Below are 57,671 nucleotides of genomic sequence, written 5' to 3' on the forward strand. Positions count from 1 at the left end.
GCATGACCGCCGAGGCCCTGCTGCGCGCGCCCGCCTGCACATTGGTCGCGCTGCGCACGATCACGCCGGTGATCGGCAGGCCGCCGACCAGGCCGGACAGTACGTTCGCCGAGCCCTGACCGATCAGTTCGCGGTCGAACCCGGTGCGTGGGCCGGTGTGCATCTTGTCCACGGCGACGGCCGACAGCAGGCTTTCCACGCTCGCGATGAGCGCGACGGTGAGCACCATCATCGCGACCGCCGACCAGTTCCCCGACGGCAGTTCGGGCAGCTGCAGCGCGTCGAAGAGCGAGCCGCTGAGCACGATGCGCTCCACCTCGGCCGGCAGGACGAGCGAGAGCACGGTGGCCGCGACGACGGCGACCAGCGGGCCGGGCACCGCGCGCAGCTTCGGCGGCATGTACTTCCAGCCGAGCATCACCGCGATCACGAGGGCGCCGACGAGCACGTCGCCACCGTGCAGCGACATCAGCTGTCCCGGCAGCTCGATCAGGTTGCGCCAGGCGGTGCTGTGCGAGGAGCCGCCGAGCAGCACATGGATCTGCTGCAGCGCGATGGTGATGCCGATGCCCGCGAGCATCGCGTGCACCACCACGGGGGCGACCGCCAGCGCCGCGCGCGCGATCCGGCTCAGCCCGAACAGGATCTGTAGCAGCCCGGCGCCGACGACGATGAAACAGGTGACACGCCAGCCGAATTGGGCGATGGATTCGGCGACGACGACGGTCAGGCCCGCCGCGGGGCCGCTGACCTGCAGCATCGATCCACCGAACAGACCGGCGACGATACCGCCGATCACGGCGGCGACGAGGCCCGCCGCGACCGGAGCGCCGGAGGCGACCGCGATGCCGAGCGAGAGCGGCAGGGCGACGAGAAATACCACGATCGAGGCGGGCAGATCGTGGCGCAATACCGTGTCGCGCCAGTAGGACGGCGCGGGGTCGGGCGTCGGCGGCGCCGGTGCGGCGGGTGGAGCTAGGTCGTTCGCAACAGACATGGTTCTCCTTCGTCGACTCGGCGCGGCCGTAGTCGATGGATGATCAACGTGTCGTGGACGGTCCGCGGACCGTGGAGTAGCTGCCAGCGATGAAGCACGGGAGTCCCGGGGGCGACGACGAACCGGGTCAGGGTGTCACCACAGTATTGGTAAAGACTTGGCAAAACCAGTGTGCCGCAAGAAGAGTGGGTGTCGCCATAAGCGCACGCCCGCTGTGGTGTGACCCACACCAGACCCGCCTCACACCGGCTCGGCCGCGACATCGCTTCGGGTGTCGTCGAATTCGGCGATCCCGTCGACGGTGACCTCGATCACCCGCGCGGTCGCCAGGTCGAAGAACAACCCCGACACCGCGACGCCGCGCTCCACGATGCCGCTGCGCACCGCCGGGTAGTCGATCAGCGTCTGCACCTGCCTGGCGACGTTCACCATGCCCAGCTGGTCGATCGGGCCGAAGCCCGCCAGCCGCGCCGCCTCGGCGACGGGATGGCCGCTGTGGAACGCCGCCAGCGTCGGCTGGGCATTGGCCAGCCAGTCGTCGAGTCCCGGACCGGCCTGCACCTGCGCGTACAGCGCTTCCATCGCGCCGCAGCCACTGTGTCCGCACACCACCACCGAGCGCACGTCGAGCTTGTCGAGCGCGTAGATCAGCGCCGCCTCCACCGAGACGTCACTGCCGCCGACCGGCACCAGATTGCCGACATTGCGGACGGTGAACAGGTCGCCGGGGCCGCTGTTGGTGATGACGTTGGGCACGACGCGGGCGTCGGCGCAGGTGAGGAAGAAGGTGTCGGCATCGGGCCGGTGCCGCAGCCCGGCCAGGTGCGGACGCATCAGATGGGCGTGCCCGCGGTGGTAGGCCGCGATGCCTGCGGCGATCGGGTCGACGCCGCCGCTGCGCCGCCACGGCCGGATGGCCTCGTCGACCGCTTTGCGCGCGTGCCCGTGTTCGGGCGGTCCGTCGTTGGCACGGGCCATGCGTGCGGTGCCGAGTTCCACGAAATCGACTGCGCTGCCGCCGGATTCGCGAGCGTCGGCCCATTCGGAGAGCAGTTCGCAGGCGGCGTGGTCGAGGAAGTCGACGCTCAGCTCGACCGTCACGTCCACCCCGGCAGGCACCGTCGCCAGTTCGGCCGTGAGCCGGGGCGCGGCCAGGAAGGTGCAGGTGCCCGCGATGCGCACCAGCCAGGTCCCGTCGGCGCGCGGCGTCGCGGCGATGGTGAATTTCACGACCCGCCACAGCAGCAGCGCGAACGAGGCGATCAGCCCGATCACCATGCCCTGCAACAGGTTCAGCGAGACCACTGCGATCACGGTGACGAGGTAGACGTAGATGTCGCCGGTGCGGCGGGCCCGTCTGATGTGGGCCAGCTTCACCAGCTGCACCCCGATCAGCACCAGCAGTCCGGCCAGCGCCGCCGTCGGGATCTGCCGGACCAAGCCGACCAGCGCGATCGCGAACACCAGCACCCAGCAGCCGTGCATGACGGTGGCGGCCCTGCTGCGGGCCCCGGCGTTGGCATTGGTGATGCTGCGCACGATGACCGCCGCGATCGGCAGGCCGCCGAGTGCGCCCGAGGCCATGTTGGCCGCACCCTGGCCGAGGAGTTCCCGGTCGAAGTCGGTGCGCTGATCGGGTCGCATCTTGTCGACCGCGACGGCCGAGAGCAGGGTCTCCACGCTGGCGATGAGCGCGACGGTGAGCATGGTGAGCGCGATCGGCAGCCAGCCGCCGTGCGGCAGCGCGGGCAGGCCGATGCCGTCGAGGAGCGAGCCGTCAAGGCGCACCCGCTCCACCGTCAACGGCAGCACCAGCGAGACCACCGTCGCCCCGACCACCGCGACCAGCGGGCCGGGCACCACCCGCACCCCGCGCGGCAGGTACTGCCACCCGATCAGCACCGCGATCACCAGCAGTCCGACGAACAGGTCACCCTTGTGCACCGACATCACCTGCTGCGGGAGTGCGGCGATACTCGCCCACGGCGAGCTCACCGTCGCCCCGCCGAGGAGCACGTGTACCTGCTGCAGCGCGATGATCACGCCGATCCCCGCGAGCATGGCGTGCACCACAACCGGCGCGATGCCCAGCGCGGCGCGCGCGATCCGGCTGAGCCCGAACAGGATCTGCAGCACGCCCGCTCCGACGGTGATGAAACACATGGCGGCCCAGCCGAATTGCTGCACGGCGGCCGCGACGACGACGGCGAGACTGGCGGTCGGCCCGCTGACCTGCACCGCCGAACCGCCGAGCAACCCGGCGACGACGCCACCGACGGCCGCGGCGATGAGCCCCGCGACGACCGGCGCCCCGGAGGCCAGCGCCACACCCAGCGACAACGGCAACGCGACGAGAAAGACCACGACGGATGCCGGAAGATCATGCTGGAGAACAAGTTTCAGCGAATCGCGCGACAGCGGGCGCACTGCCGCCGCGGTAGGGCCAGGATCATTGTCGGTCATCATTCTCCTTCGCCGGGGCGGACTGGCGCCCGGTTCATCGGTCGAACATGCACTGGCAATTGATGCTGAGCTGCGAGCGAACGGCGGAAGTGCGGCACTGCTCGAAGAGAACCGACCCGAGACACAGGGTCGCGCCAATAGTAAAGAATTACCCAAGTGTAGGGAAAGCCCTCGAGGCGAATGGGACGAATCGCGACTCAACTGTGACGTGCGCCACACGCAATACGTCGTGCCCGACGCGGCTCGGCCATGCCGCCGACCAGCCCAAACGATCCGGAATCGAGAAGCCCCGATCAGCCGTGCAGTGGAACCATCGTTTCCATCGACTGGTACAGCGAAAGGGGTTCTCGATGAACATCACCCGGGTCCGACGAGCCCATCGATGGCTCGTCACCACCTTCACCGCAACCTCGGCCCTCCCCCCGATCCCTCTCGCCACCCTCTTCTTCTCCGGGCTGTACACGCTGACGGCACCGCGGCCCCAGGCACGGCACACCACCCCTGCCGCGTAGACGGACCACACCCCGGTCCCCCCAGCGCCACCCGCCGCAGCCGGTTGCCGCCGCAGGATCGGCGGCCGTTGCGACACGGTCTCACTCCGCGATTGTGCCGCCAGCCAGGGATAATCTGCTCCGGAGCCCCCGGGAGCGCACTCGAGAGTAATTTTCTTGGCTTACTACTTGACGGGCTGCGGACTGCACAGCAAAATGGTGATCGGGGATGGAAACGCCAGTCGGCACAAGGGGGATGATTCGGCATTATTGCCCGAAAGCACTGCGGTACGCGACGAAGGATGAATTCTTGTCGATGCCCGATCCGGCGCCGGATGGCAAAATAGACTATGGCTGTGCAACCTTTTTGCGACAGCTGATATCGGCGATTGAATCGCCCCCTTCCCTGACGTTCATTTGATCCGGATCGAGTCGACAAATTCGCCGATTCTTCAGTCGAGCTTCCGAGTCGAGCTGATTCGACGTGGGATGAGACCGCCTCCAAGGGGAGTGCGAGGAAAAGGAAGGGAAATAGAAATGGAAAAGAACTCGGACAAGAAGGTGTACGAGAAGCCGGCTGTCGCCAAGTGCGGGGAGTTCCGGACGCTGACCGGCGGGCTTTTCACGACGATGTCCGACTTGCTGGTCGGGCGTCGGGGAATGATCTGATTCGACACCGTACCCGAGCTCGAATAATAGGGGGTTAGCAGATGACTGGCGATGCTCGGACAGGATTCGTCGTCCTTCCCGACAACGAGGCAGGATCGGGCATCGCCAGGCGTCTGATTCCATGGGGACAAATATTGGCCGAACACCCGTCAGGCCGGCCGATGATAGTCGGAGATTGTCGAGACCGACCAATCATGCACGCGGTAGGACCCGCAGCGCGAGTAGTGATACTCGGACACGCTCTGGTCGACGAAGGAATGGTTCTCAAGAATGCGATGTCGATCGAGTCGGCAACCCATTGGCGAACTGTACTCGACACGATAGATGGGTGTTTTCATTCCGTCGTCCACGTACGTGGTGAGGTCTATGTCAATGGTTCACGATACGGCTCTCGCGGCCTGTACCGATGTAGAGTAGACGGCATCGACATTGCTGCCGACACTGTGCATGCCCTTCGGTATCTTGTCGGCGGGAAGCTCGATGTCGGCGTCCTCGCCGCGCATCTGCTCGAGCCCATACCCCATCACCTCGCCCAACGTCCGTTGCTCGGGGGAATCGAGCCGGTGTCGCCAGGCACTGGGCTGATCATCACGCCGAGGGGGAGGTCCCGGCCGGTCGAGGGTCGAACGGAAGCACTCTCTGTTGAGGGCCTTGACGAAGGGGCACAAGAGGTCCGGAATCGGCTCATAGGTGCTGTCTCGGCGCGCACTGCAGCAGGCGGCACGGTAACTTCCGAGTTTTCCGGTGGCTATGACTCGACATCGATCAGCTTCATTGCCGCCAGGGGGCCGGCCGAGATCAAGCTACTGACGGCGCAAGGGCGCGATTCCGCCAATGAGGACCTGGAGTGGGCTCTGCGTGCCGCACAGCACATGCCGGCGGTGGAGCACACGATCCTCCCCGATTCCCAGTTGCCCCTGACATACGCCGGGCTGGATGACGGGCCGACCTGGTTGAACGAGCCGTCACCGCTGATCGTCGGCAGAAGTCGGGTTGGTGCGCTCGCACGACTGGCTTCGACGTTCGGTTCGGGTGTGCATCTGACCGGTCACGGAGGTGACCACGTCTTTACCGGATTGCCTACGCTCTATCGCGATCTGCTCTGGCATCGCCCGCTCACCGCGTGGCGAGGGCTGCGCGGCTATGGAGCCCTTGGCGGATGGCGATGGCGAGACCTGTTGTATGACGCTGTCGAGCCAACCGCGTACCACGCGTGGTGGAAAAAGAACTACAGGCCGGTCGCGGGCATACCAGAAAAGCGCAAACCGATGTTGGGCTGGGCCATTCCTCCCTCTTTACCCGTGTGGACGACAGAAGCCGCTGAAGAAGCAATCAGCGACGGCATCCTCTGGATGGCATCCGCGACCGTACCGCTCGCACCTGAGCGGGGTCGGCACGTGGAATTGGAGTCGATCATCGAGGGCGCCAGGACGGTGGCCGTTTTGAATCGGATGTCGCTAGCTGCCGGTGGACCACCTCTGGCGGCACCCTACTTCGACGATAGGGTGATCACCGCGTCTTTGTCGGTGGCCGTTCAGCATCGGGTCAGCGCGTGGACATACAAACCTCTACTCAACGCCGCGGTACGCGGGATCGTTCCTGATGTAGTACTGCAGCGGCAGACGAAGGACGACGGCTCCCATGATGTCGAGAGCGGATTGCGAAAGCATCGCGATGAACTCGTGGCCCTCTGGGAAGATTCGCGACTCGGCGATGTCGGACTCATCGACGCAAAGAAGCTGAAACATTTGTGCGCCAATCCCAGTTCGTTCGAATTGGAGGAGGGAACGATGTATACAACGATTGCCTGCGAACTCTGGCTACGAGACCTGGAGCGAAGCTTCATTTAACCAAGAGAACAGAAGGAACATGGATAGCGTGACCCTGAGACCCGGCTTGTCTTTCGTGCGAACGGATTATGGAGGCGCGATTCTCGATACACAGCGAGGCGAGTATTGGCGACTGAATCCGGTAGGGGCGGAAGTGTTCGCATCGCTTGTCGCGGACAGTAGTGCCGACCCCGTTGCCGCAGTTCTCGGCCAGTTCGACATCGATGCAGCCACGGTAGAGCATGACATAAGGGAACTCTTGGACCACCTTCGGGATGTTGGACTGGTGCTCACGTGAGCTATCACATGGCCCTCGGGACCGAACCAGAGGCGGAGGGACGCAGAGGTGAACGATTTTCCGCCAGGTGGGCAGTTCGAGTCGCGAGAATCATTGTCATGTTGCCCCCGCACCGGATCGAGTGGCTGTTGAATAAATTGCACCGCGGGAGTTCTCCGGCTGCGTTCGACGATGCCGAACGATGGAGACGGCGGGTCGTAGAGGTGAGTCCCGCTGCCGCCGGACGATACGGGTGCTTGATCAGATCTGTGGCAACCACGCTGTTGGGCCGAAGATACGGTGCGTGGCCGACCTGGTGTGTCGGCGTTCGCACGGAACTGCCGTTTGCAGCCCACGCATGGGTGGAAGCAGAAGGCAAGCTTGTCGGTGAGCCCGGGGACATGGCTACATTCAGCCGGCTGATCGTGGTCGGCCCGCCGGCGAACGTGGGTGAAGATGTCAACGGACAACGGTAAACCTCCGCACAACGGGTCGTGGCTGCGGAGAGTCGGGGCCTTGCTCAGGTTGGTTGCGCCGCACCGGAAGTCCTTGTCGGTAGCGACGGCGCTTCTTCTCGTGGGTACCGGATTGTCGCTGGCGCAACCGCTGCTGGCCGGACAGGTCGTTCGGGATGCGGTTTCGGGTGAGCGGATCGTGTGGTCCCTTGCGGCGTTGGTCGGGGCCTACGTTCTGTATGCCGTCACCGATACCGGCGGGCACTACATCCTCGAGCGATCGGGCGAGTCCGTGCTCTTGTCCGTGCGCAGTCGCTTGGCCGGGCATCTGCTGAGGTTGAGAATTCCCACACTCGAGTCACTCCGGGTCGGGGACCTGATCTCGCGCGTGACGCTCGATTCGACCGTGGTCCGGAATGCCGTCGGTTCCAGCCTTGTGCAGATATTGACCGGGGCGATCACACTCGTGGGAACCATCGCGGTGATGATCTATATCGATTGGCTGCTGTTCTCGATCGTCATCGTCACCGTTGCCGTCGCGGCGAGTGCGATGTTGCTGGTCATGACGAGGATCGAGAAGGCATCGACACAACTGCAAGAGAGTGTGGGTGCGCTTTCCGCGGATATCGAACGGGCGCTCACCGGAGTTCGTACGGTCAAGGTGAACAATGCCGAGGAGCGTGAGCACGAACACCTGACCGAGTTGGCCGGTGCCGCGTTTTCCGCAGGCATGCGCGCTGCCAGATTGAAAGCACTGGGCAATCCGGCCATGCACCTGGCGGTGACCGGTTCGTTCGTTGTATCCCTGCTGGTCGGCGGTGTCCGGGTCGCGAACGGCCAGATGGAGTTGAGCGGCCTTGTCTCGATGATGCTGCTCGCGATGAACTTGCTGATCCCGGTCAGCGATCTCTTCAATGGCTCGGTCGGACTTCAGCAAGCCCTGGGTGCCCTCAGCCGGATCGAATCCACACTCGAATTGCCGTCCGAAGACAGCGATGACGTCCGGCAAAACGTCGTCGAACCAGCAGTTGATTCGCCGAGAACGACATTCCACAAGTCCGCCGAAAATGGAGATCTCGCGCTCGAGTTCCGTAATGTTCATTTCTCGTACGACGAGAGAAAGATTCTCGACGGAGTAACTTTCTCGGTTCCACCGCGCGGGCATGTGGCGCTGGTCGGGCATTCGGGTGCCGGAAAGTCGACAGTGTTCTCATTGGTGAGCCGATTCTACAATCCGAACGACGGCGATATTCTGCTGGCAGGGCGATCGTACGGCGATCGGCCTCGTCGGGCGTGGCGCTCGGAAATCAGCCTGCTGGAACAGAGCGCGCCACTGCTGTTCGGGAGTCTTCGTGACAATCTGACCTATCGACAGCCGGGCCTCGCGGAGGATGACCTGCAGCACGCGATAGAGCTCGCCGGGCTGGCAGATCTTGTCGCAAGGCTGCCTCGTGGCCTCGACACCCCCGTCGGTGAGCATGGCGTTCTACTCTCCGGCGGCGAGCGGCAACGAGTGGCGTTGGCACGGGCGTTGATACGGCGTCCGGTGCTGATGATGCTGGATGAGCCGACGGCGATGCTGGACGCCGAGACCGAGAAGGCATTGAACGTGACCATCCAGGCCGTGCGAAAGGAGTGCGCGCTGTTGGTCATTGCCCATCGCCTGTCCACGATCCGCGAAGCCGATACCGTCGTGTTCCTCAAGGACGGACACATCCTCGACAGCGGCCCGCACGACGAATTGGTTGCCCGCAACGGTGACTACCGGCAGCTTGTCGGCGCGAAGGTGTGAATTGCCCAGGATCGGAGGGTGGTCGACATCGGTCCTCAGCCGATGTCGACCACCCTCGCCCAGGTGGGCGGGGTGTCCGGGACGTAGTCCGGGTCGTCCTCCCTCCACGAGTCCTCCCGGCGGAACAGGCCGACCACGGTGCGGCAGGCGGGGCGTGTTGCCGGCCAGGGGGTTTGGCCGTCTGTCAGGGCGACGATCACATCGGGGCGGGTGCGCAGGGCTTGGGTGAAACCGGTGCGTAGGTCGGTGCCGCCGCCGCCGATCAGTGCCATGCCCTCGGCGCGGCACAACGGGACGGCGATGCGGGCCGCGGTGTCGCACGAGAACACGGTGACGAGGTCGCGGCGGCCGCCGACGGTGTGGGTGATGGCGGCTACCTCGAGCAGCGCGCTGCCGAGTTCGGTATCGCTGACCGATGCCGAGGTGTCGATGACGACGGCGACCCGCGGTGGCATGCGGCGCAGGCTCGGCAGCACGACGCCGGGTAGCGCGGCCGAACGTCGTGCCGGGCGGCCGTAGGTGTAGTCCGCGCCGACGCCGGGGGCCGATGCGGCGGAACGCAGTGCCGCTCCCAGCAGGTCCCGCCATGGCTGGGGCGGGTGCAATGCCTTCTCCGCCCACCGTTGCCACCCCTGGGGCGTGTTCCCCGGGCGGCCGACGATGCCCTGCGCCACCCGGAATCGGACCGCGGCGCGTTCCTGTTCACTGAGCCCGTCCGCACCGTCGGGCCCCAGTTCCCATTCGCGGTCGAGGCCGTCCGCGCCGCTGCCGCAGTCGAGCCAGGCGAAGTCCTGGGTGAGGTGACCCAGGCTGAACTCGCGCAGGTAGTCCTCCATAAGCTGGCCCGCGGACAGACCAAGGGTCGCGGGCATGACCGCCCCTGTCGGCCAGACCAACCCGTCACCGAATATGTCGTCGTTGATCTCGGCGTCCGCCGCGATGTTCATCCGCAGGCGCTCCGCGGGACCGGTCAGGTCGTGCGCGCGGGCGTATCGATCGCTGCGCCCGTGATGGTCGCGCAGCAGATGCGAGACCTCGTGCACCAGCACCGAGGCGAGCTCCTCCTCCGGCGTGCAGTCGACGAACGCGGGCGACACGTAGCACCGCCAGTGCTTGTCCACCGCCATCGTCGGCACCCGCCGTGACTCGACGATATGCAGTGCGTACAGGGCCGTCGCCAGGTACGGACGGGCCGAGACCGCGTGCAGCCGAGCGGCATACAGCTTGTCGTAGTCCAGACCAGCGATCTGCGCCGTCATCGGCGAACCTCGGCGACACGGGCCGCGGCGCGATCGGCACGCTGGGACACCGACACCATGGCGGCCAGCTGATCGATCGATGCCGGAACCTCCCAGTTGTCCCGGCGCAGGGTGGCGAGGGTGGTCGCGGGCACCACCACCAGATCGGGGGCTCCGGTGTCCACCGCCTTGACCAGGAGTTCCCACGCAGCATCCCAGCGGGACTTCTCCGGGCGCTTGCGGACGGCGGCCACCACGGCGTCGAGCGCGGCTTGGCGCAGATCTCCCCGCTCGGGCAGCTCGGCGGCGTCCGGATCGGCGAGCAGTACCTCCGGGTCGGGCAGATCCATCCGGTCGATGCTGGTCAGCAATTCGAAGCCGGGACCGTCGCCGACCGTGCCCCGCACCAGTATCGATAGCACATCGCGACTCGCGTCCGCCGCGGTCGCGAAGGCGATCAGCCGCAGGGTCATCTCCCAGCTGCGCGGCGACGCCCAGGCACCGCCCCGGCGGGTTTCGGTGGTGGGCATCTGATGCACGAGTTTCGGCCGGGCAGCGAGCAGCCCGCACACCGCGCGCCGGGCGAAAGCCACTGCCTCCGGCAGCTTTTCGGGTGCGAGCCGGGGCAGTGTCGCCCGTGGCCACGTTCCGCCGAGGCCGCGGACGACGACGTCGTGGTCGTGGGTCCACTGCAGGTGCACGAAACGGTTCGCCAGCGGGGGGCTCAGCTCCCAGCCGTCGGCGGCCGAGGAGCGCGGGTTGGCGGCGGCGACGATGCGGACACCAGGAGGCAGTTGCAGCGCGCCGATCCTGCGCTCGAGGACCACGCGCAACAGGGCGGCCTGCACAGCGGGCGGTGCGGTCGACAGTTCGTCGAGGAACAGCAGTCCGCGACCGGTGCGGGCGAGTCGAACGGCCCAGTCCGGTGGGGCCATCGGGACTCCGTGTGCCGCGGGGTCGTCGCCGATGATCGGCAGGCCCGAGAAGTCCGACGGCTCATGCACGCTCGCGATCACCGTGGTCAGCGGCAGGTCGAGGGAGTCGGCGAGCTGGGTCAGGGCGGCGGTCTTGCCGATTCCTGGCTCGCCCCACAGGAGTACCGGCAGGTCGGCGGCCACGGCCAGCGTCAGCGCCTCGAGGCGGGTATCGGGACGCGGCTCGGTGGCTACCTCGCTCAGCAGGGCAAGCAGCTCGCCTGCGACGTCGAGCTGGGAGTCGGCGGCTTGAGCCGGGAGCGGAGCGCAGAGGGTGTGAACAGACATGTGTGTATCACCTTTGGGTTCAGAAGAATTCGACGGATGCGAGAAGCGCGAGCCTCGCCGGCCAGGGCGATGGCCTACCGCGGTGCTCGTCAGATCTTGGCCGCGTGGCGTGGGTGCGCACCGTGCTCGCGGCGAGTGCGGTGGGCAGGGTGGCGAAGACGGTGACCTGGCGCGGGTAGCCCGGCCCGGAACAGGCCGTAGGTGATCCGTCGCTGCGCGGATGCTTCCAGTTCGTGCAGAAGCGGACCGTCGCGCAGCAGCGCGTCGGGCCCGAGGAGGTCTTCGACGACAGCGAGCGCACCGGCGGTGTCGCCGTGGTCCAGTCGTTCACGAACGCCGACAAGGCAATCCGGATGGCGATGCGCCTGGTCGATGACCTGCAGGCAGGGCAGCGGGGTGCCGGTCAGGGCGACCAGCAGTTCCTCTCGCCGGATTTCGGCCGGATCGTGATCCAGTGCGGCGAGCACCCCGTTCACCAACCCGATCCGGTGGAGTTCTCCCCGGCACGCCACGAGCCGCTCACCTGCGCTGATCCGGGGTGGATCGGTCGGCGAACAGTCCGGGTCGAGCGCCGAGGCGACCAGCGGATGCAGCCGGTCGGCCGTGATCGCACCCGCGCGGATCAACGCCAGATCGGGCAGCACCCAGGTCGCCGCGTCGGGCAGGACCGGCAGCGCGGACACACCGCCGCGCGGGTATTTCTCCGCGATCCGCACTGCGGGCGGTTCGTCCCCGGCTGAACTCAGGTCCAGGACCAGGCGTCGCCGTGCTCCGTAGCGCACGAGCACCAGACCGCCCCGAGATCGCTCGGCCCGCAGCAGAATCGCCGCCTCGGCCGCCCATCGGTCGACGGCACAATCCTGCGATACCAGGGCGACGGGGTCCACAGCCCGCGGCTCGGTGACAGTGGCACCGGCGCGGTCACCGTCCGCGGGGAATCGCGTTGCGCCCGAACGCATCCGCAACTCGTGCGCCCTGCGCGCGTCCCACAGGTGACGGTGCAGATCGAGCCGGTAACGCCGGTTGGGCCGGGCATGCGGGTGCATACCCGTGCCGGATCCCGGCCTTGATCCGTCCCACAGTGCGAGACCGATCCGCTGGCCCGCATCCGCCCACGCAGGTGCGGTGCGGACCACCAGGTGCACGGGAGTCATTCCCCCGCTACGGAATTCGGTGGCATCGGCATCGTAGCGAGCCAGCGCCATCGTCAGCCCCGGCCTGAGCAATCCGTCAGGCGCGACTCTGGGCAGATGCCAGCGCAACAAGTCCGGCGCCAGATGACGCAGATCAGCCCGCACCCGCGCGGCGAGTTCCCGGCCATGGGTACGCGCCAGCGACCGCAGATCGATATCGACATCGACATGAGCGGCGGCGCAGGCCCCGGCCCAGTCCCCCACTCGGCGCCGGGTGGTCGCGATATCGATCATGGTGGGCGGCACCGCGAACTCACGCACGCGCAGCCAGAAGGAAAGACGAGAATCGTCCCCGTGATGTGTTGGGAGAGAAGCCGGTTCGATGACCGGCGTCGGGCTCAACGGCCCGGGCGCAGAACGCCCTTTCGACGAGATGTCATGCGCCAAGTATGCACAATGATCAACTACCCGACAAGCGTCGATGTTCGGCTCACGACAGCAGATGGCGCCCGACCAGCGGTCAGGCGCCATCTCGCTCCAGTGTCGCCGTGCTGATTACCCCGCGTCGGCGGCGGCCAGCTCACGCGCCTCGGAGTGGGCGCCGACCTGCGGATACGTCGGGTACTCGATGCCCGAGATGTACTGCACCGTCCGCACCACCTGGCACGAGTAGCCGAACTCGTTGTCGTACCAGACGTACAGAATCGCGGTGTCACCCTCGACGATCGTGGCGTTGGCGTCGATGATCGACGCCGCGCGCGAGCCGATGAAGTCGCTCGAGACCACGTCGTTGGCGGCGGTGTAGTCGAGGTTGCGGCTCAACGGGCCCGCCAGCGAGACCTGACGCAGGTAGGCGAGCACGTCCTCCTTCGTCGTCTCCTGCTCGAGCTGCAAGTTCAAGATCGCGACCGAGACGTCGGGCGTCGGCACGCGGATCGAGTTGCCGGTGATCTTGGCCTTGAAGTCCGGCATCGCCTTCGCCACGGCGGACGCGGCGCCGGTCTCGGTGAGCACCATGTTGAACGGCGCGGACCGGCCACGGCGGTCGGCCTTGTGGTAGTTGTCGAGCAGGTTCTGGTCGTTGGTGAACGAGTGCACCGTCTCCACGTGCCCGCGCAGGATGCCGAATTCGTCGTCCATGGCCTTGAGCGGCGGCACGATCGCGTTGGTGGTGCACGAGGCGCAGGAGAAGATCTGCTGCGTGAGGTCCTGGTCGCGGTGGTTGACGCCGTGCACGATGTTCGGGACGTCACCCTTGCCCGGCGCGGTCAGCACGACCTTCGCGATGCCGGGGCGCAGGTGCTGGGACAGACCGTCGCGGTCACGCCACCGGCCGGTGTTGTCGATCAGGATCGCGTTGTCGATGCCGTAGTCGGTGTAGTCGATCGTCGTCGGGTCATCGCTGTAGATGAACTTGATGACATTGCCGTTCGCGGTGAGCGTGTTGTTGTCCGCGTCGACCTTGATGGTGCCGTTGAAGTGGCCGTGCACCGAGTCCCGGCGCAGCAGCGAGGCGCGCTTGGCCAGATCGTCGTCGCCGCCCTTGCGCACCACCACCGCGCGCAGTCGCAGCCCGTTGCCGGATCCCGCCTTCTCGACGAGCAGCCGGGTGACGAGGCGCCCGATGCGGCCGAAGCCGTAGAGGACGACATCGCGCGGGCCCTGCGGCTCGGCCTTGTTGCCGCCGATCACCTCGGCCAGCACCGCCGCGGTGAATTCCGGGATCGACAGTCCGCGATCATCGGCGCGATAGGTCATCACCAGCTGACCGAGGTCGATCTTGCACGGCCCCAGATCCAGCTCGCTGAGCGCCTGCAGGAACGGCAGGGTCTCGTCGACGGACAGTTCCTCACCGGCGATCTGCCTGGCGAAACGGTGGGTCCGCAGGATGCTGATCACCGACTTGTTCACCAGCGACCGGCTGTGCAGCAGGATTGTCACACCCTTCGCGCGGTACAGCGTGCCGATGATCGGGATCATCGCCTCGGCAGCGGCTTCCTGAGCATTCCAGCGGTCAAGTTGTTCGGTGGTCAACACACGTCCTCAGGTTTCCTCGATAGGTAGTCCCCATCGATGCTAAAGACGCCCGCGATTTCACCGAGACCGGCTCCCCACCGGTGAGGTGCAGGCCACGCCGGGGTCTCCCCTGCGGTATCGGCGGCGTAGGCGATTCGAGCACTACTATGGGCGCCAGCAGCGCGGTGCACCGACGCGATGTCACCGCGACCGGTGGCGGGCGTTCACGAAGAGGGGCAGCATGCGACTCACCGCAGCGCTTTCAGTGGCAACCTCCACCGTCATCGTGATGTCGGCGTTCGTCGCGTCCTGCGCGCCCGCACCCGAGCGGTTTCCTCGCGCCGAGCTCGAGTCCGATCTGATCCAGCTCCTCCGGGACGGCAACGTGCCCGGCGCACAACTCGTGGCGACCGACCGTGACCACGCGATTCAGCTCGACGGCGGGTTCGGTGACCTCACCGCCGAGACACCGTTTCCGGATGCGGCGCGCGTGCGGATAGCCAGCACTACCAAGACCTTCGTCGCGACCGTCGTCATGCAACTGGTCAGCGAAGGCCGCGCGGCACTCGACGTCGCGGTGGAGCACTATCTCCCCGGAGTGGTCACCGGTCCCGGTGGTGACGGAAACCAGATCACTCTGCGCCAGTTGCTCAGCCACACCAGCGGCATACCGGACTATCTGCCGTTGCTCGGGCTGAGGTCCGAGGCGGATCTGCGGGTATCACGCCCTGTCGACGAGTTGATCGGCATGGCGCTGGCCCGTCCGGCCATGTTCGAACCCGGTGTGGAATTCCGCTACTCGAATACCAACTACCTGCTGCTCGGGCAGGTCGTCGAGCGCATCACCGGTGCGTCGATCGCGGACGAGGTCACCCGACGGGTGATCCGCCCGCTCGACCTCACGGATACCTACTGGCCGGAACCCGCGGAACAAACGATTCGCGGACCGCACCCCAGGGCATACCACTTCTTCGGCGACGAGCGCGTAGACGTCACCGATATCGACCCCAACTGGGGACTGCCCGATGGCGCCATGGTGTCGAGTGGCCGTGATCTGAATCGGTTCTTCACCGCGCTGATCTCCGGTCGGCTGGTACCGGCAGCCGAGTTGGCCGAGATGACCAAGACCAGTACCGTCGGCCTGGCGGGAATCACCGGTGCCGGTCTCGGACTGTTCCGGCGGACCAGCAGCTGCGGACTGGAGGCGTGGGGCCACAACGGCGCCATCTACGGTTTCTCGGTGCTCGTCGCCGCGACCGCGACCAGTGCCGTGACGATCAGCTTCAACCAGATGCCACGACTCGCCGACGCCGCCCGATTCGACCCGGCCGTGCTCGCCGACAAGGCGCTGTGCGCGTTGAGCGATCGGCCGACGCCGAGCCATCGATGACGGCCAAGGAGCTAGGACGGCGGCCGATAGGTGACTTCCAACGCGACGGCCTCGTCGATCTGCGCAGGCGTCAGCAACCCGACAGTGTGTGAAACGGCAGCGCCTGCGGCCGCGGTGCGAATCGCGAGCGCCGCGGCGGCGACATCGTCCGGCGCATCGCCGATGACGAACAGATCGTCCTCGCCGAACGCGAAATAGCAGGCTTCCACCTTCCCCCCTACGCTCTCGACCATCTCCGTGATCGCCGCTTGGCGCGCGCTGCCACCCTGCGCGAGGAGGCCATGTGCCCCTTCCTGGAGATAGCTGACCCGCCACATGTACTTGGGCATACCTACCAACCTCCTCAGCTGAGACGATCTCGGCGAGACCGAGCCTAGGACCTCACCGCCCCCGAACTCGCCCGGCACGAACCATGTCGTCGCAATGATGCGCCACTGCAACTGCGGCGATATCTGAAGAGCTCCCGTACGGTGCGGGGACAGAAGCGCAGTTCACCCTTTTCAGGTGAGGCTGACCGGTATTCGACCACCTAGCGTGACCGGGATGACTGCACCGCAGGACATCCGCGGCGGTTTTCCGCATAGCGCGGCTGTGCGTCGCGCCTATGACGAACTCGATTACAACCGGGCATTGGCGATGTATCGGTTCTTCTATCCCACCGTCTCGCTGGAAGCGACCTGGCGCGGAAATCTCAGCGCGGGAGCAGTGCCGAACACCGTGATGGCCTTGCTGGTCGGCACGCCGGACCAGTACGTGTTCACGGCCAACTCCGACACCCCGTACTCCGGACTCATCGTCGACCTGTCCGCCGGGCCGATGGTTGTGGAGATACCGCCCGGCACCCTCATGGGCACGGCCAACGACCTCAACCAGCTCTGGGTGCTCGACCTGGGCCTGCCCGGCCCCGCGGGTGCCGACGGCGGTCAGCACCTGCTGCTGCCACCCGGCTACGCCGGTCCGGTCCCCGAGGGATATTTCCCGGGGTCCGCAACGACCAACCGGGTCCTGGTACTCGTGCGCGCACTGCCTCACGGCACCGACGTCGACGCAGCGATCGCGCTGATGCAGCAGGTCAAGGTATATCCGCTGGGCGCCGATGCCGAGTCGAATCCGGTGGAGTGGGTCGACCTGTCGGTGCAGCAGGGCCTGGACTTCTCCCCCGTGCGCTGGGAGGACAACCTCGACTACTGGCGGGTCCTGCACGAGATTCTGCAGACCGAACCGCCCAATCCCGCCTACCGCCACCAGTACGGGGAACTCGCTGCCCTCGGCATCGTGCGCGGCGCTCCGTTCTACCCCGACCGGCGGATGACGGCCATCCTCACCGATGCGGCACGGCGCGGTCACCTGCACCTGTGCGTGCAGTCGTTCGCCGACCGCCGCGCGGACCGGATCGTGTGGCCGGACAGCCGGTGGGAGTGGGCTGTGCTGCGCCCGGAGAACGGCACCTTCGACGCCGACGGCTACACCGACCTGTACGCGCGCGAGAAATGGTTCTACCAAGCCCAGATCGAATCCCCCGCCATGTTCGCCCGCGAACCAGGCGCGGGTTCGCTGTACTGGCTCGGCCTGCGCGATTCCGCAGGTGCCTACCTCGAGGGCGCCGGCTACTACAGCCTCACCGTGCCGCAGCCGGTCCCGGCGAGTCTGTTCTGGTCCATCACCGTCTACGACGCGCACACCCGCAGCGAACTGAGAGCACCACAGAACCGTGCCGCCCTGCGCTCCCTGTACGAACTCGCCGACATCGACACCACCGCCCCGCTCACCCTCTACTTCGGGCCGACCCCACCACCGAACACCCCGACCGATCGCTGGGTCCAAACCATCCCGGGCACAGGCTGGTTCACCTACTTCCGCATCTACGGTCCCACCAGCCCGGCCTTCGACGGCACCTGGCAGCTACCGGACTTCCACCGCCACGGATGATCTCATCCGACGAACCCTCCGTCGGCGGCATCGCTGTATCCGGCGCCGCTCAGAGGCTGTCGGCGATCGCACGACCAGCGGCACGACCGGAGAAGATGCAGCCGCCGAGGAACGTGCCCTCGAGCGCGTTGTATCCGTGCACTCCACCGCCACCGAAACCCGCCGCTTCACCCGCGGCGTACAGCCCGGCGATGACAGTGCCGTCGGCACCGAGAGCGCGCGAGCCGAGATCGGTTTGGATGCCGCCGAGAGTTTTGCGGGTGAGCACATGGAGCTTGACGCCGATCAGCGGACCCGCCGCGGGGTCGAGGATGCGATGAGGTGCGGCCGTCCGCATCAGCTTGTCACCGAGGTAGCGGCGGGAGTTGTGGATGCCCTGGATCTGGGCGTCCTTGCTGAAAGCGTTGTCCACCTGGAGATCTCGGGACCGAATCTGCGCGCGGAGGCGGTCCGGGCTGAGCAGGGGCTCGTCGGTCAGTGTGTTCATCTTCGCCACGAGGTCTTCGATCGTGTCGGCGACAACGAAGTCGGCGCCGTGTCGCTTGAACGCTTCGACCGGTCCGGGTGCGTGTCTACCGAAGACGCGCTCGGTCACGATCGCCTTCCGGTTCTTCGCGGTGATGTCGGGATTCTGCTCGGAACCGGAGAGGGCGAACTCCTTGGCGATGATGCGCTGGGTGGTGACGAACCAGGAGTGGTCGTGCGGGGCGAGTTCCGGGGTGGTGCGCAGGTAGCGCAAGGTGCCGAGGGTGTCGTAGCCGGGAAGATACGGTTCGGGCAGGCGCCGTCCGAGGGCGTCGAACCACATCGAGGAGGGGCCGGGCAGGATGCGGATGGCGTGGCTGGGCCAGATCGGGGCCCAGTTCTGGATGCCTTCGGTGTAGTGCCACATGCGGTCGCGGTTGACCAGCCGGACGCCCGCGTCGGCGGCGATGTCGAGCATGCGGCCGTCGACGTAGGCGGGAACGCCGGTGATCATGGTCGCCGGTGGCGTACCCATCCGTTCGGGCCAGTGCCTGCGCACGATGTCGTGGTTGCCGCCGATCCCACCCGTGGCGAGAACGACTGCGCCTGCGGACAATTCGAACTCGCCCAGCACGTCACGGTTGGACGGCGCGCCTCGCTCGGCGCCGTCGTCGGCCAGGACCGCGCCACGCACGCCGGTGACCGCGCCGTCGGTGAAGACCAGCTCGTCGACCCGGTGACGGTGCAGGAAGGTCACCAGCCCCGTGTCCGCGGCCCGCAGCGCCGACTCGGTGAACGGGGCGACGACACCGGTTCCCGTGCCCCAGGTGACGTGGAATCGTGGCACCGAGTTGCCGTGTCCGTCGGCTCGGAGGTCACCGCGCTCGGCCCAGCCCACCGAGGGCAGGAACCGCAGTCCCAGTTCGTGCAGGTACGAGCGCTTCTCACCGGCCGCGAACTCGACGTACGCGCGCGCCCATCGGGCCGCCCAGACGTCCTCGTCGTCGAGCCGGTCGAAACCCGCGCTGCCCGACCAGTCGTTCCATGCCAGTTCGAGCGAGTCCCGGACGCCGAGGCGGCGCTGCTCGGGGCTGTCGACCAGGAATATCCCGCCGAAGGACCAGAAGGCCTGGCCGCCGAGATTGGCGGCATTCTCCTGATCGACAACGAGCACGCGCTTGCCACGGCGGGTCAGCTCATGGGTTGCGACAAGCCCGGCCAGGCCTGCGCCCACCACGATGACATCGGCATCCATCCGGACGACCTCCACTTCCAACCGGGAACGCGAGAGAATTCATTCGCGCATCCGATACATTAATGCATCCGATGCGGCTGGGTATTCTTCTCGGGTGAACTCGCCCCGCTCGACCGAATCCGCGACGCCGACCGCTGCCGCCGGGAGCCCCGGCAAGGCGCCGCGCATCACGCGGCGCCGCGCGGAGACCAGGGCGCGGCTGCTCGATGCCGCGTTCCGCGTGTTCGCCGAGAAGGGTTTCGGCGCGGTGCGCATCGACGACGTCTGCGGCGCGGCCGGATATACGCGCGGAGCGTTCTACTCCCAGTTCGACAGCCTCGAAGAGCTGTTCTTCGTCCTCTACGACCAGCGCGCCACGCTGATCAACGAGCAGGTGCGAGCCGCTCTCGACACCGTCGCGGACCCGACGGACCTCGAATCGTTCGTCGACCGGCTCTCGGCGACGCTGCTACTCGATCGCGACTGGCTGCTGGTGAAGACCGACTTCCTCACCCACGCCGCGCGCAGGCCGGCCACCGCGGCGCGGCTGATCACCCATCGCGCGCAGTTGCGATCGGCCGTCGAAGACAAGCTCGCCGAGAGCCGGTTCAGACTGCCCGCGGAGCTGGGCTCGATCGGCGAGGCGGCGCGCGCGGTCATCGCCGCGTACGACGGCGTCACCGTGCAGCTGCTGCTCGACAACGACCAGCGGGCAGCCCGGGCCTGGCTGGCCCGGTTGATACGTCAGCTCGGAGTGGCCGGCCGGGCCTGACCGAGCCGTCGGGGCGCCCCGCGAACAACTACGGACCCGATGTCGTCGTCACCGATCGACATCGCCCGGCTCCCGATGTGGAGAACGCCCCGTGCGGTTCGTCGTCCTGGTAGAGAGGGGTAATCGGCCCCTCGCATCGAGGAAGGGTGTGCGCCATGCATTATCTGGTGACGTTGGTGGGACGCGAAGACACTCCCGCCGCACGACCCGGTTCGCCGGAGTTCGACGCCGAAGTCGCGCGCTACGCGCAATTCGACGAGAAGGAGGGGGCTGCCGTCGCCGGTGGCGCGGCGCTGTTCCCGTCGGCGGAGGCGATCCAGGTACGACGCTCGGGCGGGCGGACCCTGGTCACCGACGGCCCGTTCACCGAGCAGGCCGAGGTGGTCGGCGGGTTCTACGTGTTCGAAGCCGCCGATCTGGACGAGGCCATTCGCCTGGCGCGGCAGTTGCCCGCCGTCGAGAGCGGCGGGGTGGAGGTCCGCCCGCTCGTCGAGTGGTCACCGCACGCCACCCCGCGCGCGGACTGGTGGTTGGCCCTGCTGTGGGAACCGCCCGCGGCGGTGGTCGAGCCGGGCACACCGGAGTGGGACGCCATGGCGGCCGAGCACGCACGATTCGGCGAGAAGTACGGCGACGCCCTCCGCGGCGGCGGCGCGTTGCGACCGCCGTCCACCGCGACCACGGTGCAGGTGCGCGACGGCCAGCTCCTGCTGACCGACGGCCCCTATCCGGAGTTCGCCGAGGTGGTCGACGGGCTCTACCTGTTCACCGCCGAGGGACGCGACCGAGCCGCCGAGATCGCCGCGGCCGTCCCGCTCGGGGACAGTGGTCGCGCCGAGGTACGCCAGATCGTCGACCTGGACGGCTGAGCGTGCGCACCGGCCCGCCCGTGACGATCGACGCGGTCTACCGCGCGGAGTTCGGGCGGGCCGTGGCGACGGTGGCCGCGCTGACCGGGGATATCGGACTCGCCGAGGACGCGGTGCAAGAGGCGTTCGCCGACGCGGTGCGCACCTGGCCCGAACGCGGGTGGCCCGCCAGCCCGGGCGCGTGGATCACCACCGCCGCCCGCCATCGCGCCCTCGACCGGCTGCGGCGGGAATCGGCGAGGGCGGACAAGGAACACGGCGCGGCGCTGCTGCGCCCACCGGTCGAGGAGGCCGAGGTGTCCCCGGTGACCGACGACCAGTTGCGGATGATCTTCACCTGCTGCCATCCAGCACTGTCACCGCCGTCCCAGGTGGCGTTGACGCTGCGCCTGGTATGCGGCCTGCGCACCGCCGAGATCGCGCGCCTGTTCCTGCAACCGGAACACACTGTCGCGCAACGACTCACCCGAGCCAAGGCGAAGATCCGCCAGGCAGGCATCCCGCTGCGGGTGCCGCCACCGCACCTGCTGCCCGACCGGGTGCCGGTGGTGCTGGCCTGCGTGTATCTGGTGTTCACCGAAGGGTATTCGGCGACGTCGGGTCCGTCCGCCGTCCGTGACGAATTGTGTGACGAGGCGATCCGGCTCGGCAGGCTGGTGTGTGGGCTGCTGCCCGGCGAATCGGAGGCGCGGGCGTTGCTTGCGCTGATGTTGTTACAGGACAGCAGGCGCGCGCAGCGGCGTTCGGATGACGGGGAGCTCGTGCCCCTGGAGGACCAGGACCGCACGAGGTGGGACCACGCGGCCATCGCGGCCGGTGTGTCCTGCCTGGACTCGGCCGCCGACGGAACCGGGCCCTATCTGGCGCAGGCACGTATCGCCGCCGCACACGCGAGCGCACCGAGCTGGCCGGAAACAGATTGGCACGCGGTACTGGCCGGCTACGACGAGCTGCTCGGGTATCTCGAGTCGCCCGTGGTCCGCGTGAACCGCGCCGTGGCCGTCGGTTTCGCGCACGGCTTCCCGGCGGGGCTCGCGGCCGTCGACGAAGTCGCGGCGGACCCGCGCCTGGCCGGCACGCACCTGGTCAGCGCCACCCGCGCCGATCTGCTGCGCCGTGCGGGCCGCCCGCACGAGGCTGCCGAGCACTACCGGGCCGCGCTGGCGCTGGTCGGCAACGATGAGGCTCGCCGCTTCCTGGCGCGCCGCCTCGCCGAGGTCGAGACCGAACGCTGAATGCCGAGATCGCCGGAAGCGATGAAAAAGACCCCTCGACCGGGCGTAACGCCTGATCAAGGGGTCTTTTATCCGGTGGTCCCAGCTGGTTTCGAACCAGCGACCTTCCGCGTGTGAGGCGGACGCTCTCCCGCTGAGCTATGGGACCGAACACTGTGCTGAGGGGCTTCGGAGAGCCTCTCGAACGAGATGGAACATTAGCACGGTCGACCCGGGTGACACCAAATCGCCTTGTGAATGGGCGCTTCGGGTTCCTTGGCTGTTCCGTGGGCCGCCGCGTGCGCGTGTGGGTCAGCCGGGGGGATTCAGGCATACATGGTTTATTGCGCATATCTACGTTGTTTCATGCCGATGGTGCACCACCACCCGAACAGAACCAGCCCTTCCGCCGTCGCCGGCACGGACGGCTCTGGACCCTTTCGGGGTCCACACGCCCCCGTCGACCACCCGAACAACACGTCTGTAATTCGCATTTAGGCCCATCTACCAGCCGATTTGTAGTCTGCGCCGACCGTCGGCTAATGTTTTCCTCGCACCACGGAGAGCAGCCAAGCCGACAGGCCGACTGCCTCCGGAAGTGTGAATGCGGATGTAGCGCAGTGGTAGCGCATCACCTTGCCAAGGTGAGGGTCGCGGGTTCAAATCCCGTCATCCGCTCGAGAGGTAGGTTCGGCACTAAGCAATACGCCATCCTCCTTTGCGCGGTGGAGTGGCCGAGTGGTGAGGCAACGGCCTGCAAAGCCGTGCACACGGGTTCGATTCCCGTCTCCACCTCGCGCGATTAGCTCAGCGGGAGAGCGCTTCCCTGACACGGAAGAGGTCACTGGTTCAATCCCAGTATCGCGCACCACAAGAAGGCCCCGGTTTCGACCGGGGCCTTCTTGCGTTTCCCGCTGGATCCTGCCACCTGGGTGGGTCTTCACCGGTTGAACCAGCGCCGAAGCCGCTCAGCGGCGAACTCGGCTTTCTCGATCGCGAGTTCCGCGGAGGGTGGCTCGAACGGCGCGGTCGGCGTCGGCCCCGACAGGAAGTCGGCGTCGACCTTCCCGACCAGACCGTCCCCGAATTCGATGTGGCATGCGCCCTGGCCGAGATACTTTCCGGGTTCGGGCATTCCCCGCAGTTGCGCGGCTATGTGCGCCGCGACCGTGCGGGCGGCGTCCTCGGCGAAGACGCCGGCGCGTGGAACCGGCGCATCCGCGCAGTCACCGATCGCGTAGACGCCGGGATACGGGGTGGCCAGCGTCCGCGGGTCGACGTGGATCCAGCCGTCGGCGCCGTCGACCGTCAGCCCTGACGCCTCGACCACAGGGGGGACACGGTGGGCCGGAATGCCGATGAACAGGTCGTACGGCAGGTCTCCGGCACGAGTGGCCGCGACGTGATTGTCCGGGTCGATGGCGCGGACTCGCAGCCCCGGCGAGTAGTCGATCCCACGGCGGGCGAGCGCATCGACGAGTGCGGCAGAGGTGGCCGCGGAAACGGGAATCGGTGAGTCCATCGGGGTGATCATGTGCAGGTGCGTTCGGTCGCGGAGGCCGCGCCGTGTCAGCGACTCGTGCAGCAGCATCGCACCCTCGTAGGGGGCGGGCGGGCACTTGAACGGCACGCTCAGCACCGAGATCAGGACGGTCCCGCCGTCGAACCGGGCCAGCCGATCACGGAGACGGCATGCTCCCTCGATGGAGTAGTACTCGTAGCCGTCCTCGACGAACCCGGGGGTGGCGGCGGGGTCGTAATCAGCGCCCAACGCGACGACGAGAAGATCCGGGTCGTATTCGGCGGTGTCGGTGACTACGTGACGGGTCTGCGGGTCGATCGAGGTGACCTGCTCCTGCCGGAACTCGACGCCGGGGAGGGCGAGATCGGCGTAGCGGACGAGGACGGATTCCGGCGCCCGGTCACGGAACAGAATGTCCAGTTTCGAGAAACCGAACGTAAACCCGGCCGCACGGTCGACGAGCACCACGCGGACCTCGCCGGGCAGCGACTCGGACAGGCAGGCGGCCAGCTCGAGCCCGCCGAATCCGGCCCCAAGGATCAGCACCATCGGTGTTCGGCCGTTACCGGCAACAGACATCGCACACTCCTCTCCGTTCGCGAGAGACAGGCAGGTCATCGAGTTGCCGCACACACGATTTCACTGTGACAAGACAGCGCAGCCGGCTCCGCCGGACGGGTTGGGTTGTCTGTCCATTGTGCGCGCACGGATAGCCGGAGGGAAGCTGTCGGCAGATCGCTGCTCGATGTCTGTCACGGCGTTTCCCGCTGAGCGCTGATGTAACCCAGGTCACTCATGGCCCGGATTCCGTCGGTGCTCCCCTAGGATCGGCACTCGGCGTCGCCGGGCCTGCAGTGGTGGCGCGGACCGGCGGTGTGGAGGGTGAGCAGTTGAGGCAGATCCTGTTGTCCGCGGGGATCTCCCTGTTTGTCACCATCACCCTCACCCCCGTGCTGATCCGGGTGTTCGCCCGGCGCGGGTTCGGGCAGGAGATCCGGATCGACGGGCCTGCCAGTCACCACGCCAAACGTGGCACACCGACGATGGGTGGGCTGGCGATCGGGGCGGGGGTGTGGGCCGGGTTCCTCGGGTCGCATCTGATCGGGTTGCTGTGGGACGCACCGGGGCCGAGCGCGTCCGGCGTACTCGTCCTGTTGCTGGCTTCGGCGCTGGGGATGGTCGGATTCCTCGACGACTCGATCAAGCTGCGTAAACACCGCAATCTCGGGTTGACCGCGGCGGGGAAGTACCTCGGGCAGATCGGCGCCGCGGTCGTGTTCGCGGTGCTGGCCCTGCGGTTCCCCGGCGCCACCGGGCTGACCCCGGCCGGGAACAACCTCTCCTATGTCCGCGACATCAATACCATCGCCTTCGGCTCGCTGATCTTCATCGCGTTCATCTGCCTGCTGGTGGTGGCCTGGTCGAACGCGGTCAACATCACCGACGGGCTCGACGGGCTGGCCGCGGGATCGATGAGCCTGACCCTCGGCGCGTACGTGGTGATCACGCTGTGGCAGTTCGAGAACTCGTGTGAGCTCAGTCCCGGCCGTGGCTGCTACACCGTGCGCGACCCCCTCGACCTGGCGGTGGTCAGCGCCGCGGCGGCCGGCGCCTGCATCGGGTTCCTGTGGTGGAACGCGGCGCCCGCGAAGATCTTCATGGGCGACACCGGTTCGCTCGGGCTGGGCGGTCTGGTGGCGGGGCTGTCGATCACCAGCCGCACGGAACTGCTGGCGGTGGTGCTCGGCGCGCTGTTCGTCGCCGAGATCATGTCGGTGCTGCTGCAGATCGTCGTCTTCCGCACCACCCACACGCGGTTGTTCCGGATGGCGCCGTTCCATCATCACTTCGAACTCAACAACTGGCCCGAGACGGCGGTGATCATCCGGTTCTGGATGCTGGGCGGCATCGCGTCGGCGATCGGGCTGTGCCTGTTCTACGGCGAATACATCACCGCGCTCTAGCCCGAGACTGTCGGTGGCCCCCGCTACGCTGACCCGACACAGCGAGCCGAGCGGGAGGTTGCCCAGTTGAGTGCCGGGAGCGGGCGGGAACTCGACCACGACATCGCCGCCGATGTCTCCTTCGAGCTCGAGGAACTGGACGAGCTGGTGGCCGACCTGCTGACCGAGCACGCCGAACGCGCCGCCAGAGACGCGCGGATCGTCGCCCTGCGCCTCGGGATCGGCGGGCAGCGCCCGGAAACCCTCACCCGCATCGGCGCCCGCTACGACCTGGCCCGCGACCGGGTCCGCCAGCTCTACGCCAAGGCGATCGGGCAGATCGTACGGGAAACGGCCCGCTCCGGGCACCGCTGCGCCGAGGTGTTCGGTCACCGGTACCCGCGCGACGCGGGCGATCTGCGCCTGGTGCGGGAACTGCTGGCCGAGACCTACGCCACCGACACCGATCTGGTCGCGATGGAGTGGTCGTATCTGAAGCTGCGCCTGGCCGGACACGACCAGGCCGACGCCAAGCGCGTCGCCGGGTATGTGATGCAGCGAATCCTGGGCTGGCAGAAGAAGACCGCCAGCATCCTGGCCAAACTGCAGCCGCTCGACGAGGCAGGCGAGCTGGGGCCACTGCTCGACGACGTCGAGTGGTCCGCCTGCCCCGCCGCTCCCCTGCCGACCGCGTCGGCCCGCGTCGCCGACGGTGACGACGACGGACGCGGCCGGTTCTACCTCGCCACCGTCGGACGCGACGTCGCCTACGACTCCGCCCTGGCGGCGCGCCTGCTGCGGACCCTCGACGCGGACCCGCTGGTGACCGCGTTCCAGGAGGAGCCGACCGCGCTCACCTACCGCTTCGGCGGCGAGGACCACGTGCACTACCCGACGGTCGCCGCCCAGCTCACCGACGGCCGGATCGTGCTCGTCGACGTCGTCCCGCTGGGCCGGATCGCCTTCCACCACACCAGAATCCAGAGCGAGCTGGGACGCGCCTACGCCGACGAGCACGGCTGGGGCTGGCTGACCTGGACCGGTAGCGCCCTCGACCCCGCCCGGCTGCGCGCGCGGGCGACCGACCCGGCGATCGAGGCGCGCATCGCCGCCGATCTGGCGCGAGGTCCCTACGACCGGCGCGCGCTGGCGGCCGTGCGCGCCGAGACCGGCCTGGAACTACTCGACCTGGCCGGGCTCGTGCTGCGCAACGACTGGCAATGGGACCGCACGCCCCTGCGGCTCAGCGCGTCACCAGCGCGCCCGCCATCACCGTGATCACCAGCAGCATCGCGCAGCAGGTGAGCCACTGCCACTGATTGATCGTGCGATCCATCCGCCCGATCGTCGCCCGCAAGCCCATCGCGATCCGCTGCTGGGCGACGAGTTCGCTGCGCAACCCGGCCAGGGTGATGGCCTCGGCGTCGGCGTTCACGCCCGCCCGGTCGATCCGGTGGTGCAGGCGGGTGACCAGCTTCTGCTTGTCCCGCACGGTCTGGCGCGACACCGCCAGCTCCACCCGCTGGTCACGCAGCTCCCTGCGCTGATGCTCGATCATGGCGGCCTGCGCCGCGGTATGCCGTTCCCAGGTGCCCACCTCGGCCCACCCTCCTGTCGTCAGATCCGCGTGACCCCAATGCATCTCGCCGGTTACCCAGCCCTCGAGGAAGTCACGCAATTCCCAGCTCGCCCGCGTCGGCGCGGCGAAACCCGTCTCGCCCGCGGCGAGGACGCCCTGGTCGATCCGGTAGTCGGCGGCCGCGGGCGCGAAGTCGGCGATGCCGACGGCGGGGACCAGCGGCACCCAGTAGCCCTGCGGGCACACCCACAGCACGTCATCGATTCCGGCGGCCTGCAGCCGTTTCCGGTGCGCCCTGGCCGCGGTGATGTCGAGCGGACCGCTGTGCACCTCGACGACGCAGCGGCGGTCGCCGCGCCGCCAGTAGATGTCGACGGGGATGTCGCCGATCCGGGCGTCCACCTCGGCCTCGTCGGCGCCCGCCGCCGTCAGCCTGCCGCAGATCCAGTGTTCGAGTCGCTGGGTATTCCACTGCGTCGCCACGCATTCGGGGCAACCACAGCCGTACCCGGTCCGTTCGGGTGCCGCGCGCCGGGTGCCCTCGGAGATGCCGAGTTCGTCGAGCAGCGCCCGTCGTCCGCACACCACCTGGGTGTCACTTCGCTGCTTCGTCCTCACACCATCACTCCCTCACCGGGCACCCTGACGTGCGCCAGCGCCCACGTCGTGGTCTCCAGGTTGACGCAGCCGCCGACACACCGCTAGCCCCCTTGACCCGCGCTCGGGTGCGTCACCGCCCGGTGATCGAGATCACACCAGCGACTCTGCTTGTATATCAAGCTATTTCATTGTGCCAACGTCGCAGAACGTCGCCGAGATCTTGATCATTTCGATACACAGACCCGGCCTGTTGCCCGTCCGTTTCATCCTGATTACCGATCGGTTCGGCGCGTCGCCGATCCGGTCACCGGGACATCGCGGGGACGCGATCGGGGCCGCCGGTGGATATGATCGCTGCGGCCGGGGCGGGCACGCTCGCCGAGCACGGGAAGTAGGGTGTGCATGAACCACGCTGAGCACGACGAATCCATCGGGTCGATGCTGGCGAGTATCGCCGCGGCGCTGCGTGAGGTCAGTGACAAGCTCGATATCGTCGCCGCCCGGGTGCAGCAGGAAGTCCCGCCCTTCCCCGCCGACGAGGATCTCCCCGACCAGACCAGGATCCGCAGGCTCGAATCCTGGGCGTTCCATGCGTCACAGGACATTTCGCGCCTGAGTTCCCGGTTGGACGCACTCGACGGCGGCGAAACCGAGCAGGCGGCGCCGCGGGCAGGTCGTGGGACGCGCAGCCGGCGGGAAGTCCGCGAGGCCGCGGAAGCCGCCGAGCGCGCGGCCGCCGATCTGGACGAGGGGCCCGCCGAGCCGGGCCGCGCCGTCGACGCCGCCCGTCCCCCGCTGGAACGCCGCAGCTCCCGCACCGATCACCTCGGCGATCCGACCTGGCCGATCACCGTCGCCCCGGTTCCCCGGCCCTCGGCCGCGTTCGAGCCGGCCGGTGAGGTCGTGGGGGTCGCGGCCCTGCTGGGGTCCGAGGGTGCACCGCGGTCGCCGTTCACGGCAGACAGCACGGTGAACGGCGTGCAGCCGATCGACCGCGCGCAGCGGCTGAATGGAGCACGATCGGCGGACGCCGCCGTGAACGGTGCGCGGGCAGCGGACCGCCCCGCACCGAACGGCGCAGCGGCGAACGGCGCCCCGGCGCCGAACGGTGCGGCGCCCCTGCGCAATACGCAGACTGCGAACGGCACGGGAACGATGCATGGCGTTACGGCGATCGACGGCTCCGCGCCGCTCGAGGCACGTCCGCAGAACCATGCTTCGACACAGGTCGGCAACGCGGTGTCTACCCCCGTCCGCGATGCGGTGTCGCCACACGACGGCGGCACACAGTCGGCCGTAGCCAGTACGGACTCCGCAGAAGGCGGGTACACCCGGAACGGGCATGCCATCGGTCACGGATCGAGCCCGGTCGGCGCCTCGTTGTCGAGCACCACCCATGTACCGTCGTCATCGGCTGTCGGCCTACCCGCCTCGACCGGTGCGCCCGCGGCCATGGGCACGATGCAGGCCGACGCCGACCCACTCTCGACCGCGCAACCTGGCAGCCTGCCCGCGGTGGAGTCCGGCAGCGCCGGCCCGCACCAGCGGGCCGCAGCAGATGGCACTGTGCCGGGATCTCGAGGCATCGGTGTCGAGTCGGCCGCCGAGAGTGACACCTCGACGCAGGCCGACCACGGCCGACAACGTCTCGGCACCGGCGTGCGACTCTCCTCCGGCAGCGAGGGATCCGCACCTGTTTCCACCGCAGCGGGCGGTATGTCGAATGCGCTGTCGGGGAACGGCTTCGAAGGGGTGGACAGTGACCCGGCGGCTCGTGGACGGGGATCCGCCGATGCCGAGATCACCGTGCCGGGCAGCGTTGCCGCGCAGTCGGGCACGGGGAGCGGACGTCAGGGTGCGGCGCTCTCGGATGACAGTGTGATCCAGGCTCTCGAATGGCAAGTCACGCAGCGGTTGTCGGGCAATGGGTCCGGCCGGGGCGGCTGGACGGCCGGGGCGGGGCGGGATGCCGACTCCGGTGAACGTGCCGGGTCGATCTCGGCGCTCGGGCATGACGGCATGTCCTCGGGAACGCGGTCCGACGATTCGGCGACGCTCCGATCGTCCTCGCTTCCGGGCAGCGCGGAGATCGGTGATGTCGTGCGTGGTGGTGACGTGTCGCTGTCCGGCAGCACCGCCGATCAGGCGAATACCGCTGCCATGAACGCGATATCGGAGGGGCGGGCAGACGTGGGAGACCGCGTCGGGGTCGAGCGGGCGCGGCCGGTGGGCAGGCCTGCCGAGGACACGGCTGCGCCGGTCGGGGATGCCGGAGGGCTGCCCGGATCGCCGGACGCCCTGTCCGGCACCGGTATCGACGCCACCGGGGGCGAAACCACCCGGGCTGTGAGCGACCCACGGTCGGCCGGTCTCACTGCGGGCGATCGCACCGAGTCCGCGACGAACGGCTACCCGGTCAACGGATTCGCCGCGCCGATCACCGCGACACCGACGCCCACCTCGGGATCCACCGCCAACGGCATCCACTGGACATTCACCGACGAGGACGCGACCCTCCCGCCCCCGAGCCGGAACGGAAACGCCCGCAACGGGTTCACCGGTGGTGACTCCCCGCACCGCACCGAGTCGATCTTCGACGACTTCACGCCCCGCGAGCGCCTCACCACCACCCCGGCCGGCGACGAAGCGGCCGCTCCCGCAGGTCCGCCTGCCCGCCTCTCCGCGCCCAAGAGCCACGCCGAAACCGGCACCAGTGGTTTCGACACCGCGACCCCGGGCCCCGATTCCGCCCTCCCCCACGGCAACTCCCCCGACCTCGGCGCACCCGCCGGTGTCAACGCATCCACCAACGGCCGCGGCGAGTTCACCCACCACACGCCCACGGAGTTCGGTACACCGCCGAATCTGGGCGCTTCCACCAACGGCCGAGGCGAGCTCACGCACAGCACGCCCACCGATTTCGGCAGACCGACGAACGCGAATGGTTCCGCAAACGGCCACGGGCCCGTGTCCTTCGATCCGGCCCTGAACGGCGGCACGTCGCCCGACTTCGGTGCACCAGGGGGCTCGGATGATGTCGCGCCGGTGACGAGTCCGCTCGATCGAGTGGTCGCCGATCCGGCTCCGCCGACCGCGACCGATGCCGCGGGGATCACGGTGACCGGGACTTTCCGTGCCTTCGATATCGAGCGCGCGCATGTCGACAAGTTGCAGGCGATGCTCGACGAATTGAAGCGGTCGGCCGGGTTGCCGCCGGGGCGGCGGGACGTGTTCGGCCCACCGACGCCGGAGGCCGGTTAGGCGGGTGCCGCCACGGGCGCCGGGTCGGGTTTCGGTGTGTCGTGCAGGACGGCCCCGATGAGGTCGCGCAGGGCTCGGTGGCCCGCGTCGGCGGTGTTGCGCGGGTGCCAGGCCATCGCGACGACGGGGGCGGGCAGCGGGAGGGGGATTTCGAACATCGTCAGGCCGAGGGCGGTGCGCGCGGGCCGGGACAGGAGTTCCGGTACGGGACAGACCAGTTCGGTCGAGCCGACGGTGAACAGGGCGGTGGCCAGGTCGGGCACCGTGGCGAGCACGCGCCGGGTGCGCCCGTGCAGCGCCAGCCGGTCGTCGATGGGGCTGTGGGTCCGGCCGGTGGCCGAGACTTCCAGGTGCTGGGCGGAGGCGTAGGCGGCGACGGTGGGCCGGTCGGCGCCGAACGGGTGGCCTCCGGCGGCGACGCCGACCCAGCGGTCGGCGAACAGGCGCTTGACGACCGTTTCGGGATCGGTCTGGCCGATCATGCCGACCTCGACGTCGACGCGCCCGTCCCGCAGCGCGACCGCGGCGTCGCCCGCGTCGGCCGCCAGCAGGCGCACCGTCACGCCAGGTAGCTGGGCACGGACCGCGGCCAGCAGCGGACCGGTCAGCCGCGCGACCACCGAATCGGCCACGCGGACAACGAAATCCCGATGGCGCCCTGCCCCGTTCCCGTCGCGGGTGGTCAGCAGCAACCGCGCTTGATCGACAAGGTCCGCGACATCGTGGCGCAGCTCCAGTGCGCGTGGTGTCGGCACCAGCTGCCTGCCGGAGCGCACGAGCAACGGGTCGCCCAGCACGGCGCGCAACCGGGTGAGGGTGCGGCTCATCGCCGAGGTGGAGGTGTGTAGACGCCGGGCCGCCTCGGTCACGCTGTTGGTGTCGAGCAGCGCGTCGAGGGCGAGCAGCAGGTTCAGATCCAGCGCATCCACGCCAGGATTATCACCAACGCGATGATCGCCGCCAAGTGTCGCGACGGCGACGCTCCGGCGTGTCGGCTACCTCTCGGCAATCGGCGCGGGCGCCGCGGGGACGGCCAGCGGGCGATCGCGCAGGACCCGGCGGTAGGACGCGGGACGCACGGGACGCACCCACTGCGCCAGCCTGCTGGTCAACGGCAGCGGCGTGCGCAGATCGTCGAGCATTTCGTCGATAGTGGTCAGCGAGAACGGGATCACCGTCGCGCCGTGGGCATGGTTGCCCTCGGTGCGTTCCCGCGACCAGGACAGCCGCTCGTCGATCTCGGAGTTCATCTGCTCGGGCATGGGCGGCACGAACTTCCCGGTGAGCAGTCCGGCGATCCAGTGCGCGCCGACCTCCGCGTTGAGGGTGCTCACGTTCGAGTTGTTGTAGCCCGCGAAGGTCAGGTTGGGGATCTCCACCGGCAGGATGTTGCGGTAGAGCCGGAAGTCGCCGACCTCGTCGGTGAGGCTGCGCCGGACGAACGGGGTCAGGAACGGCACCTCCTGGCGGTATCCGGTGGCGCACACGACGATCTCGGCCAGCTTGAGCGTGCCGTCGGACAGGCGCACCGCGGGCCCGTGCTGCCCGCCGATCAGATCGGTGACGTCGGTATCGCGGTGCACGGTGATCCGGCCCGCCTCGACCTGTTCGGCGAATCCCTCGGTCGCCAGGCTCGCACTGCTGGTGGCGATGTCCTCGAAGGTGCCCTCCGGCAGCAGACCGAGCTCACGCAGCCGCAGCTTGCGCGTCACCCGTTCCTGTACCAGGTCCATGTTGGCCTCGCGCAGGCTGAGCCGGTCGAGCAGACGCTCGGCCAGGCGCGGTTCCCTGGACCGGAAGTGCGCCTCGCCCATCCGGGTCAGCAGCATGCGCTCGTAGTCGAGGCCGGCGCTGAACCGGCGCGGCATCTTCCAGGTGAGCCTGCGCGCGACCACGCTGGTGTCGTCGGCGAAGTGGCTGATCGCCTCGGCGACATCGGTGGCCGACTTGCCGTAGCCGATGACCACCACGGAGCGGTCACGCACCTGTTCCAGGTCGTGGAACTCCGAGACGTGGCACAGCCGTCCGCCCGCGGCGCGGAACGCCGACGCGCCGGACAGCGTCGGCATCACCGGGTCGCTGAACACGCCGTTGGCGACGATCAGGTGATCGCAGGAGGTGCGTCGCACGCCGTTGCTGTCGCGGACCTCGAGCAGCCAGCCGCTGTCGACCGGGTCGGCGGCGATCACCTCGGTGCCGAGGCGCAGGTGCTCGGCCAGGCCGAACTCGTGCACGTACCCGGCGAGGTAGGCCTGGATCTGCTGACCGTCGGGCCAGCGGGGAAAGTCCTCCGGCATCGGGTGATCGCTGAAGTGGTACGTGTATTTGCTGTTCTGCGCGCGCAGACCCGGATAGCGACGGGTGGCGCTCCACACACCTCCGACATCAGGGGCCCGGTCGAACACCTCGACCGGGAATCCCGCCCGACTCAACACTTTCGCGCAGGCCAAACCCGCAACTCCCGCACCGACGATCCCGATGCGGCTACCGCTCGTCATGGCGAGGAGAGTACTCGGCACCGCGGTCAACCTGCCACCGCCGCCGGGCCGAACCGTGCTGTACTGGAAAGATGACCAACAGTTCCGTCGTCGTCGATCGGGCCGGGCTCTGGGATGCCGAGGAGCTCAGTGATGTCGCCGCGGCCACCTTTCCGCTGGCCTGTCCCCCGGAGGCCACCCAGGGCGACATCGAGATCTTCCTGGACCAGATGCTCTCGGGCGAACGGTTCGGCGAATACCTGTCGGACCCGGACCGGATCGTGCTCAAGGCGGTCGAGGGCGACGAGATCGTCGGCTACGCCATGCTCGTCGCGGGCAGGCCGAGCGACCCCGAGGTCGCGGCCCAGGTCAGCGCCGGCGCGGTGATCGAGCTGAGCAAGCTGTATGTGCTGCCGGGTCATCACGGCAGCGGCGTGTCCGGTGCGCTGATGGAGGCCGCGGTCGCCACGGCACGCGAGTCGGGTGCGGCCGCGGTGTGGCTCGGCGTCAACCAGGTCAACGAGCGCGCGCAGAACTTCTACGCCAAGCACGGATTCGTGCGGGTGGGCACCAAGACCAATACCGTCGGCACCCAGGTGCACGCCGACTATGTGTTCGAGCGGACGCTGTGAGGCTCAGCTGAGCAGTGCGGACCGCAGCGCGGCGACCTCGGTGCCGGTCAGGCCGAGACCGTCGCGGACGTAGCCGTCGAAGCTGCCGTAGGACTGGGTGGCCTGGTCGAAGGCGGCGTCGAGCCAGCTCTGCTGCACGCCGTTGAGCGGGTCGGCAGGCGCGGCGTTGCGGTAGGTGTTGGAGGCCAGGTAGTCGGCGGTGACGGTGTCCCGGTCGACGCCGAGCAGCGTCAGCAGGACCGCCGAGGTCCAGCCGGTGCGGTCCTTGCCCGCGCTGCAGTGATAGAGCACGCCGGCGCCGTCGGCGGCGATGATGTCGCGCAGTACCGCGGCGAACGCCGCGTTCGCGCCGGGGGCGGTGATGAACGCGCGGTACATGCCTTCGCCGCCGAACAGGGCGCCGGCCAGGACCAGCGGCGGCGCCTGGCCGATCACGTCGTAGGCGTTGCCGGTCGCGCCGGCGGGGAGCCGGTCGGCGGCGAGGGTGCGCTCGTGGCCGGTCCGCAGGTCGTCGACGACGCGCACGCCGAGCGCGCTCAGCCTGGCCAGGTCATCGGAGGTCGCCTTGTCCAGCGCGCCGGAGCGGAACACCAGCCCGGTGCGGACCCGGTGCCCGTCGGCGGTGGGGTATCCCCCTGCGTCCCTGGCGTTCTGCACCCCGGACAGGCCGATCAGCCGATCGACCGTCCCGGTGTCACTGCTGGGCGCCGGCGCGGCGACGGCCTGGCCGACGACCGGACCGAGCAGCACCGCCACTCCGGTCGCGGCGGCCAGACTCGCGCGCGCGGCACGACTACGGGTCACGGGAAACTCCTTCGACGACACCGGGTCACGGTCACGGCAGAACGTACCCGGCGCCCGCGTCCTACGCGGCGGCGGCCTCGAACCGCGAGAGCGCCAGCAGACGAGAGATCGCGCGCAGGTACTTCTTGCGGTAGCCGCCGTCGAGCATCTCCTGGGAGAAGATCTCGTCGAGCTTGGCGCCCGAGACGGTCACCGGGATGCTGGCGTCGTAGAGGCGGTCGGCCAGCACGACGATGCGCAGGGCGACGGCCTGATCGGTGACCGGGTGCACGCCGGAGATGAACACCGAGGACACCCCGTTGATGAGCGCGCCGTACTTCGACGGGTGCAGCGTGCTCAGGTGCTTCAGCAGCGCGTCGTAGTCGTCGAGGGTGGAACCCGGTGTGGTGGCGGCCCGTTCGGCCAGGATGTCGGGCGAGGTCGGCTCGGGGGCGGGCGGCAGGTCGCGGTGGCGGTAGTCGGGGCCGTCGACGCGCACCGGCTCGAAGATGGAGCCGAGCTTCTTGATCTCGCGCAGGAAATCCTGGGCGGCGAAACGACCCTCGCCGAGCTGGCTCGGCAGCGTGTTCGAGGTGGCCGCGATGGAGACGCCGGCGGCGGAGAGCTCGGTGAGCAGGCGCGAGACCATGGTGGTGTCGCCCGGATCGTCGAGCTCGAACTCGTCGATGCACAGCAGGCTGTTGCCGGAGAGCCGCTCGACGGCGTTGACGAAGCCCAGCGCGCCGACCAGGTTGGTCAGCTCACCGAAGGTGCCGAACGACTTGGGCGCGGGCGCGCTGTGGAAGATCGAGGCGAGCAGGTGGGTCTTGCCGACGCCGAACCCGCCGTCGAGGTACAGGCCCGCGCCGGTGACGGCCTTCTTCTTGCCGAACAGGCTCTTCTTGGACCCGGCCTTGTGGATCTTGGCGACCTGACCGGCGAATTCCTCGGCCTTGGCGACCGCGGCGGCCTGGCTCGGTTCCGTGGGATCGGGAATGTAGGAGGCGAAGCTGACCTCGTCGAACATGGGCGGGGGCACCATCTGCGCGACGAGCTGGTCGGCCGGGACCTCCGGATGGCGATCGACGAGGCGTTCTTGCATGGACAAATCGTACGGACGTGGTTGCATCGGTTCCTATGCAGCGTATCCACAATGTGACCCAGCTCGCAGACCTCGACGACGACGCACTGGCCAGGTGCTATGCCTATCCCCGGCACCTGGAGCGTCCCTGGGTGCGGGCCAACTTCGTCAACAGTATCGACGGCGCGTTCACGGTGGACGGCGTATCCGCGGGGCTCGGCACCGATGCCGACCACCGGGTGTTCACGCTGCTGCGTGAGCTGGCGGAGGTGATCGTCATCGGGGCGGGCACGGTGCGCGCGGAGAACTACGGCGGCGCGCATCCGGATCCGGATCGGCGGCGCGCGCACTTCCAGCACGGCATCGGCGGATCGGCCGACGGCACACCGCCGGCGATCGCGGTGGTCACCGCGAGCGCGCGGCTCGATCCGGCGTCGAAGTTCTTCACCGACGCCGAGGTCGCGCCGTTGATCATCACCACCGCCCACGCCGACGCCGACCAGATCGCCGCGCTCGAGCAGGCGGGCGCGCAGGTCGTGGTCGCCGGTGAGGCCGCGATCATGCCGTCCGCCCTGGTACGGGTGCTCGCCGAGCGCGGCCTGCACCGGGTGCTGTGCGAGGGCGGCCCGCATCTGTTCGGGCAGCTGGCCGAGGCGGATCTGGTCGACGAGTTGTGCCTGAGCACCGCGCCGATGCTGGTCGGCGGGGCGGGCGGGCGAATCTCGCTGTCGGCGAGCACTTTCGACACTCCGATGAGCCGCAAGCAGCTGGTGCTCGCCGAGGACGGCACCGTGCTGGCCCGGTGGGCCCGTCGATGAAACCTGGCGCCGAACCTGGCAGTGTGTAGTCCATGCGCTGGACTCGGGCCGCGGCGACGGCCGCGACACTGTCGATCATGCTCGCGGGCTGCGGAGCCGGACCGTCGGATCGGCCCGTCGTCGCCGTCGAGCGCCCCGGCGTCGGCGGCGGGCAGACCGCGGAACCCGCCGTGCCGGATCTCGCCAGGGCCGAGGTCCCGAAAACCGACCTGGCCTGGAAGGACTGCACCGCGTCGACCCTGAGCTCGCTCGATTTCGGCGCGGCTCCGGCAGGCCTGGTGCTGGAGTGCGCCGACTTCGCGACCCCGATCGACACCGCGGGCACCGTGCTCGGCACGTTCCGGGCGGGCGCTCTGCGGGCCCGGCTGCCGCAGACCCCCGCCGACGCGGCGCCGCTGGTGCTCACCTCCGGCGCCGACCGCTCGTCGGCCTCGACGCTGGCGGGTCTGGCCGTCGGCCCGAACAGCGCGTTGCTGGCCGCGCAGCCGATCGTCGCCGTCGACCGGCGTGGGATCGGCGCCTCCCAGCCCATCGACTGCATTCCCGCCCAGCTGCGCGCGGTGATGACCGAACTGGGCCAGTTCGGGGTCGGCAGCAACGATCAGGTCGGCGCGGTCGCCGGCTACAGCCAGGACGCGACCATCGCCTGCCGCGACTTCCTGCAGCCCTACGAGGGCACCTTCGACGCCCCGCACGCCGCCGACGACATCGAGCAGCTGCGCAAGCAGTGGCAGGTCGAGAAGATCAATCTGATCGGCACCGGCAACGGCGCCAAGGTCGCGCTCAGTTATGCCCGCCGCTACGGTGAGCATCTGGCCCGGCTCGTGCTCGACGCCCCCGAACCGGTCGGCGCGGACGCGACCACGATGGCCGAAGCCGCCGTCACCGGCGCCGAGGCCGCCCTGACCGCCTTCGCCCAGCGCTGCAAGGCCGCCAACTGCGCGCTCGGCCCCGACCCGCGCGCGACGGTCATCGCGCTGATGAACAAGGCCACCACCGGCGCGCTCGGCGATATCTCGGCCGCCGACCTCTCGACCGCGCTCACCGGCTTCCTGTCCAGCCCGCGCGGTGACCAGGCGAGCCGGGTGACCGCGCTGGCCGACATCCTCGCCGCCGCCGACCGCGGTGATCGCGCACCGCTGGCCATGCTGGTCGTCCGCGAAACCGCGGCGATCAACTCCGACGGCGAGTTCGTCAACCGCTGCACCGACAGCCAGCAGCCGCCGACGCCGGACAAGGCGCGCGAGCTCGCCGGAACATGGGCGAGCAAATATCCGGTTTTCGGCCGGACCGCCGCGATCGACCTGATGGTCTGCTCGGCCTGGCCGGTCTCCACCGCCCCACCGCTGCCGACCGAGCTCGAGCTGCCGGTGCTGGTGTTCGCCGGCGCCGCCGACCCGGTCGTCGGCGGTGCCGCCGCCTCGGTGACCGGTGCGCTCGGCGCCGCGGGCGCCCGGCACGCCACGATGACCTGGCAGGGGTGGGGACATCCGGTCGTCGCCCACTCCGGGTGCGCGCAGAAGGCCGTCGCCGACTACCTCGCCGAGGCGAAATTGCCCGCCGACGGCGGCGCCTGCCCCGCCTGATCCCGGTCAGACGACCAGATGGTTGCGGCGCGTCCGACGGGTCCGGCGACACCATCGCTACCGGATCCGGTGTACCGTGCCCCAGTGTTGTTCCGACAGCTCGAGCCCCGTACCGCGCGCACGACCGCGGATGTGATCAAGTTCGCTCTGTGGCCGTTCGCGGTCATGACCGTGCTGAATCGTGTCTTCATCAAGGCGATCAACGGATTCGTCACCGACGATTACCGTCCGGTCTACAACGCCTCGTTCGAGTTCCTCAACGGCAGGCCTTTGTACACCGCCGACTTCTCGTCGGTCGACCCGCACTATCTCTACTATCCGAGCGGAACACTGCTGATCGCGCCGGTGGCGATCATCGAATACGAACTGTCGCGCTGGCTGTTCATCGGGCTCAACGCCGTCGCGATTCTGCTCGCCTGGTATCTGCTGCTGCGCCTGTTCAAGTTCGGTCTCGGCTCGATCGCCGCGCCCGCGCTGCTGCTGGCGATGTTCGCCTCCGAGACGGTGACCAACACGTTGGTCTTCACCAACGTCAACGGCTGTCTGCTGCTCGCCGAGCTGGTGTTCATCCACCTGCTGCTGGCGCGTCGAGATCTCTGGGCCGGTGTCGCACTCGGTTTGAGTATCTCGGTGAAACCGACGCTGGCGCCGTTGCTGCTCGTCGCGGCCGTTCGCGGCCAGTGGAAGGTCTTCATCACCGCGCTCGGTGTGCCGTTGACACTGACGGCGATCGCCTGGCCGCTGTCGGCGGACCCCGAGAAGTTCTTCACCCGTGTCGTGCCATATCTGGCTGAGACGCGCGACTACTTCAACAGTTCTGTCGGTGGCAACGGGCTTTACTTCGGACTGCCGCACTGGATGATCCTGCTGATCCAGGTGGTCATGGGCGGTGTCGTCGCGGTCTCGCTGTGGCTGCTGTGGCGCTACTACCGTCACGACGAGCTGTTCTTCGTCACCACGTTCTCCGGTGTGCTGCTCACCGCGTATTTCCTGCTGCCCTCGCTGGGCCAGATGTACTACTCGATGATGCTGTTCCCGTTCCTGATGTCGGTGGTGCTGCGCAATTCGGTGCTGCGCAACTGGCCCGCCTGGCTGGCGATCTTCGGGTTCATGACCTACGACAAGTGGCTGTCGGACCGCTGGCAGGCCACCGGGCGCACCCTCGAGTACCTGCGGGTGACCTTCGGCTGGGGTCTGCTGCTCCTGGTCGTGTTCTGTGTGCTCGGCGACCGCTACCTGGCCGCTCGTCGCGAGGGCAGGCTGCAGTTCGGGATCGACCCGGCGTGGATGGCGAGCGCGCCCGACTCCCGCGACGGCGCCGGGGACGAGAAGCCGGTGGGCGTCTCCACCGCGCCTGATCGCGACGATCCGGTATCGCCGGAAGAACCCGCCGACGACCGCGAGCCCGCGCTGAAGTAGGTGTCGGCCGGTGACGCTCGCGGCGCGCACCGGCCGAAACCATTAGCGTGGAGTGATGAGTTCATCGTTGCCCACGCCGCGCATCCAGCTGACGCCGCAGCAGTGGCGGGCGAAACTGGATCCGCAGGAATACGCCGTTCTCCGTGAGGCCGCCACCGAGCGCCCGTTCGTCGGCGAGTACACCGACACCAAGACCGAAGGCGTCTACACCTGTCGCGCCTGTGACGCCGAATTGTTCCGCAGCACAGAGAAATTCGACTCGCACTGCGGCTGGCCGTCGTTCTTCGACCCCGCCGAGTCCGACGCGGTGATCCTGCGCGCCGACGACAGCCTCGGCATGCGCCGGGTGGAGGTGCTGTGCGCCAACTGCCACAGCCACCTCGGCCACGTCTTCGAGGGCGAGGGGTATGCCACCCCCACCGACCAGCGCTACTGCATCAACTCGATCGCGTTGCGCCTGCAGCCACAGGAATCCGCCTAGCACTTTCCCGGCCCCGCACGAACTCGAGCGCGCCAGCGCTCAAAATTACGGCAGCGCGGTGACCAGTTGCTCGACCTCGACGCGCGGGCCGGTGAAGAACGGGATCTCCTCGCGGACGTGCAGGCGGGCCTCGGTGGCGCGCAGGTCACGCATGAGGTCGACGATGCGGTGCAGTTCCGGCGCCTCGAAGGCGAGGATCCACTCGTAGTCGCCGAGCGCCATCGAGCTGACGGTGTTGGCCCGCACGTCCGGGTAGCCGCGGGCGGCCTTGCCGTGGTCGGCGAGCATCTTGCGCCGCTCCTCGTCGGGCAGCAGGTACCACTCGTAGGACCGCACGAACGGGTACACGCAGATGTAGTTTCCCGCGTCCTCGCCTGCCAGGAACGCCGGGATGTGGCTCTTGTTGAACTCGGCGGGCCGGTGCACCGCGACATTGCTCCACACCGGCGCGCTGGCCCTGCCCAGCTCGGTGGTGCGGCGGAAGTCGGCGTAGGCGGCCTGCAGGTCCTCGACGCGCTCGGCGTGGGTCCACAGCATGAAGTCGGCGTCGGCGCGCAGGCCTGCCACGTCGTAGATGCCGCGCAGCACGACGCCCTTGTCGGCGAGGCCGTCGAAAAAGGCCTGCGCTTCCTTGATCGCCTCGGCGCGGTCCTCGCCGAGCACGCCCGGCTGCACCTGGAACACCGAGAACATCAGGTAGCGAATGGTGGAGTTGAGGGCCTGGTAGTCGAGTCGCGCCATGGATCTATGGTGCCACTGCGGCGTTTTCGCCCGCCGGGTGGGCGGGCGCTGCGGCGGCGGTCAGTCGGCGACCGGCCGGGTCGCCCGCCACGGCGAGGATTCCTCGCTGCCGAAGACCGAGGTCACCGTCGTCACTTCGCCCGCGTGCAGTTCCACGGGGCCGAGCTCCGGATCGAGGAACAGGGTGCGGGCGCTGGTCGTCTGCTCACCGGTGATGGTCACAGCGCGCGATCATGCAGCATCACTATCACCTGAGGTCGTCGACACGCCGCGGGCTACCCGGTGGTGCGCCGAGAATCTGTCCGACTCGGCCGACGAGGTGGCGGAGACGCCGAGGTCATCCACGGCAAGGTCGTCGACTTCGCCGCCATATCGAGGACGGCACCGCAGCGGGCGCCTGATCTCCATTCCGTCGAAGATTCGCGAGTCGATGCTGTCCGATCGCTCCGAACAGGACACCGTCGCGGATCGGCTACTTACGGCGGGCCGTCGGTGCCGGTCGCTATTCGACGCGTGAGGCCAGCGCGGTAGCGACGCGCTCGGCGGCCGCGGTCCCGGAAGCGACGCAGGCGGGAACTCCGACGCCGTGCAAGTAGGCGCCTGCCACCGCGAGGCCCTCGAGGGGGGCGACGGCGGATTCGATGGTGGCGATGCGGTCGGTGTGACCGGGGGCGTATTGGGGCAGGCCGCCGGGCCAGCGCTGGACGACGGACTGGATCGGGGTGATCTCGATGCCGGTGACCGTGGTCAGGTCGGTGACGGCGGCCGCGACGAGGTCGTCGTCGGACCAGGACAGGGGGGATTCGTCGCCGAAGCGGCCGAAGGAGGCGCGGACCAGCGCGACATCCCGCGCGCCCAGATGCGGCCATTTACGGCTGGACAGCGTGAAGGCCTTGGCGCGCAAGGGTTCTCCGGTGGCGACGAGGATGCCGGAGTTGTCCGGCAGCCCGGTCTCGCGCGGCAGCGCCATGGCGACCAGGGCCGACGAGGACAGTTCGATGCCCCCGGCGGCCTCGGCGGCGACGGGGGCGACGTGGTGCAACAGGCGGGCGGTGACGGGCGCCGGGGTGGCCAGGACGACGCCGTCGACCAGGCCGAGCGGGTCGACCACCCAGCCGCCGGACGCGGCGGCCACCCTGGTCGCCGCCAGGGTGGTGACCAACCGGGCGCCGGACGCCTCGACGAGCGCCCTGAGCAGTGCGCCGTAGCCGTCGCGCAGGCCACCGAAGACCGGCGCGGTACTCGGCGGGGGCAGGGCGTCCCGCACGGCGTCGGTGAGGCTGCGCGCGCCGCGATCGAGCGCGGCGGCGAGGGTGGGCAGGGCGGCCCGGACGCCGATCGAGGCGCTGGTGCCCGCGTAGACGCCGCCGAGCAGCGGGTCGACACTGCGCTCGACGACCTGGCGCCCGAACCGGTCGGCGACGAGGCTGTGGACGTCGGTGTCGCTGCCGGGTTCCCAGTGCAGCGGCCGCTGCGGCTCGGCGGCAACCTGCGCGAGCGTCGCCTCGTCGACGAGGCCGCGCAGCGACTCCGCGTCGGACGGAATCCCCATCAGTGTGCGCCCCGGCAGCGCGTGCGCGGTCCCCTGCGCCCACACCAGCGGCCGCTTCCCCGCGGGCCGCACCAGCTGATCGTCGAGGCCGAGCTCGCCCATCAGCTCGATGACCTCGGGCCTGCGCCCGACGAAGGCCTCGGCACCGAGATCCAGTGGCTCCCCGGCCAATTCACCGGTGTGTAGCACCCCGCCGAGCCGCGCGGCCTGCTCGACGACGACGATGTCGGCGTGGTCCCCGAGCCGCTGCCGCAACCGATATGCCGCGACGAGCCCGCTGATTCCGCCACCGATGACCGCGATCCGCATACCTCGACCGTAGCCGCGCCGGCCCACCGCCACCTACATCACCCGGTCGATGTCGTCCTGATCACGCGCAGGCTCGCCGCACCCCTGACGCGGAACCGGCGGACACCCCGGCCTGATCGTGCAATTCGTCGTCCGCGAGTCAGAAAACTGACTGTAGGGCGACACAATGCACGATTACGCCGGATCCAGCAGCCACCAGCAGATCCTCGTCGGCACCATCGCCGCCCATCCCGACTCGCGCCGCACAGCGATGCGGTCGTCGATGCCGCCGAGATGCCTCCTGCTCGGCCGGCCGCAGGCCCGGCGCCTTCGATTACCGCCGCACAGCGACTACAGCGAGTGCACCAGTTCGACCAGCGCGGTCAGCACGCCCGGATCGGTATCCGGCAGCACCCCGTGGCCAAGGTTGAAGATGTGCCCGCTCGCGCCCATCGTGATCGCCTCGTCGGCTTCGCGCACGATCCGCCGGGTCTCCTTCTCGACCGCGTCGAACCCGGCGAACAGGATCGCGGGATCCAGGTTGCCCTGCAAGCCCTTTCCGGGCCCGACCCGGCGCACGGCGTCGGTGAGCGGAACCCGCCAGTCCACGCCGACCACGTCGGCGCCCGCCTCGCCCATCGCGCCGAGCAGCTCGCCGGTGCCGACGCCGAAGTGGATGCGCGGCACGCCCGCCGCGGCGACCTCGGCGAAGACCCGCTCCGAATGCGGCAGCACGTACTCGCGGTAGTCGGCCAGCGACAGCGCGCCTGCCCACGAATCGAACAGCTGCACCGCGTCGACGCCCGCGGCCAGCTGGGCCTGCAGGAACGCGATGGTGATGTCGGTGAGCGTGCCGAGCAGCGCGTGCCAGGTCTGCGGGTCGGCGTGCATCATCGCCTTGGTGCGCTCGTGATGCTTGCTCGGCCCGCCTTCCACCAGATAGGAGGCCAGGGTGAACGGTGCGCCCGCGAAACCGATGAGCGGGGTGTCGCCGAGCGCGTCGGTGAGCAGGCGCACGCCTTCGGCGACCGCGCCGACCTCTTCGGGCCGCAACCGCGGCAGCGCGCGCACGTCGTCGACGGTGCGCACCGGCGAGGCGACCACGGGGCCGACGCCGGGCACGATGTCGAGGTCGATGCCGGCGGCCTTGAGCGGAACGACGATGTCGGAGAACAGGATTGCCGCGTCGACGCCGTGCCTGCGGATCGGCTGCATGGTGATCTCACACACCAGCTCCGGGTCGAAGCAGGACTCGAGCATCCCGATGCCCTTGCGCAGTTCCCGGTATTCCGGCAGCGACCGGCCTGCCTGGCGCATGAACCAGACGGGCCGCCTGCTCGGCGTCGCGCCGGTGGCGGCGGCCAGGAACGGGGCATCGGTCAACCGGCGGCGGGTGTAAGTGCTCATCGCTGTTCATCCTAAGCGGACCCGCCACCGATTCCGGTCCGAGGTCACCGCCGAACGCGCTGCCCGCCGGACGCGACATCCGCACCGCACCGACCGGCGGGAATCGGACGAACCGGCCATGCGCCGGTCTACGGAGGCGATCGGGGACCGACCATCGCGCATCGCGCACCACGAGAGTGCCGAGAATGCGCTCTGCGCAACGCAGCCCGTACCCGGCCGCGTGTGGCGGCGCGCCTCCGACGGCGCCGGGCACACACCGTCTACCGTCTCTCCTCGTGACACCGCTCGACATCCGCGACGGCGCCGCACCGACCGGGGGAACGCCCCGCGAGCCTGCTTCTTTCCGGGCGGCGGTCGATGCGATGGGCACCGCAACAGTGCACCCCCGAATCGAGCTGGCGCCTATCCGCCCCCCGCAACGGTTGGCGCCGTTCTCCTACGCGCTCGGAGCGGAGGTCACCCACCCCGACAGCGCCATCGTGCCGATCGATTCCGAGGGGGACGCGTTCGGCAGGCTGATCCTGCTGCACGACCCCGAGGGCGACGAGGCCTGGCACGGCGTGTTCCGGCTGGTCGCCTACATCCAGGCCGACATCGATGCCGCGCTGGCCGCCGACCCGCTGCTCCCCGAGGTGGCGTGGAGCTGGCTGGTCGACTCCCTCGAGTCACGGGGCGAGCCGTTCACCGCCCTCGGTGGCACCGTCACGGCCACCAGTTCGGTCCGCTACGGCGACATCGCAGGCCCACCGAGGGCCCACCAGCTGGAGCTGCGCGCCTCCTGGACGGCGATGAACACCGAGATGCGCCGTCACGTGGAGGCGTTCTGCGAGGTACTGGCCTTCGCCGCCGGGCTGCCGCCCGCCGGGATCACCCATTTGCGACCGGAGTCGTATACCCGCACCGATCGCCCTTGAACGCCACGTAGAGTTCACGTTTATGCCGGTCGCCGAGGAACCAACCGCAGCAGAGCCCCTGCTCGCCCCCGCCGAGGGGGTTCCCCCTGTGCTGGCGACCGCCGACGACGTCGCCCAGGCCGCCAAGAAGCTCGCCGCGGGCAATGGTCCCCTGGCCGTCGACGCCGAACGCGCGTCCGGTTTCCGCTACTCGGCGCGGGCGTATCTGATCCAGCTGCGGCGCGCGGGCGCCGGTACCTTCCTCATCGACCCGATCCCGATCACCGATGCGCTGACCCCGCTGGCCGAGGCGATCAACGACCTCGAATGGGTCCTGCACTCCGCCGACCAGGACCTGCCCGGTCTCGCCGAACTCGGCCTTCGCCCGGCCCGCCTGTTCGACACCGAACTGGGCGGCCGCATCGCCGGCTACGAACGCGTCGGCCTGGCCGCGATGGTGGAGAACCTGCTCGGCCGGTCGCTGCGCAAGGGGCACGGGGCCGCCGACTGGTCGACCCGCCCGCTGCCCGACGAATGGCTCAACTACGCCGCCCTCGATGTCGAGCTGCTCCTGGAACTGCGCGACACCGTCGCCGCCGACCTGGCCGAACAGGGCAAGATCGACTGGGCCGCCGAGGAATTCGAGCACATCCGCACCATGGCGCCGCCCACGCCGAAGGCCGACCGGTGGCGGCGCACCTCCGGCATCCACACCTTGCGCCGCACCCGTCAGCTGGCGATCGTGCGCGAACTGTGGACCACCCGCGACGCGCTCGCCCGTGCCCGCGACGTCGCGCCCGCCCGGATCCTGCCCGATTCCGCGATCGTCGCCGCCGCGACCGCCGAGCCACGCAGCATCGCCCAGCTGCGCACCCTGGCCGTCTTCGGCGGCCCGCGCCAGCGCCGCTATTCCCGGGACTGGCTCGGCGCGGTCGAACGCGGCCGCACCCTGCCCGACAAAGAGCTCCCGCCGCTGACCCTCCCCTTCGACGGGCCGCCCCCGGTCAACCGGTGGGAACGCCGCGACCCCGCCGCCGCCGCCCGTCTGGCCACCGCCCGCAGCGCCATGGGCGAGCTCTCCACCGAAAACGCCATCCCGGTGGAGAACCTCCTGTCCCCCGATCTCGTGCGACGGCTGTGCTGGGACGGGCTCCCCGACTACAAGAACGTCGGCGAACCCGATCAACTGTCGGCGACGATCGAGGAATTCCTGCGCGCGGGCGGTGCGCGGCCCTGGCAGCGCAGTCTCGCCGTGCCCGCCCTCACCAAAGCGCTGACACCCTCCGCCAGGTAGCCGAGAGACACCGGCGCACGCCCTGAGCGGAGCGGAAAAGTGTAGGCCGGACGTCGGCGGGTATTGAACGGGGTTACGCCCCACACGGTTTGGAGTACGGCCTTGACCGATCCCCGCTTCCCGCAGCCCTATCAGCCACCCCGATTTCCGGTGGGCCCACCCGAACCGAACGCCGTCACCGCGATCTTCGCCGCCATCCTCGCCATTCTCGGCGGATTGCGCGGCGTGTTCGGCGCCGTCGCCATCCCGTTCCTGAACACCGACTCCGACTTCGACCCGAGCGGGTTCTGGAGCAAGATCCAAGTGCTGCTGGGTGTTTCGGCGCTGTGCTCGCTGATCCTGCTCGTCGGCGGCATCCTGATGCTGGCACGCAAGAAGGTCTCCCGCCTCCTGATCGGGGTGGGCGGCACCGGCACGCTGGCACTGTCGGTCATCACCACGATCGCGCTGTACAACCATCTGGACACGCAGACCGACGACACGACGTCGATCACCGTGTCCTTCGATTCCGATCTGAGCGTGTTCAACGCGATCGGGTTCCTGTTCAACATCGTGCTGCTTGTCCTGACATTCCTGCCGAGCACGGGTCGCTGGCTGGCCCACCGCAGGCCCGCGTACTGACCGAAATTCCCTCGACCCGGCGACCTCTCGGCGCTAGCGTGGGCCCTCGCCCGCCTGCCACCGTCGAGAGGATCCGCCGTGTCCGAAGCCGAGGCGATCGCCGCCAACCGCGCGAACTGGGACGATCGGGCCGACGTTCACGCGCGTTCGCGGATGTATGACGTCGACGCCTTCCTGGCCGACCCGAGCACCGTCTCCTCGGTGGTGCGCAACGATCTCGCGGTGCTGGCGCCGCATCTGCCGGAGACGGGGATCGCGGGCCGGTCGCTGCTGCATCTGCAGTGCCATATCGGGACCGACACCGTGTCCTGGGCCCGGCTCGGCGCGGTGCAGGTGCACGGGCTCGACCTGTCACCGAACTCGCTGCGGCACGCCGCGCGGATCGCCGCGGCGGACGGGCGCGACATCACCTGGGTGGAAGGCGACGCCCGGTTCGCCTCCGCCGCCGTCGACCGGCAGTTCGACACCGTCGTGACCAGCGCGGGCACCATCGTCTGGCTGCCGGAGCTGACCGCGTGGGCACGCTCGATCCACGATCTCCTGGCCCCGGGCGGTGTGTTCGTCATTCGCGACGACCACCCGATCCTGGGGGCGATGGAGTTCGAGCCGTGGGAGATCGACGACGACTATCTCGCCGGTGGCGGCGCCCGCTCGTACTCGGATTCGGGCACCTACACCGAGGATTCGGACGGGTCGATCACGCACACCACCAATCACGAGTGGCGGCACGACCTGGGTGAGGTGGTCGGCGCGCTGCTGGCGGCGGGGCTTGTCATCGAGGCGCTGGCCGAACTGCCCTACATGGACTGGCGGCCGTTTCCCGACCTCGTCCCCTGCGCGGAGGGCTGGACGCTACCACCGGGGAAGCCGCGGATCCCGTTGAATTTCGCCGTCGTCGCCCGGCGTCCTCACTGAACGAGCTGCGCGCCCGGTGTAGTCACCGGGCGCGCAGGATCGATGCGGTGTGCTGTCAGCGCGACTGCAGCCAGCCGCCGATGCGCTGAGCGATCGCGTCCGCGGTGAGACCGAGTTCCTCGAGGATCTCGCCACGCGAGGCGTGGTCCAGGAACTGCTGGGGCACACCGAGATCGCGGGTCGGCACGTCGAGACCGGCATCGCGCAGGCGCGCCGACACCGTCGAACCGATGCCGCCGTGCAGGCCACCGTCCTCGACGGTGACGACGAGGCGATAGTTCTCGGCCATCTTGACCAGGGTGTCCGACACCGGGATGACCCAGCGCGGATCGACCACGGTGACCGAAATGCCCTGCGGGGCAAGCAGTTCGGCGACCTGCATCGCCGTCTCGGCGAACGGGCCGACGGCCACGATCAGGACGTCACCGTGCTGGGACTGCGCCGAGCCCGCGCCCGGAACGGCCAGCCGCAGCACATCGATGCTGTCGACCCGCTCCACCGCGGTGATGTCCTCGGCGACACTGCCTTTCGGGAAACGCAGCACGGTCGGTCCGTCGGTGACGGCCAGCGCCTCGGCGAGTTCCTCGCGCAGGGTGGCGCCGTCGCGCGGGGCGGCGACGCGGATGCCGGGGATGATGCCGAGCAGCGAGAAGTCCCACATGCCGTTGTGGCTGGCGCCGTCGGGGCCGGTGATGCCCGCGCGGTCCAGGACCACGGTGACCGGCTGCTTGAGCAGCGCCACATCCATCAGCAGCTGGTCGAACGCGCGGTTGAGGAAGGTGGAGTAGATCGCGACGACCGGATGCATGCCGCCGAGTGCCAGGCCCGCGGCCGAGGCCATCGCGTGCTGTTCGGCGATGCCGACGTCGAACATACGGTTCGGGAAGCGCTCGCCGAACGGGGCCAGCCCGGTCGGGCCTGGCATGGCCGCGGTGATGGCGACGATGTCCTCGCGCCGCGACGCGTGGTCGATGAGCTCCTCGGAGAACACCGCCGTCCAGCCCTTGGCCTTCTTGCCCGCGAGCGGGCGGCCGGTGAGCGGGTCGATCGGGTCGCAGGCGTGCATCTGGTCGGCGACGTGGTTCTCGGCGTGCTCGTAGCCGTTGCCCTTGCGGGTGACCACATGCACGACGACCGGCCCGCCGAAGTCCTTGGCACGCCGCATCGCCGCCTCGAGCGCGACGAGATCGTGGCCGTCGACCGGGCCGACGTACTTCATGCCCAGATCGGAAAACAGTTCCTGCGGGCTCACCGCGTCCTTGATCCCGGCCTTGAGCGCGTGGACCATCGAGTACGCCGAATCCCCCACGGCGGGAATGCTTTTGAGGATGCGTTTCCCGGCGTCGAGAGCGTGCTCGTAGGCGGGCTGGGTGCGCAGCGCGGTCAACCGGTCGGCGAGGCCGCCGATGGTCGGCGCGTAGGAGCGGCCGTTGTCGTTGACCACGACCACCACCGGGCGGTCGGGCGCGCCCGCGATGTTGTTGAGCGCCTCCCAGCACATGCCGCCGGTGAGCGCGCCGTCACCGACGACGGCGACGACGGTGCGGTTCTGCTCGGACAGCGCGAACGCCTTGGCCAGGCCGTCGGCATAGGACAGCGCGGCCGAAGCGTGCGAGGACTCCACCCAGTCGTGTTCGCTCTCGGCGCGGCTCGGGTAGCCCGACAGGCCGTCGCGCGTGCGCAGCGAGTCGAACCGGTCCTTGCGGCCGGTGAGGATCTTGTGCACGTAGGCCTGGTGACCGGTGTCGAAGATCAGCGGGTCCGCCGGGGAATCGAAGATCCGGTGCAGGGCGATGGTCAGCTCGACCACCCCTAGGTTGGGGCCGAGATGGCCTCCGGTGGCGGCGACCTTCTGCACCAGGAACTCGCGGATCTCCTCCGCCAGCTCCCGCAGTTGCGGCACGCTCAGCCGGCGCAGATCTTCGGGTGAATCCACCCGCGACAGCACTCCCACCTGAACTCGCTTTCTCCGGACTATTGTGTGATCCGCCCAGTGTATTTGGCCGTGCGGGCGGCCCCGGCTCGCGGGCCCTTCCCGGTCCGTCGCGCCGACCATAGTCGCACCGGGCCGAGCTGCCCACCCCCGCCCGCTGAGCTGGGCTCCCGGCGGCGCACCGCCCTCCCAGCGGCCATCGATCGGCTGTGAGGACTATCTCCCCCGCGCGTCCCCACCGGGGAGGCGACGACGCGACCTACAGTGACCGCTGTGGCCGAACCGGACGGTGTTGCGCGCACGATCGACCCCGGCGTGGTGGCGGGCATGCTCGACGAGGTGTATGCGGACTGCCGCGACGACGTCTCCGGCACGCCCGCCGACTACATTCCCGAACTGGCCGCGGTGGCGCCCGACTCGTTCGGGCTGTGCCTGGCGACCGCGGACGGCCTGGTCTACGCGGTGGGCGATACCGGCATCGGGTTCACCATCCAGTCCATCTCCAAGCCGTTCACCTATGCGCTCGCGCTGGCCGATCGCGGTCTGGCCGGGGTCGCCGAGCACATCGACGTCGAGCCGTCGGGTGAGCCGTTCAACGAGATCAGCCTGGAACCGGAGACCCAGCGGCCGAGCAACCCGATGATCAACTCCGGGGCGATCACGGCGGCCTCGCTGATCCACGGCCGCGACGCCGCCGACAAGTTCGAGCGGGTCCGGCGCTGCTATTCACGCTTCGCCGGGCGGGAGTTGCGGATGGACCAGGCGGTCTACGAGTCGGAGGCGCGCACCGGCTACCGCAATCGCGCGATCGGCTACATGCTGCGCTCGGTCGGCATCATCGACGTCGACCCCGACGACGCCGTCGACCGCTACTTCCGGCAGTGCTCGATCGAGATCACGTGCGCCGACCTGGCCCTGATGGCGGCGACGCTGGCCGACAACGGGGTGAACCCGAAGACGGGCGAACGGGCGCTGTCGACCGCGCTGACCGAGCGGGTGCTCAGCGTGATGACGACCTGCGGCATGTACAACGCGGCGGGCGACTGGGTGACCACGGTCGGCCTGCCCGCCAAGAGCGGGGTCGGCGGCGGGATCATCGCGGTGCTGCCCGGCCAGATCGGGATCTCGGTGTACTCGCCGCGGCTGGACGGTCAGGGCAACAGCGTGCGCGGGGTCGCCGCGTGCCGGGAACTGTCGCGGCGGCTCGAACTGCACTTCTGTCACGTGACCCGCTCGGCGCGCACCGCCATCCGCGCCGACTACTCGGTGGCGCAGGTGCCGTCGCGGTTGCGGCGCTCCCCCGAGGACGCCGAGGTGCTGGCGGCGCACGGCGACCGCGCCCGGGTCTACGAACTGCACGGCGACCTGCTTTTCGCCGGCGCCGAACGCGCGGTGCGGGCCATCGAGAGCAAGGTCGGCGCGCTCGACGCGCTGGTGATCGACCTGCGCCGGGTCGGCGAGGTGAGCGCGGTGGCGCGCGGGATGCTCGACGCCCTGCAGACCGAACTCGTCCGGGGCGGCAGCCGGGTCGCGCTGGTCGATCCCGACGCGCGGCTGGGTCGCGAGGCGTCGAGCCTCGACCCCGCCGATCCGTGCGGGCGGGTGTTCATCGACCGGGACACCGCGACCGAATGGTGCGAGGACATCGTCTTGGACCTGCACCGTCCGCCCGGGCAGCGCGCCCGCACCTCGATCGGCCTCGACGAGCATCCACTGCTCGCCGGGCTCGACGACGGCGATCGCACCCGGTTGGCCGCCGATTTCGAGCAGCGGACCTTCGCGCGCGGTGAACTGATCGCCGACCGTGGCGCCCCGCGCTCGGGCCTGTATCTGATCCTGGAAGGGCGGGTGCGGGGGACCTTCGCCGGCACCGACGGGCGGGTCCACCGGCTGGTGACGCTGTCGGCGGGGATGTCGTTCGGGGAGATCCCGATGCTGATCGGGAAACCGTTCGTCAACGAGATCATCGCCGAGACGCCGGTGCGGGTGGCGGTGATGCGGCCCGATGTCTTCGATCAGCTCACCGAGGGACACCCGCGGCTGAAACTGGCACTGCTGCAGCGCCTCGCCGCGGGCGCCTACGCCCAGATGGACGCGGCGGTGCGGACCATCGCCGGCAACGCGGGCGACTACTGACCCGTCGGCCCGCGGAACCCGGGCCCGTCGCGAGACGTTGGGCAGCACAGCATCCTTCGACCGACAGGAGTAGCGCGGTGGGCAAGAAGTCCTGGCAGGCGAGCACCACGACATTCGGGCGCGGCACGGTGCGCGCCGTCCCCGATCTGATCCGGGTCACGCTGTCGGTGGAGTCGCGCGCCGACACGGTGGCCGCCGCCTACGGGCGCGCAGGCGACCGGGTGAACGCCGTCGTCGCCGCCCTGCGCGCGGCCGGGGTGAGCGACGCCGACATGGCGACCAGCGGGCTGAGCGTGCGCACCGAGACCGTCTACACCGACAACGGGCGCAGCGAGATCGCCGGCTACCTGGCGTCGACGAGCCTGAGCGTGTCACTGCGTGAAGGCACCGGCACCGAACCCGCCGACACCGTGGCCGCCGCGGTCACCGCGGGCGGCGACGATGTCCGCCTCGGCGGCCTGACCCGCGGCATCGCCGACCCGGAGCCGCTGCTCGCGCAGGCGCGCGACGCCGCCTTCGACGACGCCAAGACCAAGGCCGAGCAGTACGCGGCCCGCGCGGATGTGCGGCTCGGCGAGGTCATGCAGATCACCGAGGACATCGCCACACCGATGCCACGCGCCTACGAGATCGCCGAAATGGACAGCGCACCGATGCTGATGGCCAGGGCGAGCTCCCCGGTACCGGTGGTGCCGGGCGAGACCGAGATCGGCGCCACCGTCCGGGTCACCTGGGCCCTGGACTGATCTTCAGGAGAGACTGATCGGCCCAGTCCGCGATCGGAGCGCTCCACCGGACCCGATGGCTGCCAGGCACGTCGGCGATCATGCCTCTGCGGCGATCGCCTCAGGCGCGCCGACGAAGGCACCAGCCTCGAGCACCGTCGAGGTGCGACTCAGCGGTCGAGCAGCGCGACGCATTCGACGTGGTGGGTGGCGGGGAAGGCGTCGAAGGCGCGGAGGTCGGCCAGGTGGTAGCCGGCGTCGAGGTAGAGGCCGAGGTCACGGGCGAACGACGCGGGGTCGCAGCCGATGTGGACGATCCGGCGGGGGTCGGCGTCGGTGACGGCGGCGACGATCTCCTTGCCCGCGCCCGCGCGCGGCGGGTCGAGGACGACGACGTCCGGTGTGCCCGCGGCGCTGTGGGTGCGCACCCAGCGTTCGACCCGGTCGGCGCGCAGGTCGAGCCAGGGCAGATCGCGCAGGGCGGCGGTGCCGTCGGCGACGGCCGAACGCGCCGATTCGACGGCCGCGACGGCGCCGGTCTGGCCGGTCTGCTCGGCCAGGCGCGCGGCGAAGACGCCGACGCCGCTGTACAGGTCCCAGCCGGATCCGCCGGGCGACAGACCTGACCAGTCCGCGACCAGGTCCGAATAGCATTGCGCGGCACGGTGATGCGCCTGCCAGAAGCCGGTGGCCGAGAGTTCCCAGCGACGCCCCGCGACGTACTCCACGGCGCGACCGGTCCCGGCCATCACCCATTCCTCGCGCGGCGCGTTGGTAGCCGACTTGCGCGCGGCCGCGCGGTCGCGGACCGCCCCACGGTCATCATCGCCGGGGCCGCCGGATTCCCGGCGCCGGGTGGGATGCTGGCGACCACGGCCACGACCCGCGCCACGCCGCGTCTCCGGACGGCCACCGGCCTGGACGGTGTCGGGCACCGCGGCCAGCTCCACGATGTGGCGCACCCCGTCGCCGTCGACCGCGACCACCAGGTCGGCGCCCGGCGTCCACAGCCGGTCCGCGACACCGTCGAGCGCGCCGGCGACGGGCTGCGGGCACCGCAGATCCGGGATCACCGCGGTGCTGCGGAAGCGGTGCACCCCGGCACGACCGGCGCCGTCGACGACCAGCCGCAGACGGGTCCGCCAGCCGCCGGTGACCTCACCGGAATCACCGGCGATCGGCTCGACCGTCACGTCCCGCTCCACCCCGGCCAGCCTGCGCAGCTGCTCGGCCACCACCGTCGCCTTCAGCGCGCGTTGCGCGGCGGGTGTGGCGAAGGAGAAATCACAGCAGCCCGCGCCGCCGGGACCGGACACCGGGCAGGTCGCGGGCACTCGATCCGGGGACGCCTCGATGATCTCGACGGCATCGGCGCGGCAGAACGACCCGCCCCGATCCTCGGTGACCTCGGCACGCACCAGCTCACCGGGCAGGCCGTGGCGCACGAACACCACGCGGCCCTCGTGCCTGCCGACACAGAATCCACCGTGTCCCGGCGGCCCGAGCCGGATCTCGAATTCCTCGCCGCGCCAGTCACTCATCCGCGGCGGCCCGGCTGCTCGAAACCACGGCGCACCGAACCCGGCGCGTTCACGTCGGCGGGCTGCTTGGCGCGCGCCGAGGAACTGAGCTGCCACGGCACGCTCGTCACCATCACGCCAGGTTCGAACAGCAGCCTGCCCTTCAACCGCAGCGCGGACTGGTTGTGCAGCACCTGCTCCCACCAGTGGCCGACCACGTATTCGGGGATGAACACGGTGACGACATCGCGCGGGGCGTCCTTGCGCACCCGCTTCACGTAATCCAGCACCGGCTTGGTGACCTCGCGGTAGGGCGATTCGATCACCTTGAGCGGCACGTTGATCTCGCTGTTCTCCCATTCGCGCACGAGCTTGCGGGTGTCGGCGTCGTCGACGTTCACCGTCACCGCTTCGAGGGTGTCGGGCCGGGTCGCGCGGGCGTAGGCCAGGGCGCGCTTGGTCGGCAGGTGCAGCTTGGAGACCAGCACGATGGAATGGGTGCGGCTGGGCAGCACACCGTCCCAATCGGATTCGTCGAGCTCACGCGAGACCGAGTCGTAGTGCTTGCGGATGAGCTTCATCACGATGAAGATCGCCACCATCGTGATGATCGCGATGTAGGCGCCCGCGAAGAACTTGGTGACGAGCACGATCACCAGCACGGTGCCGGTCAACGTGAGGCCGATCGCATTGATCACTCTCGACCGCTTCATCTTCGACCGCTGCGCCGGATCGGTCTCGGTGCGCAGCAGCCGCGTCCAATGCCGCAGCATGCCGGTCTGGCTGAGCACGAACGAGACGAACACACCGACGATGTAGAGCTGGATGAGCTTGGTCACCTCGGCGTCGAACAGCACCACGAACGCGATCGCCGCACCCGCGAGGAACAGGATGCCGTTGGAGAAGGCCAGCCGATCGCCGCGGGTGTGCAGCTGACGGGGCAGGTAGCGATCCTGCGCCAGGATCGAACCGAGCACCGGGAAACCGTTGAACGCGGTGTTCGCGGCCAGCACGAGGATGAGCGCGGTGACGATGGTGATGAAGAAGAAGCCGATCGGGAAGCCGTGGAAGACGCTCTCCGCGATCTGGGCGATCAGTGTCTTCTGGTGGTAGTCGGCGGGCGCGCCGACAAGGTTCGACGTGTCGTGGGCGTACACGACCCCGATCCTCTGGGCCAGGATGATGATGCCCATCAGCAGGACAATCGCGATGGAACCCAGCAGGAGCAGGGTGGTCGCGGCATTGCGCGACTTGGGTTTACGGAACGCGGGCACACCGTTGCTGATGGCTTCCACACCTGTCAGCGCGGCACAGCCGGAGGAGAAGGCGCGCGCGATCAGGAAGGCGAAAGCCAGACCGTAGAGGTGCTCGTTCTCGGCATTGAGCCCGAACCCCGCCGACACGGCCTGGATATCGTCACCGAGGACGTAGAGCCGGAACAGTCCCCAGCCGAGCATCACGGCCATGCCGAAGATGAAGGCGTAGGTCGGAATCGCGAACGCGGTGCCCGACTCACGCACACCACGCAGGTTGATGGCAGTGAGCACCGCGATGGCGACCACGGCGAACAACACCTTGTGCGTCGCGACGAACGGGATCGCCGACCCGATGTTCGACGCGGCCGAGGAGATCGACACCGCCACCGTGAGCACGTAGTCGACCAGCAGCGCGCTGCCGACCGTCAGACCGGCGGTCGGCCCCAGGTTCTTGGTCGCGACCTCGTAATCACCGCCACCGGACGGGTAGGCGTGCACGTTCTGCCGATAGCTGGCGACGACCACGGCCATCACGAACGCGACGGCCAGCCCGACCCACGGCGCGTACATGTAGGCCGAGATGCCCGCCGCCGACAGCACCAGGAAGATTTCCTCCGGCGCGTAGGCCACCGAGGACATCGCGTCGGAGGCGAACACCGGAAGAGCGATACGCTTGGGCAACAACGTGTGGCCGAGCGAATCGCTACGGAACGGCCTGCCCAGCAGCACACGCTTGGCTGCCGTCGTCAACTTGGACACCGGGCTGAGCATAGAGGAGTTCACCGGTACCTTCGCGCGCACGTTCGCCCCGCCCTGCGGCGGTGTCGTGATTGTTTGCGCCGCCTCGCCCAGGGGAAAATGGGCGATGGGGGCATCCGGCGGGTACGGTCCATGCCGGACGCCACGGGTTCGGCAAGGAACGAGGGTGCACGGTGTACGTAGTGATCATGGGGTGCGGACGGGTCGGCTCGTCGCTGGCGCGCGCCCTGGTCCGGGTGGGACACGAGGTCACGGTGATCGACCGCGATCCCAGCGCCTTCCGCCGCCTGGGTGAAGGGTTCACCGGGCAGGAAGTGGTGGGTGTCGGTTTCGACCGGGATGTGCTGACCCGCGCGGGAATCGAGCGCGCCGACGCCTTCGCGGCGGTGTCCTCCGGTGACAACTCCAACATCATCTCGGCCAGGGTGGCCAGGGAGATGTTCGGCGTCGAGCGCGTCGTCGCCCGGATCTACGACGCCAAGCGCGCCGAGGTCTACGAGCGGCTCGGTATCCCCACCATCGCGACCGTGCCGTGGACCACCGACCGATTCCTGCGCACGCTCATCGGTGACAACTCGACCACCACCTGGCGCGATCCGACGGGCGCGGTGGCTGTCACGCAACTCACCCTGCACGAGGACTGGTCCGGGCGCACCGTGCGCGATCTGGAACGCGAACTCGGGGTGCGGGTGGCGTTCATCCTGCGCTTCGGCCAGGGTCTGCTGCCCGAATCCAAGACCATCGTCCAGGCCGACGACGTGGTCTACGTCGCGGCGACGTCCGGCAGTGTCGGTGAGACGATCGCCTTGGCCGCCAAGGCCCCCCTGAGCGAGGACTGAACAACATGAAGGTGGCCATCGCCGGAGCGGGCGCCGTCGGGCGCTCGATCGCCAGGGAACTGCTACGCGGCGGGCATCGGGTGATGCTGCTCGAACGGCAGCTCGACCACATCGA

Annotated in this window: 47 protein-coding genes and 4 tRNA genes (2 of these 51 cut by a window edge); 29 read left to right on the plus strand and 22 right to left on the minus strand. The window is 69.0% G+C overall.

The genetic code is table 11. The features are described 5' to 3' along the window. Positions 1-997: the 5' end (the start) of a SulP family inorganic anion transporter gene (locus ACWF9G_RS12000; protein WP_452515127.1), read on the minus strand. Its footprint begins 1,238 nt before the window's first position; 997 of the gene's 2,235 nt are visible here — the first part of the coding sequence; its start codon is at positions 995-997; the stop codon falls past the left edge of the window. Positions 998-1,237: 240 nt separating this feature from the next. After that, positions 1,238-3,463, minus strand: coding sequence for a SulP family inorganic anion transporter (locus tag ACWF9G_RS12005; RefSeq protein WP_452515129.1), 2,226 nt, complete (start codon positions 3,461-3,463; stop codon positions 1,238-1,240). A gap of 1,025 nt (positions 3,464-4,488) precedes the next feature. On the opposite strand from ACWF9G_RS12005, the gene ACWF9G_RS12010 reads away from it, so the two are divergent. From ACWF9G_RS12010 to ACWF9G_RS12030, 5 genes are all read left to right on the plus strand, one after another. Further along, the gene (locus tag ACWF9G_RS12010) at positions 4,489-4,620 is read left to right on the plus strand and encodes a keywimysin-related RiPP (RefSeq protein ID WP_379308782.1); all 132 of its coding nucleotides are present in this window, start codon (positions 4,489-4,491) and stop codon (positions 4,618-4,620) included. 257 nt (positions 4,621-4,877) lie between these two features. Next, a complete protein-coding gene (locus tag ACWF9G_RS12015) occupies positions 4,878-6,470 on the plus strand; it encodes an asparagine synthase-related protein (RefSeq protein ID WP_379308781.1) in 1,593 nt (530 codons plus the stop codon). Positions 6,471-6,489: 19 nt separating this feature from the next. Then, entirely contained in the window at positions 6,490-6,747 is a 258-nt protein-coding gene (locus ACWF9G_RS12020) for a PqqD family peptide modification chaperone (RefSeq protein WP_452515131.1), read from the plus strand. A gap of 8 nt (positions 6,748-6,755) precedes the next feature. Continuing rightward, entirely contained in the window at positions 6,756-7,202 is a 447-nt protein-coding gene (locus ACWF9G_RS12025) for a lasso peptide biosynthesis B2 protein (protein WP_452515256.1), read from the plus strand. Continuing rightward, positions 7,183-8,973, plus strand: a complete 1,791-nt coding sequence (locus tag ACWF9G_RS12030; protein WP_452515133.1) for an ABC transporter ATP-binding protein — start codon at positions 7,183-7,185, stop codon at positions 8,971-8,973. The genes ACWF9G_RS12025 and ACWF9G_RS12030 overlap by 20 nt, the downstream gene beginning before the upstream one ends. 35 nt (positions 8,974-9,008) lie before the next feature. On the opposite strand, the gene ACWF9G_RS12035 is transcribed toward ACWF9G_RS12030, so the two are convergent. The 4 genes from ACWF9G_RS12035 to ACWF9G_RS12050 form a co-directional block, all read right to left on the minus strand. Next, positions 9,009-10,232 (minus strand): vWA domain-containing protein, encoded by a 1,224-nt coding sequence (locus ACWF9G_RS12035; protein ID WP_452515135.1) that lies wholly within the window; start codon positions 10,230-10,232, stop codon positions 9,009-9,011. Then, positions 10,229-11,473: an AAA family ATPase gene (locus tag ACWF9G_RS12040; RefSeq protein ID WP_452515136.1), complete on the minus strand. Its 1,245-nt coding sequence runs from the start codon at positions 11,471-11,473 to the stop codon at positions 10,229-10,231. Before ACWF9G_RS12040 ends, ACWF9G_RS12035 begins: the two co-directional genes overlap by 4 nt. Before the next feature lie 89 nt (positions 11,474-11,562). Further along, the gene (locus tag ACWF9G_RS12045) at positions 11,563-12,927 is read right to left on the minus strand and encodes a hypothetical protein (protein ID WP_452515138.1); all 1,365 of its coding nucleotides are present in this window, start codon (positions 12,925-12,927) and stop codon (positions 11,563-11,565) included. A gap of 234 nt (positions 12,928-13,161) precedes the next feature. After that, positions 13,162-14,640: a glyceraldehyde-3-phosphate dehydrogenase gene (locus ACWF9G_RS12050; RefSeq protein ID WP_452515140.1), complete on the minus strand. Its 1,479-nt coding sequence runs from the start codon at positions 14,638-14,640 to the stop codon at positions 13,162-13,164. Positions 14,641-14,887: 247 nt separating this feature from the next. Between ACWF9G_RS12050 and ACWF9G_RS12055 the strand changes: the two genes are divergently transcribed. After that, entirely contained in the window at positions 14,888-16,012 is a 1,125-nt protein-coding gene (locus ACWF9G_RS12055) for a serine hydrolase domain-containing protein (protein WP_452515141.1), read from the plus strand. Positions 16,013-16,023: 11 nt separating this feature from the next. Here ACWF9G_RS12055 and ACWF9G_RS12060 read toward each other — a convergent pair whose 3' ends face one another. Then, a complete protein-coding gene (locus tag ACWF9G_RS12060) occupies positions 16,024-16,341 on the minus strand; it encodes a GYD domain-containing protein (RefSeq protein ID WP_379308773.1) in 318 nt (105 codons plus the stop codon). Positions 16,342-16,555: 214 nt separating this feature from the next. Here ACWF9G_RS12060 and ACWF9G_RS12065 point away from each other — a divergent pair, with 214 nt between their 5' ends. Then, entirely contained in the window at positions 16,556-17,941 is a 1,386-nt protein-coding gene (locus ACWF9G_RS12065; RefSeq protein WP_379308772.1) for a DUF1214 domain-containing protein, read from the plus strand. Positions 17,942-17,990: 49 nt separating this feature from the next. On the opposite strand, the gene ACWF9G_RS12070 is transcribed toward ACWF9G_RS12065, so the two are convergent. After that, complete coding sequence (locus ACWF9G_RS12070) at positions 17,991-19,661, minus strand: FAD-binding dehydrogenase (RefSeq protein ID WP_452515144.1); 1,671 nt, start codon at positions 19,659-19,661, stop codon at positions 17,991-17,993. Between the two features lie 94 nt (positions 19,662-19,755). On the opposite strand from ACWF9G_RS12070, the gene ACWF9G_RS12075 reads away from it, so the two are divergent. From ACWF9G_RS12075 to ACWF9G_RS12085, 3 genes are all read left to right on the plus strand, one after another. Continuing rightward, complete coding sequence (locus tag ACWF9G_RS12075; RefSeq protein ID WP_452515146.1) at positions 19,756-20,412, plus strand: TetR/AcrR family transcriptional regulator; 657 nt, start codon at positions 19,756-19,758, stop codon at positions 20,410-20,412. Between the two features lie 155 nt (positions 20,413-20,567). Continuing rightward, positions 20,568-21,281: a YciI family protein gene (locus tag ACWF9G_RS12080; protein WP_452515148.1), complete on the plus strand. Its 714-nt coding sequence runs from the start codon at positions 20,568-20,570 to the stop codon at positions 21,279-21,281. A gap of 20 nt (positions 21,282-21,301) precedes the next feature. Continuing rightward, complete coding sequence (locus tag ACWF9G_RS12085; RefSeq protein ID WP_452515150.1) at positions 21,302-22,516, plus strand: RNA polymerase sigma factor; 1,215 nt, start codon at positions 21,302-21,304, stop codon at positions 22,514-22,516. Positions 22,517-22,592: 76 nt separating this feature from the next. Here ACWF9G_RS12085 and ACWF9G_RS12090 read toward each other — a convergent pair. Then, positions 22,593-22,664, minus strand: a tRNA-Val gene (locus ACWF9G_RS12090). Between the two features lie 437 nt (positions 22,665-23,101). On the opposite strand from ACWF9G_RS12090, the gene ACWF9G_RS12095 reads away from it, so the two are divergent. The 3 genes from ACWF9G_RS12095 (at position 23,102) to ACWF9G_RS12105 (ending at position 23,366) form a co-directional block, all read left to right on the plus strand. Continuing rightward, a tRNA-Gly gene (locus ACWF9G_RS12095) sits at positions 23,102-23,173 on the plus strand. Between the two features lie 46 nt (positions 23,174-23,219). Then, positions 23,220-23,290, plus strand: a tRNA-Cys gene (locus tag ACWF9G_RS12100). Position 23,291: 1 nt separating this feature from the next. Further along, positions 23,292-23,366 (plus strand) — tRNA-Val (locus ACWF9G_RS12105). Positions 23,367-23,435: 69 nt separating this feature from the next. Here the strand turns inward: ACWF9G_RS12105 and ACWF9G_RS12110 are convergent. Further along, positions 23,436-24,596, minus strand: a complete 1,161-nt coding sequence (locus ACWF9G_RS12110; protein ID WP_452515152.1) for an NAD(P)/FAD-dependent oxidoreductase — start codon at positions 24,594-24,596, stop codon at positions 23,436-23,438. Between the two features lie 311 nt (positions 24,597-24,907). Between ACWF9G_RS12110 and mraY the strand changes: the two genes are divergently transcribed. Further along, positions 24,908-25,981, plus strand: a complete 1,074-nt coding sequence (mraY, locus tag ACWF9G_RS12115; protein ID WP_379310183.1) for a phospho-N-acetylmuramoyl-pentapeptide-transferase — start codon at positions 24,908-24,910, stop codon at positions 25,979-25,981. 66 nt (positions 25,982-26,047) lie between these two features. Further along, positions 26,048-27,238 carry a hypothetical protein gene (locus ACWF9G_RS12120; protein ID WP_452515154.1) on the plus strand — a complete coding sequence of 397 codons (1,191 nt, stop codon included), beginning with the start codon at positions 26,048-26,050 and terminating at the stop codon, positions 27,236-27,238. On the opposite strand, the gene ACWF9G_RS12125 is transcribed toward ACWF9G_RS12120, so the two are convergent. Further along, positions 27,204-28,157, minus strand: coding sequence for a hypothetical protein (locus ACWF9G_RS12125; protein WP_379310181.1), 954 nt, complete (start codon positions 28,155-28,157; stop codon positions 27,204-27,206). The two genes, ACWF9G_RS12120 and ACWF9G_RS12125, sit on opposite strands and share 35 nt — an antisense overlap. Positions 28,158-28,541: 384 nt before the next feature. On the opposite strand from ACWF9G_RS12125, the gene ACWF9G_RS12130 reads away from it, so the two are divergent. Next, positions 28,542-31,400, plus strand: coding sequence for a hypothetical protein (locus ACWF9G_RS12130; protein ID WP_452515155.1), 2,859 nt, complete (start codon positions 28,542-28,544; stop codon positions 31,398-31,400). Here ACWF9G_RS12130 and ACWF9G_RS12135 read toward each other — a convergent pair. Further along, positions 31,397-32,329, minus strand: coding sequence for a LysR family transcriptional regulator (locus ACWF9G_RS12135; RefSeq protein WP_452515157.1), 933 nt, complete (start codon positions 32,327-32,329; stop codon positions 31,397-31,399). The genes ACWF9G_RS12130 and ACWF9G_RS12135 overlap by 4 nt on opposite strands. 66 nt (positions 32,330-32,395) lie before the next feature. Further along, positions 32,396-33,898 carry a flavin-containing monooxygenase gene (locus ACWF9G_RS12140; protein ID WP_452515158.1) on the minus strand — a complete coding sequence of 501 codons (1,503 nt, stop codon included), beginning with the start codon at positions 33,896-33,898 and terminating at the stop codon, positions 32,396-32,398. Positions 33,899-33,969: 71 nt separating this feature from the next. On the opposite strand from ACWF9G_RS12140, the gene ACWF9G_RS12145 reads away from it, so the two are divergent. Next, positions 33,970-34,509 (plus strand): GNAT family N-acetyltransferase, encoded by a 540-nt coding sequence (locus tag ACWF9G_RS12145; protein WP_452515160.1) that lies wholly within the window; start codon positions 33,970-33,972, stop codon positions 34,507-34,509. Between the two features lie 3 nt (positions 34,510-34,512). On the opposite strand, the gene ACWF9G_RS12150 is transcribed toward ACWF9G_RS12145, so the two are convergent. Both ACWF9G_RS12150 and zapE read right to left on the minus strand, forming a co-directional pair. Then, a complete protein-coding gene (locus ACWF9G_RS12150; RefSeq protein ID WP_452515162.1) occupies positions 34,513-35,313 on the minus strand; it encodes a tyrosine-protein phosphatase in 801 nt (266 codons plus the stop codon). Positions 35,314-35,374: 61 nt separating this feature from the next. Further along, positions 35,375-36,394, minus strand: a complete 1,020-nt coding sequence (gene zapE, locus ACWF9G_RS12155; RefSeq protein WP_379310175.1) for a cell division protein ZapE — start codon at positions 36,392-36,394, stop codon at positions 35,375-35,377. Between the two features lie 35 nt (positions 36,395-36,429). Here zapE and ACWF9G_RS12160 point away from each other — a divergent pair, with 35 nt between their 5' ends. From ACWF9G_RS12160 to msrB, 4 genes are all read left to right on the plus strand, one after another. Next, entirely contained in the window at positions 36,430-37,191 is a 762-nt protein-coding gene (locus ACWF9G_RS12160) for a pyrimidine reductase family protein (protein ID WP_452515165.1), read from the plus strand. A 32-nt stretch (positions 37,192-37,223) separates the two neighbouring features. Then, positions 37,224-38,777 (plus strand): alpha/beta hydrolase, encoded by a 1,554-nt coding sequence (locus tag ACWF9G_RS12165; protein WP_452515167.1) that lies wholly within the window; start codon positions 37,224-37,226, stop codon positions 38,775-38,777. Positions 38,778-38,861: 84 nt separating this feature from the next. Next, positions 38,862-40,196: a glycosyltransferase family 87 protein gene (locus ACWF9G_RS12170; protein WP_452515169.1), complete on the plus strand. Its 1,335-nt coding sequence runs from the start codon at positions 38,862-38,864 to the stop codon at positions 40,194-40,196. Positions 40,197-40,251: 55 nt separating this feature from the next. After that, positions 40,252-40,677, plus strand: a complete 426-nt coding sequence (gene msrB, locus ACWF9G_RS12175; protein ID WP_379310171.1) for a peptide-methionine (R)-S-oxide reductase MsrB — start codon at positions 40,252-40,254, stop codon at positions 40,675-40,677. Between the two features lie 45 nt (positions 40,678-40,722). Here msrB and hemQ read toward each other — a convergent pair whose 3' ends face one another. The 4 genes from hemQ to hemE form a co-directional block, all read right to left on the minus strand. Continuing rightward, complete coding sequence (gene hemQ, locus ACWF9G_RS12180; protein WP_379083343.1) at positions 40,723-41,418, minus strand: hydrogen peroxide-dependent heme synthase; 696 nt, start codon at positions 41,416-41,418, stop codon at positions 40,723-40,725. A 60-nt stretch (positions 41,419-41,478) separates the two neighbouring features. After that, on the minus strand, positions 41,479-41,640 hold the full coding sequence (locus ACWF9G_RS12185; RefSeq protein WP_189023941.1) for a hypothetical protein: 162 nt from the start codon (positions 41,638-41,640) through the stop codon (positions 41,479-41,481). A 280-nt stretch (positions 41,641-41,920) separates the two neighbouring features. After that, complete coding sequence (locus ACWF9G_RS12190) at positions 41,921-43,279, minus strand: protoporphyrinogen oxidase (protein ID WP_452515171.1); 1,359 nt, start codon at positions 43,277-43,279, stop codon at positions 41,921-41,923. Between the two features lie 330 nt (positions 43,280-43,609). Further along, entirely contained in the window at positions 43,610-44,665 is a 1,056-nt protein-coding gene (gene hemE / locus ACWF9G_RS12195) for a uroporphyrinogen decarboxylase (RefSeq protein WP_452515172.1), read from the minus strand. Between the two features lie 362 nt (positions 44,666-45,027). On the opposite strand from hemE, the gene ACWF9G_RS12200 reads away from it, so the two are divergent. The 4 genes from ACWF9G_RS12200 (at position 45,028) to ACWF9G_RS12215 (ending at position 48,388) form a co-directional block, all read left to right on the plus strand. After that, positions 45,028-45,579: a DUF3000 domain-containing protein gene (locus tag ACWF9G_RS12200; RefSeq protein WP_374104913.1), complete on the plus strand. Its 552-nt coding sequence runs from the start codon at positions 45,028-45,030 to the stop codon at positions 45,577-45,579. 22 nt (positions 45,580-45,601) lie between these two features. Then, the gene (locus tag ACWF9G_RS12205) at positions 45,602-46,852 is read left to right on the plus strand and encodes an HRDC domain-containing protein (protein ID WP_379306155.1); all 1,251 of its coding nucleotides are present in this window, start codon (positions 45,602-45,604) and stop codon (positions 46,850-46,852) included. A gap of 102 nt (positions 46,853-46,954) precedes the next feature. Beyond that, complete coding sequence (locus ACWF9G_RS12210; protein ID WP_452515174.1) at positions 46,955-47,473, plus strand: hypothetical protein; 519 nt, start codon at positions 46,955-46,957, stop codon at positions 47,471-47,473. 78 nt (positions 47,474-47,551) lie between these two features. After that, positions 47,552-48,388 carry a class I SAM-dependent methyltransferase gene (locus tag ACWF9G_RS12215; protein WP_452515176.1) on the plus strand — a complete coding sequence of 279 codons (837 nt, stop codon included), beginning with the start codon at positions 47,552-47,554 and terminating at the stop codon, positions 48,386-48,388. Between the two features lie 55 nt (positions 48,389-48,443). Here the strand turns inward: ACWF9G_RS12215 and dxs are convergent, their stop codons facing one another. Continuing rightward, the gene (gene dxs, locus ACWF9G_RS12220) at positions 48,444-50,342 is read right to left on the minus strand and encodes a 1-deoxy-D-xylulose-5-phosphate synthase (RefSeq protein WP_379306159.1); all 1,899 of its coding nucleotides are present in this window, start codon (positions 50,340-50,342) and stop codon (positions 48,444-48,446) included. Positions 50,343-50,648: 306 nt separating this feature from the next. Between dxs and glsA the strand changes: the two genes are divergently transcribed. After that, positions 50,649-52,457, plus strand: coding sequence for a glutaminase A (glsA, locus tag ACWF9G_RS12225; protein ID WP_452515258.1), 1,809 nt, complete (start codon positions 50,649-50,651; stop codon positions 52,455-52,457). Between the two features lie 77 nt (positions 52,458-52,534). Further along, a complete protein-coding gene (locus tag ACWF9G_RS12230) occupies positions 52,535-53,203 on the plus strand; it encodes an SIMPL domain-containing protein (protein ID WP_452515178.1) in 669 nt (222 codons plus the stop codon). A 149-nt stretch (positions 53,204-53,352) separates the two neighbouring features. Here the strand turns inward: ACWF9G_RS12230 and ACWF9G_RS12235 are convergent, their stop codons facing one another. Both ACWF9G_RS12235 and ACWF9G_RS12240 read right to left on the minus strand, forming a co-directional pair. Beyond that, on the minus strand, positions 53,353-54,723 hold the full coding sequence (locus ACWF9G_RS12235; RefSeq protein WP_452515179.1) for a class I SAM-dependent RNA methyltransferase: 1,371 nt from the start codon (positions 54,721-54,723) through the stop codon (positions 53,353-53,355). Next, positions 54,720-56,717 (minus strand): APC family permease, encoded by a 1,998-nt coding sequence (locus ACWF9G_RS12240; protein ID WP_379306165.1) that lies wholly within the window; start codon positions 56,715-56,717, stop codon positions 54,720-54,722. Before ACWF9G_RS12240 ends, ACWF9G_RS12235 begins: the two co-directional genes overlap by 4 nt. Positions 56,718-56,890: 173 nt before the next feature. Here ACWF9G_RS12240 and ACWF9G_RS12245 point away from each other — a divergent pair, with 173 nt between their 5' ends. Both ACWF9G_RS12245 and ACWF9G_RS12250 read left to right on the plus strand, forming a co-directional pair. Continuing rightward, positions 56,891-57,556: a potassium channel family protein gene (locus tag ACWF9G_RS12245; RefSeq protein WP_379306167.1), complete on the plus strand. Its 666-nt coding sequence runs from the start codon at positions 56,891-56,893 to the stop codon at positions 57,554-57,556. Between the two features lie 5 nt (positions 57,557-57,561). Then, positions 57,562-57,671, plus strand: the beginning of a protein-coding gene (locus ACWF9G_RS12250; RefSeq protein ID WP_189023973.1) for a potassium channel family protein. 562 nt of this gene lie beyond the right edge of the window; 110 of the gene's 672 nt are visible here — the first part of the coding sequence; the start codon lies at positions 57,562-57,564; its stop codon lies beyond the right edge, outside the window.

The organism is Nocardia sp. NPDC055029, assembly GCF_053608525.1.

Coding starts and splice junctions, on each gene's coding strand:
- ACWF9G_RS12060 (WP_379308773.1), bottom strand. CDS start 16,341: ATGCCCAAGTACATGTGGCGGGTCAGCTATCTCCAGGAAGGGGCACAT.
- hemQ (WP_379083343.1), bottom strand. CDS start 41,418: ATGGCGCGACTCGACTACCAGGCCCTCAACTCCACCATTCGCTACCTG.
- ACWF9G_RS12235 (WP_452515179.1), bottom strand. CDS start 54,723: ATGAGTGACTGGCGCGGCGAGGAATTCGAGATCCGGCTCGGGCCGCCG.
- ACWF9G_RS12205 (WP_379306155.1), top strand. CDS start 45,602: ATGCCGGTCGCCGAGGAACCAACCGCAGCAGAGCCCCTGCTCGCCCCC.
- ACWF9G_RS12065 (WP_379308772.1), top strand. CDS start 16,556: ATGACTGCACCGCAGGACATCCGCGGCGGTTTTCCGCATAGCGCGGCT.
- ACWF9G_RS12165 (WP_452515167.1), top strand. CDS start 37,224: ATGCGCTGGACTCGGGCCGCGGCGACGGCCGCGACACTGTCGATCATG.
- hemE (WP_452515172.1), bottom strand. CDS start 44,665: ATGAGCACTTACACCCGCCGCCGGTTGACCGATGCCCCGTTCCTGGCC.
- ACWF9G_RS12130 (WP_452515155.1), top strand. CDS start 28,542: ATGAACCACGCTGAGCACGACGAATCCATCGGGTCGATGCTGGCGAGT.
- ACWF9G_RS12030 (WP_452515133.1), top strand. CDS start 7,183: ATGTCAACGGACAACGGTAAACCTCCGCACAACGGGTCGTGGCTGCGG.
- ACWF9G_RS12005 (WP_452515129.1), bottom strand. CDS start 3,463: ATGATGACCGACAATGATCCTGGCCCTACCGCGGCGGCAGTGCGCCCG.
- ACWF9G_RS12145 (WP_452515160.1), top strand. CDS start 33,970: ATGACCAACAGTTCCGTCGTCGTCGATCGGGCCGGGCTCTGGGATGCC.
- ACWF9G_RS12010 (WP_379308782.1), top strand. CDS start 4,489: ATGGAAAAGAACTCGGACAAGAAGGTGTACGAGAAGCCGGCTGTCGCC.
- ACWF9G_RS12160 (WP_452515165.1), top strand. CDS start 36,430: ATGCAGCGTATCCACAATGTGACCCAGCTCGCAGACCTCGACGACGAC.
- ACWF9G_RS12025 (WP_452515256.1), top strand. CDS start 6,756: ATGGCCCTCGGGACCGAACCAGAGGCGGAGGGACGCAGAGGTGAACGA.
- ACWF9G_RS12035 (WP_452515135.1), bottom strand. CDS start 10,232: ATGACGGCGCAGATCGCTGGTCTGGACTACGACAAGCTGTATGCCGCT.
- ACWF9G_RS12040 (WP_452515136.1), bottom strand. CDS start 11,473: ATGTCTGTTCACACCCTCTGCGCTCCGCTCCCGGCTCAAGCCGCCGAC.
- ACWF9G_RS12020 (WP_452515131.1), top strand. CDS start 6,490: ATGGATAGCGTGACCCTGAGACCCGGCTTGTCTTTCGTGCGAACGGAT.
- zapE (WP_379310175.1), bottom strand. CDS start 36,394: ATGCAAGAACGCCTCGTCGATCGCCATCCGGAGGTCCCGGCCGACCAG.
- ACWF9G_RS12070 (WP_452515144.1), bottom strand. CDS start 19,661: ATGGATGCCGATGTCATCGTGGTGGGCGCAGGCCTGGCCGGGCTTGTC.
- ACWF9G_RS12140 (WP_452515158.1), bottom strand. CDS start 33,898: ATGACGAGCGGTAGCCGCATCGGGATCGTCGGTGCGGGAGTTGCGGGT.
- glsA (WP_452515258.1), top strand. CDS start 50,649: ATGCTCGACGAGGTGTATGCGGACTGCCGCGACGACGTCTCCGGCACG.
- ACWF9G_RS12080 (WP_452515148.1), top strand. CDS start 20,568: ATGCATTATCTGGTGACGTTGGTGGGACGCGAAGACACTCCCGCCGCA.
- ACWF9G_RS12015 (WP_379308781.1), top strand. CDS start 4,878: ATGGTTCTCAAGAATGCGATGTCGATCGAGTCGGCAACCCATTGGCGA.
- msrB (WP_379310171.1), top strand. CDS start 40,252: ATGAGTTCATCGTTGCCCACGCCGCGCATCCAGCTGACGCCGCAGCAG.
- ACWF9G_RS12200 (WP_374104913.1), top strand. CDS start 45,028: ATGGGCACCGCAACAGTGCACCCCCGAATCGAGCTGGCGCCTATCCGC.
- ACWF9G_RS12110 (WP_452515152.1), bottom strand. CDS start 24,596: ATGTCTGTTGCCGGTAACGGCCGAACACCGATGGTGCTGATCCTTGGG.
- ACWF9G_RS12190 (WP_452515171.1), bottom strand. CDS start 43,279: ATGCGGATCGCGGTCATCGGTGGCGGAATCAGCGGGCTCGTCGCGGCA.